The following is a 40,895-nucleotide window of genomic DNA, read 5'->3' as shown; positions in this document are numbered from 1 at the left end:
ATAAGAATTAGAGCGGTATTGTTGCATCATCTTGCTCACCTTTCTTCGCGTTTCGCGAGATTAGCGGGTTAACATAACCTTCCGCGACACGGCCTGACCGGTTAGCGGATTGCACATCAAGTTGTGGGGAAGGGCTCTATTACTGTGTTCTTTTTGCTACGACTGCTGTTTTTTCAATTCGGGTACTACAAACCTGCCCTTCTAAACACGCTCACCACATGTTTTTATTGCGCTGTAACCGCATAACACGGCACAGAGCAGGAGCATAGCATAACCAGCAAAAATGCAAACAGCGAATCCAAGGATTCGCTGTTTTTATATTGTTACTGCTTATTTCGCTTAATCACGTTGCTTAACTATACTGATTAACCGCGCTTGTCCATCGGTGGCACATCACGGGTTGGCGAGCCAACGAACAATTGGCGTGGACGACCGATTTTTTGCTCTGGATCGGAAATCATTTCGTTCCATTGTGCGATCCAGCCGACGGTACGCGCCATGGCGAAGATGCCGGTGAACAGCGAGGTCGGGATGCCCAGCGCCGATTGCACGATGCCGGAGTAGAAATCGACGTTCGGATAGAGCTTGCGGGAAACGAAATATTCGTCTTCCAGCGCCACTTTCTCCAGCGCCATCGCCAGCTTGAACAATGGGTCGTCATGCAGGCCCAGTTCGTTCAGCACTTCGTAGCAGGTTTCACGCATCAGCTTGGCGCGCGGGTCGAAATTCTTGTAGACGCGGTGACCGAAGCCCATCAGCTTGACGCCGGAGTTCTTGTCTTTCACCTGAGCGATGAACGCTGGGATATTGTCGACCGTGCCGATTTCCTTGAGCATGTTGAGCGCTGCTTCGTTGGCGCCGCCGTGGGCAGGGCCCCACAGGCAGGCGATGCCGGCTGCGATACAGGCGAACGGATTGGCGCCGCTGGAACCAGCCAGGCGCACGGTCGAGGTTGATGCATTCTGCTCGTGATCGGCATGCAAAGTCAGGATACGGTCCAGCGCGCGCACCAGCACGTCGTTGACCTTGTACTCTTCGCACGGGGTCGAGAACATCATGTGCATGAAGTTGGCGCTGTACGACAGCTCGTTGCGCGGATAGACGAACGGCTGGCCGACGTTGTACTTGTAAGCCATGGCGACCAGGGTCGGCAGCTTGGCGATCAGGCGGATGGCCGACACTTCGCGGTGGCGCGGATCGGTGATGTCCAGCGAGTCATGGTAGAACGAGGACAAGGCGCCGACGGTGCCGACCAGCACGGCCATCGGATGCGCATCGCGGCGGAAACCGCGGAAGAAGAATTGCATCTGCTCGTGCACCATGGTGTGCTGGGTCACGGTGGCGTCGAACTTGGTCTTTTCGGCCGCGGTCGGCAGTTCGCCGTTCAGCAGCAGGTAGCAGGTTTCCAGGAAGTCGCAGTTGACCGCCAGCTGTTCGATCGGGTAACCGCGGTACTGCAGCTCGCCCTTGTCGCCGTCAATGTAGGTGATCGACGAATTACACGCCGCCGTCGACATGAAACCTGGGTCGTAAGTGAATTTTCCGGTAGCGCCGTACAACTTGCGGATATCGATGACTTCGGGACCGACGGTACCCTTGTATATAGGAAATTCTACGGATGGGCTGCCATCGGAAAACGATAGCGTGGCTTTTGTATCAGCGGTGGTCATGGCTCTTCCCTCAATCAAAAGGTGACTCTAAATCAAAAAAACAAAAGATGCGTTGGCAAGCTATTCACGATCTCCGGCGACAGCGCGACAAGCGCCGGCGGAGAGATGATCAAGCCTCAAGCTTCGCGTATTCTGGCTAACAAGGCATGCACTTGCGGTAAGTCCAGCAAGCCGTCCGGCTCTTTACGGACCAGCAGCAAATCCATTAGTTCATTGTCGGCCAGCTCCATCAGGCGCGAAAAAGCGTCGACGTCGTCGTCCGTCATGCCGGCTTCATGCGCATCCAGGAAACGGGTCAGTATCAAATCGTTTTCAAGCAGACCGCGTCTCGCACGCCAGCGCAGTCGGGCTCGGTTGGCGGGATCGGCTTGATGGGTGATAGGCATGGAAACCACTTATTCTATTAGATATCGCCGTTCGGCGCTGTCGACGAACAGTTCTAAAATGCTGCAAAAACCAGGGCGGGAAGGCTCAAGAGCCCGGCCGCCCTGCTGATCCTGACTTATACGGCGCGACGTACCATCAACTCTTTGATCTTGCCGATCGCTGCATTCGGGTTCAAGCCCTTTGGACAGACATCGACGCAATTCATGATCGAACGGCAGCGGAACAGGCGATACGGATCTTCCAGGTTGTCCAGACGCGCACCGGTTGCTTCATCGCGGCTGTCGGCGATGAAACGGTAGGCTTGCAGCAGGCCGGCCGGGCCGACGAACTTGTCCGGATTCCACCAGAACGACGGACAGGAAGTCGAACAGCATGCGCACAGGATGCACTCATACAGGCCATCCAGTTCTTCGCGTTGTTCAGGCGACTGCAGACGCTCTTTTTCCGGCGGGATATTGTCGTTGATCAGGAACGGCTTGATCGATTCGTATTGCTTGAAGAACTGCGTCATGTCGACGATCAGGTCGCGGATCACCGGCAAGCCTGGCAACGGCTTCAAGATGATCGGCTCGCTCAGCTCGTTCAGGTTGGTAGTGCAAGCCAGACCGTTCTTGCCGTTGATATTCATGGCGTCGGAACCGCACACGCCTTCACGGCAGGAACGGCGCAGCGCCAGCGAATCATCGACATCGGCCTTGATGCGTTGCAGCGCATCCAGCAGCATCTTGTCGGTCGGCAGCAACTCTACCGTCAGATCCTGCATGTAAGGCTTGGCGTCCTTATCGGGATCGTAACGGTAGATTTTAAATTTCAAAGTACGTGATGACATGGCTATACCTTTTTATTAATTGTGCGGCAGAGCTGCGGGCCACTGCTAAGTGGTGCACCGCCCTGCCGCGACAAATCAGAATGTACGTGGTTTTGGCTTGAACGTATCTACCGTCAGCGGCTTGGTAACAACAGGCTTGTAGTCGAGGCGATTGCCCTCGGAATACCACAGGGTGTGCTTCATCCAGTTGTCGTCATCACGCTTTTCATAATCGCGATGCGCATGTGCGCCGCGCGATTCTTTACGAGCTGCGGCCGAAGTAATCGTGGCCTTGGCGGTTTCGATCAGGTTATCCAGTTCTAAGGCTTCTACTCTTGCTGTGTTGAATACCTTGGACTTGTCCTTGAACGAAACATGCTTGCGCCGCTCGTCCAGCACCATGATTTCCTTGTAGCCCTGTTGCAGCAGTTCGTCGGTACGGAACACGCCGCAATAGTGCTGCATAGTCTTGCGGATATCGCCGGCCACGTCTTGCACACGCTCGGAACCGGTGCTGGTTTCCAGCTTGGCCAGGCGCGCCAGGGCAACGTCGGCTGCATCTGCCGGTAACGCCTTGTTGCTGCGTTCCTTGAGCTTGCTGTCGACAATGTGATTGCCGGCGGCGCGGCCGAACACCACCAGATCCAGCAGCGAATTGGTACCCAGGCGGTTAGCGCCATGCACCGATACGCAAGCGCATTCGCCGATGGCGTACAAGCCATTGACTACTGCGTTCGGAATGCCATTCTTAGGCACCACGACTTGACCATAAACGTTGGTCGGGATACCGCCCATTTGATAATGGATGGTCGGCACCACAGGGATCGGCTCTTTCAAAGCATCGACGTTAGCGAACTTGTGGCCGATTTCCAGAATCGACGGCAGACGCTTCATGATGGTTTCCGCGCCGATATGACGCAGGTCCAGCATCACGTGATCCTTGTGCGGACCGCAACCGCGGCCTTCCTTGATTTCCTGATCCATCGAGCGCGAAACGAAATCGCGCGGCGCCAGATCTTTCAAGGTAGGCGCATAACGCTCCATGAAACGCTCGCCGTTGGCGTTGATCAGAATCCCGCCTTCGCCGCGTACCCCTTCGGTAATCAGCACGCCAGCGCCAGCCACACCGGTCGGGTGGAACTGCCAGAATTCCATGTCTTCCAGCGGCAGACCGGCACGCGCCGCCATACCCATACCGTCGCCGGTATTGATAAAGGCATTGGTCGAAGCCGCCCAGATACGCCCTGCACCGCCGGTAGCCATCACCGTGGTCTTGGCTTCCAGGATCATGACATCGCCGGTTTCCATTTCCAGAGCGACGACGCCGATGACGTCGCCTTCGGCGTCGCGCACCAGATCGATCGCCATCCATTCGACGAAGAAGTGGGTCTTGGCGCGCACGTTACGCTGATACAGCGTGTGCAACAGCGCATGGCCGGTACGGTCGGCAGCGGCGCAGGCGCGGGCTACCGGCTTTTCGCCGAAGTTGGCCGAGTGGCCGCCAAACGGACGCTGATAAATCGTGCCATCGGCGTTACGGTCGAACGGCATGCCGAAGTGCTCCAGCTCATACACAGCCTTTGGCGCTTCACGGCACATGAACTCGATCGCATCCTGGTCGCCCAGGTAGTCCGAGCCCTTGACGGTGTCAAACATGTGCCAGTACCAGCTGTCCTCGGACATGTTACCGAGCGAGGCGCCGATGCCGCCCTGCGCCGCAACCGTGTGCGAACGCGTCGGAAATACTTTAGACAAGACCGCAACATTCAAACCAGCTTCCGCCAACTGCAGCGAAGCACGCATACCGGAACCACCGGCCCCAACGATTACCGCATCAAAGCGGCGTGTAGGAATTGTGGATTTAATAGCTGCCACGATTACACTCTCCACAAAATCTGCGCCGCCCATCCGGCACAACCGACCAACCACAGGATTGTGGCAACTTGCAAGACCAGGCGCACTGCGACCGGCTTGACGTAATCCATCCAGATATCACGCACGCCAATCCATGCATGAAAAAACAGCGCCATCAGCGCCACGAAGGTCGCCAACTTGAACCACTGATGCGAAAACAGCCCAGCCCAGCCTTCATAAGTGAAGTTGCTGGCGGTCAGGAAGGAAATCAGCAGGATGACGGTATAGACTGCCATGACGACGGCTGTGACGCGTTGCGCCAGCCAGTCGCGCAGGCCGTAATGGGCCCCTACTACCAGGCGCTTGGCGCCGACATTATTGTTATCTGCCATTAGAATGCTCCGAACAATTTCAATGCAACGATCAGCGCCAGCGGCACGCTGATGATCAAGACACTGGCAGCCGATTTGCGCGCGCTAACCTTATCCAGGCCAATGTGGTTATCCATGACGAGGTGGCGAATGCCGGCGCAGAAGTGGTGCAGATAGGCCCAGGACAGGGCCAGGATGACAAGCTTTACGAACCAGCCCGAGGTAAAGCCTTTGAAGTATTCGAAAGAACTTTCAGAAACCAGACTCTTATCCAGCATGAACAGGATAAAAGGCAGGAGTAAAAACATCAGCAAGCCACTAACACGATGCAAGAAAGAAACTAGGCCAGCCAACGGCAAACGATAACTGCTTAGTTGGGTAATGTGAATATTACGGAACTGTGGCCGATTGGGCTTCGCGGCTTCAGACATAACAGGGTTCTCCTCAGTTTAAAATTTTAGAGCAAACGCAATCCCGCAATTTTCGCCGATTTTTGTGCAGCACACCAATAGTTATTATTCGATATTGCGAATAATCCTTAGCGGTCATGCTGGCGGCCACTCTGGCGCCTGCCCATTTTGCCACTAGTCGCTGATATGCATGGCCAACATACATAAGCAGCGACTCACTGCAACTCATCAGCTCAACTCGTTCTGATAATGATGACGATTGGTTACATACAAACCGCGCCGCACTTCCACCGGCTTGTCGCCATAGGTAAAAGACACGCGCTCCACACACAATAAAGGCGATGATTTTTCCACTGCCAGCAATGCTGCCGCATCGGCATCGGCGCTGGCGGCGCGAATCTGTTCGGTGGCACGGATCATGCGCGTACCGAATTCGGTTTCAAACAAGCCATACATCGGCCCCCTGTACTCCACCAGGCGCTCCAGCGTCAACGCCTTGAACAGCGCGCCCGGCAACCACAATTCTTCAAGAATCGTCGGCACCCCGTCAAACGCCATGACGCGCTTGACATATACCACCGAGTCGCCCGACTTCATGCCCAGCAGGCGCGCGATTTCCGCCGGTGCGCGCAAACGCTTCAGTTCAATCACTCTTTTATCGGTAACTTGCGGCTGGTCGCTATCCGGCATCAGGCGCAGGAAGCGGAATTGCGAACGGGCCTCGTGATGGGTGGCGACAAAAGTGCCCTTGCCCTGGCGCCGCACCAGCAGGTTTTCTGCCGCCAGCTCATCAATCGCTTTGCGCACCGTGCCTTGGCTCACCTTGAAACGGTTGCCGAGCTCGACTTCACTAGGGATCAGCTCGCCCGGCTTCCACTCGCCGGATTGCAGGCGCTGCATGATCAGTGCCTTGATTTGCTGATAGAGAGGACTAAAGGTGGGGGACGATGTAGCAACAGCAGCAGGAACAGCAGCGCTCTGGCTGGCTGGGTCATTACTCAGATTGGGCGGGATGGAACTCATAAGCTTAGATTTCACCATAAAACACCCATTGTCGTCTAGCAAAAAATACGCAATGATATGTCTTATATAAGACATAAGATATTGATTGACATACCATGTTGCCAAGCCTAAACTCGCGGGCATAAACAGTAACTGATAACCGCCAAGTGAACTTTATTGTGCTCAAATCGAGTTTCATGCCAGGGATGCAAGCTATCAATTTCGGCTCCCGGCTAAAACCGAAACAAACTGACGCACGAGGTTTTCGCCGGTATGATTAGAGGCTGCGCAGCATCGCTGCATTAGTAACGCTGCATTAGTAATTAATGAACGTATTTCAGATATCGCTTTCTATCACCCCCTCTGGAGATTCAACATGGCTAAGTCCCCTCTGCGTGTTGCCGTAACCGGCGCCGCTGGTCAAATCGGTTATTCCCTGTTGTTCCGCATCGCCAACGGCGACCTGCTCGGCAAAGATCAACCGGTCATTTTGCAACTGCTTGAAATCCCTGACGAAAAAGCCCAAAAAGCGCTGAAAGGCGTGATCATGGAAGTCGACGATTGCGCATTCCCGCTGCTGGCCGGCATCACCGCCCACAGCGACCCGATGACAGCATTCAAGGATGTCGACGTCGCCCTGCTGGTTGGCGCCCGCCCACGCGGCCCAGGCATGGAACGTAAAGACCTGCTGGAAGCCAACGCTCAGATTTTCACCGTGCAAGGCAAGGCGCTGGACGCCGTCGCTTCGCGTAATGTCAAGGTACTGGTGGTCGGCAATCCAGCCAACACCAACGCCTACATCGCCATGAAATCGGCCCCTAACCTGCCAGCCAAAAACTTCACCGCAATGCTGCGCCTGGACCACAACCGTGCCCTGTCGCAAGTCGCAGCCAAGATCGGCAAGCCGGTCGCCGCCATCGAAAAACTGTTCGTCTGGGGCAACCACTCGCCAACCATGTACGCCGACTATCGCTACGCGACAGCCGATGGCGCATCGGTCAAGGATTTGATCAACGACCAGGTCTGGAACAAAGACGTGTTCCTGCCAACCGTCGGCAAGCGTGGCGCCGCCATCATTGAAGCGCGCGGCCTGTCGTCGGCAGCTTCGGCCGCCAATGCAGCTATCGATCACGTGCGTGACTGGGTGCTCGGCACCAACGGCAAGTGGACTACCATGGGCGTGCCGTCGGACGGCTCCTATGGCATTCCTGAAGGCACCATGTTCGGCTTCCCGGTAACTACCGAAAACGGTGAATACAAAATCGTTCAAGGCCTGGAAATCGACACCTTCTCGCAAGAGCGCATCAACATCACGCTGGCAGAATTGCAAGAAGAGCGTGACGGCGTGAAACACTTGGTCGGCTGATTGTCGGCTGACCACCGGCTGACGGGTAAATGACTGGCTCCGCAAATCCGCGCCAGCCATTTACCCGATCTGCATGGCGACACAGCCATCGCCCATGCAGCGCCTGACCACATTGAAATCAGTTATCGTTCTACCCAACTAAAAGTCGCAATGCATCCTACCGAGGTCTTATTCCTAGGCAAGCAACAGCCGGTCTCGCTACCGGTCTGCGATCATTACGCCGGCGCTGAAAAGCTCATGCGTAAATCGATCGCCCTGCAACAGGAACTGGGGCCAGTCTTCGACATCACACTCGACTGCGAAGACGGCGCCAGCGCCGGTAACGAAGCAGCACACGCACAACTGGTGGCCACCGTCATCGCCAGCGCCGACAATCGCTTTGAGCGCATAGGCGCTCGCGTACACGACATCGGCAGCCCCTTTTTCGAACAGGATGTAGAGATCATTTGCAAGGGTGCAGCCACGCGGCTGGCGTACCTGATGCTGCCCAAGGCTGAGAGCCTGGCCGAAGTCAGCGCCGCCATAGATCTGATCGAGCGCCACAGCAACCGGGCCGGACGGCAGGCGCTGCCAGTCCACGTATTGATAGAAACCCACGGCGCATTGGCCGACGTATTCGCCATCGCCGCCCTGCCACAAGTGCAGTCGCTGTCGTTCGGCATCATGGATTTTGTGTCCGCCCATTACGGCGCCATCCCCAGCGCTGCGATGCGTTCGCCCGGACAATTCAGCCATCCGCTGGTGACGCGCGCCAAGCTGGAAATTGCCGCGGCCTGCCATGCGCACGGCAAGGTGCCGTCGCATAACGTCACTACCGACATCAAGGACAGCGCCAGTGTCGCTGCCGACGCCGCACGCGCCGTGAATGAATTTGGCTACACCCGGATGTGGAGCATCCATCCGCAGCAGATCAAACCAATATTGAACGCATTTACCCCGCTGCAATCTGAGATAACCACTGCGGCACAAATCCTGCTTGCAGCCCAGCAAGCGGCTTGGGGACCGATACAACACGAGGGCACGCTGCACGACCGCGCCAGTTATCGTTATTACTGGAGTGTTCTGCAGCGCGCAAAAAATAACGGCGTCGCACTACCTGAAAACACAATAACTTTGTTATAACCGCGCCCCGCCTTTATCAAAACAGCGGGATGCACTATGGAGCAATAGAAATGAGAAAGATTCTGTCAACGAGTTTGTCAACTTTGGTTTTACTGTGCGCCAGCCTGGCAGTTGTCGCACCGCAGGCACAGGCCCAGACCAGCACCAAGAAAACCACAAAAAAATCCGCCAAGAAGCCAGCTGCAAAAGCAGCGCCGGCGGAAGCCGATGACGGCGAAGACGAAGGCACGCCGGATGTCAAGGCTGCAGTTTCCGTCGATTACAAATGCGAGCTCGGTAATTCACTGACGATTTTCACCAATGCCGAAGACGACAAGCACATCGCACTGCGCTGGGGTAAAACCTTGCACCGCCTGAGCCGCGTGCCGACCACCACCGGCGCCAACCGCTTTGAAAACCGCAAATACGGCCTGCTCTGGATCGGCATCCCGGCCAAGGGCATTTTGCTTGATTCAAAAACAGGGCATCAGCTGGCCAACGAATGCAAATCGGCAGAGCAAGAAGTACGGCCGGCCGACGCGCCGGTTGATCCAGCACACAGCTTGTAATTAAATTCAAAAACTGTAAATCCACAGGAGAAATCATGTCTCGCAACACGCTGAATACACTCAAGGAATTCAAGATTTCCGACTCCAAGAAAGGCAAGTTCTATTCCTTGCCTGCGCTGGAGAAAAAACTCGGCGTCAACATCTCGCGCCTGCCGGTGTCGATCCGTATCGTGCTGGAATCCGTACTGCGTAACTGCGACGGCAAGAAAGTCACCGAAGAGCATGTCAAGCAATTGGCGAACTGGGGTGCAAGCGCAGCCCGCACCGATGAAATTCCATTCGTCGTAGCACGCGTCGTGCTGCAAGACTTTACCGGCGTGCCGCTGCTGGCCGACCTCGCCGCGATGCGCAACGTCGCCGCCTCGCTCGGCAAGAACGCCAAGAACATCGAGCCGCTGGTGCCGGTTGACCTGGTCGTCGACCACTCGGTACAGATCGATCATTTCCGCGAAAAGAAAGCGCTCGACCTCAACATGAAACTGGAATTCCAGCGCAATAACGAGCGCTACCAGTTCATGAAATGGGGTATGCAGGCATTCGACACTTTCGGCGTAGTGCCACCAGGCTTCGGCATCGTCCACCAGGTCAACCTGGAATACCTGGCGCGCGGCGTCCACAAGAAGGATTCGGTTTATTATCCTGACACTCTGGTCGGCACCGATTCCCACACCACCATGATCAACGGCATCGGCGTAGTCGGCTGGGGCGTGGGCGGCATCGAGGCGGAAGCCGGCATGCTGGGCCAGCCGGTCTACTTCCTGACGCCAGACGTAGTCGGCGTCAACCTCACTGGCCAATTGCGTGAAGGCGTTACCGCCACCGATCTGGTACTCACCATCACCGAACTGCTGCGCAAAGCCAAAGTGGTCGGCAAGTTTGTCGAATTCTTCGGCGAAGGCACTGCCTCGCTGAGCCTGACCGACCGCGCCACCATCGCCAACATGGCCCCTGAATACGGCGCCACCATGGGCTTCTTCCCAGTTGACGACGCGACTATCGAATACTTCCAGGGCACTGGCCGCAGCAAAGCTGAAATCGATGCATTCGCCGGCTACTTCAAGGCACAAAACCTGTACGGCATTCCAAAGGCTGGCGAGATCGACTACACCACCGTGGTCGAGCTGGACCTGGCTACCGTTGCACCGTCGCTGGCGGGTCCAAAGCGTCCGCAAGACCGTATCGAAATCGGCAATGTCAAAGCCAACTTCGCCGAATTGTTCAGCAAGCCAATCGCAGAAAACGGCTTCAACAAGAAGATCGAAGACCTGGATGCGACTTACACCAATGCTGACGGCGTCAAGCTGCAAAACGGCGATGTCCTGATTGCCGCGATCACTTCCTGCACCAACACCTCTAACCCTAGCGTCATGCTGGCGGCTGGTTTGCTGGCCAAGAAAGCGGTCGAAGCCGGCCTCAAGGTTTCCTCCCACATCAAGACTTCGCTGGCCCCTGGCTCGCGGGTTGTCACCGAATACCTGGAAGCAGCTGGCCTGTTGCCGTACCTGGAAAAACTCGGCTTCGGCGTCACTGCCTACGGTTGCACCACCTGTATCGGTAACGCCGGCGACCTGACGCCAGCCATGAACGACGCCATCGTCAAGAACGACGTGGTGGCATCGGCTGTGTTGTCCGGCAACCGTAACTTCGAAGCGCGGATCCATCCGAACATTCGCTCCAACTTCCTGGCTTCGCCACCGTTGGTAGTGGCTTACGCGATCGCCGGCAACATGACGCGCGACCTGATGACCGAGCCAGTTGGCAAGGGCAAGGGCGGTAAAGATATCTATCTGGGCGATATCTGGCCAACTTCGCAAGAAGTCGCCAAGCTGATGAAGTTTGCGATGAACGCCAAGACCTTCAAGACCAACTACGCTGACGTCAAAGGCGCACCAGGCAAGCTGTGGGAAGCCATCAAGGGCGTCGCCGGCGGCGAAGTCTACAACTGGCCGAAATCGACCTACATCGCAGAACCACCGTTCTTCCAAGACTTCACCATGGTGCCGAAGGCTGCCGCGACCGGCATCACCGGCGCTCGCGCGCTGGGCGTGTTCGGCGATTCGATCACCACTGACCACATCTCGCCAGCCGGTTCCATCAAGGAATCCAGCCCGGCCGGTAAATGGCTGATCGCCAATGGCGTGTTGAAAGCAGACTTCAACTCCTACGGCTCACGTCGCGGCAATCACGAGATCATGATGCGCGGCACCTTCGCCAACGTCCGCATCAAGAACCTGATGATTCCGGCGACACCGGACGGCTCCCGGATTGAAGGCGGCATCACCCTGCACCAGCCAACTGGCGAAGAAACCTCGATCTATGACGCAGCAATGCAGTACGTCAAGGATGGCGTGCCAACCATGGTGTTTGCCGGTGAAGAATACGGCACAGGTTCGTCGCGTGACTGGGCTGCCAAGGGTACCCAGCTGCTGGGCGTGAAAGCCGTGTTTGCGCGTTCGTTCGAGCGTATCCACCGCTCCAACCTGGTCGGCATGGGCGTCTTGCCTTTGCAATTCCTCGGCAGCGACAGCGTGAGCACGCTGGGCATCACCGGTAACGAGACTTTCGACCTGAAGGGTATCGAAGGCGAAATCAAGCCACAGCAAGACGCTACCTTGGTGATCCATCGTGCTAACGGTGAGAGCAAGGAAGTCAAGGTTCTGCTGCGTATCGATACGCCGATCGAAGTCGATTACTACAAACACGGCGGTATCCTGCCATTCGTGCTGCGCCAGTTGCTGGCAGCATAACAACTTACCAGCCAGCTGCCTTCTGCATAGGCGGCTGGCTGGCAGTTGGATGTACTAACTGTACTAACAAACTGTACTAACAAGCGCCGGCCATGCCGGCGTTTTGCATTTCCAGCGCCAAGCAAGAAGCCGTTGCCGCGTATCCATCGTTTTATTCAACATACCGTTAAATCCACTACAATAGGGGCTTGCAGTCTTCCTGCCTCAGGGTTCTTAAAAACTCTCAGCAAGCGGTCGTAGGCCAGAAGGCAGCGCAGAACAGCGGAGCATATTTTGCAATGGATATGTGAGCATCTCAGTTGCCCCGCCCCGGATGCATGCATTCGCTACGGTCGTGCAGTAGGACATTGACTATGTTGTCAGCCCCTTACTCTATCCACTATGCGCCGCCCGTCAAAAAAACCTTCCCGCAAATTTTCCGCCGACAGCCATCGTTTGGGCGAGTTGGCGCAAGCCTTGATCCAAGCCTCCAGCCGTCTTGAGGAGCGCGCATGGGAACGCGAAATTGAAGTCTTGCTCAACAAGCATTTCAAAGCGCATCACCAGGAACCTATCGACGGTGCGCTGGAACAATTATTTCCGACCCAGCCCGACGCCTACGACGCCTTGATGGACGTGGTCGAGGCCTGCAGCGAATCGAGCACCATCGAATACCAAGGCAAGCAATACGACTGCCTGCTGGTCGGCATTCCGCTGCTGGCATGGACCCGTTTCTCGATAGCATCAGGGCCGATTCCAGCCGATGTCATGCTGACCGTCAGCGCCCATTTGCACGCCCACATCCTGGCGCCGGAAGTACAAACCGCCATCGTGCCGACGCTGTACGCAATCGATCAACTGCCGCGCAGTCATAGCGAAACCTTTACCCTGTTGCAGCAACTGTCGCATGCTGCGCTCAACGCAGCGCCGGTGCGCAGCCCTGCCAATCCGCCGCAAACCGCACCGTTCCTGGCCGATACCCGCTATCTGCTGGCAGCCCTGGTGGCGCCCAGCGGCATGCCGCTGTTCCGCTGGCAAATGACGCGTGGCCAAGCCGGGCATATCGCCGCTGATAAGGAACAGGCGCTGGAGCAATGGCGCAACCAGGTCACGCCCAACCTGACGCGTTTGCTGCCTGGCTGCGGTGTCCAGCTGTTGCTGCCCGAGGCTTATTTCGCCGCCTGCCGCGAAGCCGACCTGCAAATCCGCCCGGCTTCCTTGCGCGCCGCCAGTTACTACCTGACGCACACGCTGGACATCGCATCGAAAGACCTGCACGCCAGCATCGGCCGTTTTAGCGAACAGCCGGAAAGCGGCCGGGTTGATGAATATCGGATCGGTTTCTCTCTGGGTCAAACCAACGAGGTGATCTATGGCGTGGTATGGCCGCTATACGGCGCGGAAGAAGCCAACGAAGAAATCATTACGCGCGCCAGCGATAGCGACGCCGCCACGGCAGAACCCGAAACCCCGCTGGAACAAATCCTGAGCCTGTTGCGCGAATGCGGCATCGACGACATTCAACGCCACGCCGAATTGTTTGCGATGGAATTTTGCGACGATTGCGGCACGCCGTTTTACCCGGATCGGGAAGGCGATCTGGTGCATCCGGAAATGCCTGAAGATGCGCCAAGCGGCTCGGCTCACTTCCATTGAATCGTTAAAGCAATACCCTTAAGACTGGGCCGGGCAGCCGGCCTAGTCTTCTTCCAAAGCCTGGAAACGCTGCACCAGATAGTCGATCAAAATCCGCACCAGAGGCAGCAAGCCGCGCCGCGACGGAAACACCACATGGATGATTTCATGCCGCGGCCGCCAGTCGTTCAAGACGTGCACCAGCGCGCCTTGCGCCACCTGTTCACGAATCATCATGGTCGGCAATTGCACAATCCCGACGCCAGCTACCGCTGCCCGCAGCAACGCCGCCATATCGCCGGTGACAAAGCGCGGCGTGTGATGAATCGCCGCCTTGGCGCCGTCCGGCCCGAACAATGTCCAGATATGATTTTGCTGCCCTACCCCCAGGCTCAGACTCGGCCAGCCGCCTAAATCGGCGGGCGACGCCGGTAACGGCCGCTGCTTAAGCAGCAGCGGACTGGCGACCAGGCATTGACTGCGATCCGCCAGCACCCGCAGCACCAGATCGCTATCTGGAATCGGCGGTGGCCGCACCCGGATCGCGATATCGACAGCCTCCGCCACGACGTCAACCCGGCGGTTAGTCGCCTCCAGCAGCACCGTCACACGCGGATTGGCCGCCATGAAATCCGCCAGCATCACGTCCACATGCGCATGCAGCAAGGCCACCGGACAAGTCAGCCGCACCATGCCGCGCGGTTCGCCCCGCGTCAGCTCGATGGCGTCCTGCGCCGCCTCGGCCTCCACCAGCATCGCCTTGCAGTGTTCGTAATAAGACTGCCCGACTTCGGTCACGGAAAACTGCCGGGTGGTGCGCTGGATCAGCCTGACGCCCAATCGCTCCTCCAGCAACGCCAGGCGCCGGCTCAATTTGGATTTCGGCATGCCCAAGGCGCGGCCCGCCGGCGCGAAGCCGCCGTGGTCGACCACCTGGACGTAGTAATAGAGATCGTTCAAATCCTGCATAAGCACCTCATTGTTCACCAAATAGGACACTGATGGCCGATTCTATAGACTACCGCCTGCATTGTCCTTAGATTAATCTACTAGCTGCAACAACTATGCAACCTACACAAGGAGTCTGATCATGAAAAAAGTCCTCGGCGTCTACAGCGCACCTCGCCAACACTGGGTCGGCGACGGTTTTCCTGCTCGCTCGATGTTTTCTTACACCAGCCACGGCAAGCAACTGAGCCCGTTCCTGCTGCTCGATTACGCCGGCCCGGCTGAGTTCAGCCCCACTACCCGCCCACGTGGCGCCGGCTCGCATCCGCATCGCGGCTTCGAAACCGTCACCATCGTCTACAAGGGTGAGGTGGAACACCGCGACTCGACCGGCCGCGGCGGCGTGATCGGCCCCGGCGACGTGCAATGGATGACGGCCGGCAGCGGCATCCTGCACCAGGAGTTTCATTCCGAAGCGTTCACCCGCTCCGGCGGCACGCTGGAGATGGTGCAACTGTGGGTGAACCTGCCGGCCAAGGACAAGATGACCGCGCCCGGTTATCAAGCCATCGTCGAGCGCGACATCCCCGCCGTCGCCCTGCCAGACGGCGCCGGCAGCATGCGGGTGATCTCCGGTGACTACGACGGCCATGCCGGTCCGGCTCGCACCTTCACACCGATGCAGGTGTGGGATATGCGTTTGAATCAGGGTGGCAGCAGCAGGTTGTCCCTGCCCGCCGGTTGGCATTCGGCACTGGTGGTGTTGCGCGGAACCGTGTTGATCAACGGCGAAACCGTGGCGCGCGAAGCGCAAATGGTATTGCTCGACAACGACGGCAATAGCGTCGATATCGAAGCCAATAACGACGCGGTAGTGCTGGTGCTTAGCGGCGAGCCGATCGATGAAGCAATCGTCGGCCATGGCCCGTTCGTGATGAACAGCCAGGAACAAATCGCCCAGGCCATCGTTGATTTCAACAGCGGGCGCTTTGCGCAGATAGCTGAAGCGTCGTAGTAGTCGCTGCAGCATAGAAAAAGCCGGACATGTCAAACATGCCCGGCTTTTTCATCAGCAAAATCAAGACTGCCTTACCACTCAGCTTACGGTTCGGATTATGGTTCAGCTTACGGTTCAGCTTATTCCAACGCCCGCAAAATCGGCTGCAACACCACCGCCCCCAAACGCGCACTGCGAGCGCCATCCCAGCCGACCTGGGCATCCGGCAGATTGACGTTATCCTTGAATGGCAGTTCCAGGGTCAGCGACACGCACTTGAATGTATGGCCGACATATTTGGACGCCAGGGTCAGCACATCGCTGCTGTACTTGCTCGCCGCATAACCGTGTTCGGTCTGGAAATCCGGGCTGGCGCGCAGGAAATCGTCGATGAATTTCTGCTGCTCCGCACCCTGCTGCGGACTAAAGTCTTCCAGCATTTCCGAGCCCGCCACAAACACATACGGCAAAGCCTCATCGCCATGCACGTCCAGAAACAGATCGCAGCCGGTTTCGTGAATCTTGTTCTTGACCACAAACACCTCGGGGCTGCGCTCCAGCGACGGCGTCATCCACTCGCGATTCAGATTGGCGCCGGCAGCGTTGGTGCGCAGATTGCCGCGCACCGAACCATCCGGATTCATGTTCGGCACGATGTAGAACACCGCGTGCTGCAGCACTTTGCTTGCCAGCGGATTGGCGCGGTCCAGCAAAGCCTCGACCATGCCCTCGACAAACCATTCCGCCATGGTTTCACCCGGATGCTGACGGGCGATGACCCACACCTTCTTGGCCGCAGCCGGATTGCCGATCACCAGCAGATTCATGTCACGGCCGTCCACCGTGCTGCCGAGATCCTGCACCCGCGCCAGCGGCGATTTTTCTGCGCGCCCCAGCAGCGCCAGATGGCGCTCCCAAGAATACGGCTCGAAATAAGCGTAATACACGCTATCGCGCTCAGGCGTATGCGCGATGGTCATCACCTCGCCGTCAAAGCTGGTCGGCACCCGGAACCAGGTCTCGCGGTCGTAACTGGCCACCGCCTGATAATTTTCCCAGCCCTTGGGATAGGTGGTAGCGCCGGCGTTCATGAAACGGATGCTGCAAGCCTCGCCACGCGCGCCTTGCAGGCGGAAATAAAACCATTGCGTGAAATCCGCATGCGAGTCGCTACGGATTTTCAATTCGATCTGCTGAGGACTATCGGCGCGCAATACTTCAATTGCGGCGGCGTCAAACTGCTGGCTAATTTTTATCGGCATAGGATTATTGGGTGAAGATTGCCGCTCGGATGATCGAGATGCTCACCGTAAACTCGCGTTAGACAATGAGCCGCGCTATCCGCCCGGCAATTGGTGGAAAAATTTCATAAAATTTCTCTGTAATCAGTAGAGAACAAAGCAATTTTGCTCTGCTATAATATCAGGCTTGTCGGGGCGTAGCGCAGCCTGGTAGCGTACTTGCATGGGGTGCAAGGGGTCGAGTGTTCGAATCACTCCGTCCCGACCAATTGAATCAATGACTTAGGCCAATCTCACGATTGGCCTTTTTGCTTTTTGGCCTCTCAGGGTACAAAATAGGGTACAAATTGGCGGCGATGTATGAGTGCTCTACATTTCTTTAGGTCAGAGAAAATTTGACCTGTAATAGGCTTACCACTACCGTCGATCGGAAAAATATAATTAAGCAGATCAGCAAGAGTAGCCACCCGTGATGCACGATCCAAAATGCGCCAAAGCCTTCATTCGCTCTCTTTCGCAAGAGCAGATACCTAGCGTCGCAGTTGTCATGGGAGCCGATACTTCGATTACTTGTTCTTGAATGCTGGTTCGGGACCTTCGAGAATCTTTGGATTAAGCTACACTAATCGCGGACCGCTAACTCCCTCCTAAAACGACATGAACGCAGACCAACAGATAGATACGCCGCCAGCTCCGACAAGTGCACAAGAAATTCACTACATTCACATTGCTCAAGGTGCCGTTGGCGTACTTGAAGATGGCTGCGAGCAGTTTGGTTTTTACACAGACAAAATAGAGACTTGTCGACCGTACGTTTTCGTCTGCGAAAACGGCACGCTTATGATTCACGACACTAGTCAAATCCAGTTTGATGCACTGGGTGACTTTGTTGCACAGTACGGTGCTGTTAAAGGCGTTCACTATGCAGAGAGCTATCCGAAAAGTGAGAGCCTTCATAGCGAGCGCCTGGACAAATTGGCACAGCGGTTGACGTTTAACAGGCAGGAATGCCATGTCCTCCGAATGCACTCTCGTCAAACTGCATTCAATGTAAGCTATTCCTCACGCAACGGGCTTAAAGTGGTGCTTGAGAAGCCGCAATTGGCTAAAGTAGACTCTCATCATGATCGGCGAGAGGCTGTCAACAAGCTAAACGACAACTTCACCCCACCCAGGTCTCAATCCGCTCCCCTTGATATCCAGTATCGTAACGGGTCATTCACAGAACCGCCGAGCACCGTGCTTTCAACTGTGGAGATGTTTCATGCAGCTCGGGCCGATGCCAAGGTAGATCAAGAATGGGGTTTCATTTCGATTAGCGCAATCTATCAGATTGCTCCGATAGCTGGGCATTCACTTCCAGTCGCTTTTGAGCGTTTTGTTGAGCGTCATCAGTTGGCAAGTTATAGCTCCGGGACTCGCCCAGCTTGGTGCGACACCCCAAAACTCTGTCGAGCGGTAGTTAGCGACTTCAGATCGCTTGAGATATTTAAGAAAGGATAAAACCCTATTCTTGTTGCTTCCCACCCAAAGATAGTTGGACGCCCATGATGAGTATTCTGGGCACGATGATTTTTTCAGGTCTTCGCATTCCTAGACGACGTAAACGTCAACGTCGTAGTGTCGCAGCACATGCAGTTTCTTACGTAGTGCTCCGTTACAGTTCCAGCTGACAATTTTCATAATGGCTAACAAATAGTGCTCAACGAGTGAGCTAAATGCAGCGAACGCCTTCAGGTATCGGCATTGTAATGAGCGACACAATGCCTCCCGTAAACGATAGAAATGGGTCATTGCCAAAAATGACCGCTATTCCGTCGGCTATTTTCCGGCTACCGCATCTCTAAGTTCACGAATTCTCCGAAGCAGAAAATACCACGCATACGGTGAACCGAAGAGAAGAAAGACGAATAGCGCAATGATTTTTGCACCATTAAAAATATTCCCTGCTGTCGATACAGATTCCACGATTTGCTTCTGAATTCCTACGGCATCATTTTCCACTAACTGGGAGAGTACTTTAGGATCACAGACTAGCGGATCTTTCTGGTATTCGAGCCACGGTCCTTTTTCCGCGTGCGTCATGTCCGTTTTGCACTTTTCGATTAACGACAACAACTGAGAATTGTCATAAATCGACGTCAAATACCCTCCGAGTAAAATGAGCACAGCCAACATTGTGCCGACTAAGAGATACTTCGTCTGTCTGTCCATCTGTAATCCTATACTTTGCAGTTTGCATCTGGAGCAAATCGCGAAAAGCGTCACGGCCCAAGGCCCGATACACGGACTGAAAACTCTGGCTTAGTCTGGCGTGAGCGACAATTAGTCCAGTCTACGCATTCAACACCTACATGTCTATGTAACAATACTGGTTAGTAATTTTCGCCGCCATCGAGACCAAAGATGGTTAGCCGTCCGCTTTGAAAGCGACGGGTACACTTATTAGCGGGCAATTTTTAATTTTTTCTCACCCGTGAGCTCAAAAATTTGCGGGATTTTTTAAACTTTGGAAAGTTTGCCTGCGACTGCGAACAAGCATTTTGTCATCTCATTAATACTGTGTAAATATACAGTATGCGAAATTTGTGAGACCTTACGTTAGCAAGAAAGGTGAATTTTTGATTCAAATTTCCGAAAACGCAGAACATATTTGACGTTTGCAGATTAAGCTTTATGCTAATTGCAATTTAGGCAAATACCTATGCTCATTCTTATGAATTTTGCTGCTGATCTTGATTCGATTGCAATCAAAAAATTATCGGCATATGGCTACGCGCCAAATCCGCAAGACACGGCGCGTCTGCGTTTCAATATGCTTTACACGCTAACTCAAAGAGTGATTCCACAACAGCAATACACAGTGGAGTTCTCAACAGAACTGTTGGAAAATCCGAAATATGAGCAGTTTCACGCTGAGGTAGATGAAATTGTCCAATGTCTGCGAGTAGCTGCAGACATGACTCCATATTTATCCAAGAAAGCACCCGAATTCGATGCTAGAGACCCGCTTTTGCTCCAAGGGGGCATTCACCATTTGCACCTCAATAGTGTATCGACAGTCGGAACGGATCGATTTGTGGCGCGAGCATTTGGCAAAGCAGAGTTGCTATTTCTACGGATCGAGAATGGTACGGCTCACCTCATTGATATAAGGTCCCATTCGGATAGTAATCGCTTTGTGGGTACTCAACTTCTAGAAATTGTGGATCGGAATTGGCCGCACCTCCACTTTGCACCTGTTGGAGTTACTGGCAATGTTTTTTCTGAGGCGACCATAAAAGACCTAAGAAAAATAAATGTAAATTACGCGCTGGAGATTAATGGGCGCGCAATAAATCCAACAATGGGCTTAATGACGGACGGAACGCCGTTGGAAGCAATAATGCAGTTCGATCATTTGACTACCCTACTAAGCTCTTTGGAGACAGACATTCGTAAACAATTTCGTAAATATTTCTTACATCCTTCCAAGCAATTTAATGCTGATGTCAGGTTAGTCGCGTATGACGGAAAGAGCTGTACTATTCTCGAACGAATATCCAATCAAATAACCTCGATTGAATTCCGTTAAAGGGGCGAGTACTCATTGATTTCACAACGTAAGCCCGCGTGTTCCAAGTTGCATTAATAATTTGAGGTGACAGATGGTCTTGTGGGAGGCGTTTCTGGTTTGGATCATTAGTATACCCGCTTGGATCAATAGCATACCGACTGTGATTTGGTCGGGAGCAATTGGCGCCTTGCTGGCGTCCGGCATGTCGTATGTAGGGATCCGTTCTGCCAACAATAGCAGCTACAAGCGTTTGAGAGACCAACACGTTCACGACAAATTGGAAGCTGACAAACAGCGATCCCATGACGCCAACCAAAAGGAAGAAGATCGGAAAGCAGCGATACGGCGTGAGGTTTATACGAAAGCAGTAGAGGAGACACATGCAGCTCTCGGAGCTATTGGTAATTTCCCTTTTAAGCCCTTAGATTTTTCCGGAACCACTGATAGTGATGCTCTTCAGGCCTTCTTAAAGGCCAACTCAAAAATTTGGCTTGTAGCGGAGTCGGAAGCGGCTCATTTATCGCGCGACCTTGCTAACAAAATGTCGGAAATGTACTTGCTGGCGCAAGCGTCTGCATTTCCCTTGCGATTAGCGTTGGATCCAGTCTGGGAACTTAATAAAAAGTTGATCCACGCTGAAAGCGAGGTGCAGCGCAAAAGCGTGAAGCTCGCCGACCTGGCAGAGCAAGGGGCAGATTCTAACGTTATCGAGGCAGTTCAAAAGGCTTGGAAAGAGGCTAATGATCTTGTGGATGCAATCAAAAGACACCGGGGTCATATGAGAGACGCTCTCGCCCCGCAACAATTAGCCTACTCGCGTAAATTGATCGCGGAAATGGAACCTTTACAAAAAACAATGGTGCAGCTAATTAGCTCGTTGAGGAAAGAAATTCACTTGTCACCTGATGAGGCAGAGTTCATGCAGCAGCAGTTAGATATGAGACAGAATGTTCTGGCCTTATTTGAGCGACTATTCGGTCCAGCGCCGGCGTAGAAGGCGTACCCGACTGTTACATCGAGCCCCCTTGCGGTCATAGCCACCTTTAGACAGCAGACTGCCAACGTTTTGATGAGAAGCATTTCCCGGTCAGGCGGGGCACGCCTTCTCGGTTGATGGGTTAGGGTCCACTCGTTACACGCAGAGACACGACTCGATTCCGAGAGCCTTCGCGGTCTACGCTGTCAACCCGCATGTGCGTATTCCGGCATAGGAGAATCTCTTGTTCTGGGATGTCGCCGGTTAGCGAATGTTTTACCGTGGAATTTTCAGGAACGATCGAGTCGACGAGATCGAGGCCTGATATCTCGAGGAGAATTCCTTCTTCACCTCGACAAAAGCTCTCAGCGCTCTGTCTGCATACTGACGTGCTGAGAAAACCAGGAAAGAATACGAATTCGCCGGCATTGCACGATTGTAGATTCATAAACGTATAGAACGGTGCGCAAGAGATTCCCTTGAAGACGAGCGAACTTTGGGTGAACTTGTACGCCTTCAATTTAAAAATATTGTCTAACTCGTCCAGAGATTTTTGATAATCGTAATCATCAAGACGTGTACCAAATAGGTTCTCAGCGTGTTCAGCATAGCGACTATTCTCTCCATAGTGAAACAGCGAGAGGCAGTGATTCAGGTGAGACGATTTAACGTACCCGCGCCCTCCATCGTCCAAGCCCTGATAGCACCTGACGGCTAGAGAATTTTCTTCAACAATCTCTTGAAGTCGAAGATAGGCAGAGAACGCCTGCCAGTTCGGATCCGCGTCTGCGGTGGGGTTTGGCAAAGGAGTATGAATTGTTGTCGACATTGGATCAGCGCGGATTGCTTGTAAGGTCTATCGGAGATTACATTTCTTTCAGCACGCCCGATGCTAGACTGCTTCCCGGTACCCCCCACGTATGACACGGAATGTTCCAACGTCGCCGAGAAAAAAACGATCGGCCAGTTGCTCATCCGTCATTATTCTGAACTCATCTTCCCTCTTAAGACCGAGCAACTCTCTCGCCGCCCAAGAGCCCGTAGACGCCACTTGCTCCACCAGTTCACGCCTTTCCGCCAGAAGGTAGGCTTTCCATTTCGGAAATCTATGTAGCCTGACAATTGTCGAATGTCCCAGATTGTCATAGGTCACGCTTGAGCATTCCGTCATCCGCATTTCTCCGAGGGACCTCTCCGCCAGCAACGCCCGGTAATTGGGGATAGCTGAAAGAAGCTTTTTCTCCAATTCCCAATAGCGCCGGAGTTGGAGTTTCGCGGACTCCATCTGGAAGTTCCCATTTCCGGTTTTGTTCCTCAAAACGAAGTCATCCAATGTCGCCATCGCTTGCGTGTCGATGATATTGATAAGTTGCCCCTCGGGTGAGGCCACTATTTGTGCCCATGAGATCTCGGGGAGTGTAAACCGGGCGAACGCATGCAAATCTGTACCCAGCTTCTGAATTGCGTCATTCGAGATGGCGTAGATCTTGACGATGCGCCGGATAGCGCAAGCGGCAAGCAACACGAGTCGGTATGGTTCATAGTCTTTGAAGTAAGTAAGACATTGATCGAGAAAAAACTTGATTGATGGTTCAAGTTCCGCTCCCCCCTGCTTGTCTGGTGCCAGCCATGCTGGAAGCCACTCCACGGTATCGCGTTTTTCAGCCAACCCCATGAGATACGCTGCAACCTGCGACATGAAAGAGTCGTTAGCGGAGCTTGGGTGATCAGGCAATATCTTGTACATGACGTTGAAACTGCTCGGCAGGCTAAGCTCCACGAGCCTCCTGTTCACCGCGTTGTCGACGAAAATAGGAAAATCGAACATCATATACAGACCGGTAAACTCTGGCAGCGTTGCAGACCCAGCTCGCTGTCGCTGTTCTTCGGAATCCGGCTTTACCATCTTCCGGAAGTTTTCGACAATTGCGTTGCGCTTGCCACGGAGCCTGCGTTGTAGCAGGTCCGAAAATTCCTCGACCCGGTTCATCACGAATTCTTTATCGAAGACGCGATCCAGCAAGCGAATAACCCGCCGCTTTTGAAAGAACCAAATCTGCATTGGCTCAAGTATTGCGCGCACCTTGTCGAATTCAGCGACTAGGTTTTTTATTTCGATGTGAAGAACGGGGCTTTCGACATTCACCTCACGATCGAAAATTTCCAGCTTTAGCCCATCGCATAAAACGATCAAAGCAGCATTTACGCTCGGATGTACGGAGTATTCCAGCGCTTGGGAGAAATCTTCGTAGCCGAAGGACGTGATGCCGATCTGGGGTTTCTTTGCTTCCAGCAGCCAAAAATTCTCTTCCCACAAGTGAACGTGGTAATCAGACCTGCGCTTTTGCCCCACAAACATCAAGTGGTTTTCGAGGCTCGTCGAGAAGGGTGCTCCCTTGTCATACCCCAGCACTCGTAACATTGGATCAACAATGTACGAGCGCACCTCCGCTTCGTTATACTTCTCGACGTCTGGATAGTCCTGTATGTGCTGCAGAATCTGAATCTTGTCGGCCGAGAGCGACTCCGATTGCTTCGACACGAGAAGCATGTCGATACTGAGCGGACTGGAGAGAAGCGTGTCCATGTTAGTTTCCTCGGAAAAGCAGTAGTGATGGAATGATGGCAGGAGAGAATGAGTGGGATTTTAACGGACAACCAGGTTACTGTTGGGGATGGCGCAAGCCACCCGCCAAACAATTCACCGATCAGATCTATATAGTCTCTAACGAATCGATGTCCAAGACGATGATTCCATTATCCCTAACCCCATTGCCTCAAGCGCGTCAGCGCTTGGTATTGGGGTCGATGCGAGCGCGGATATAGGTGTGTTTGGAGACGCCCTGGTCATTGCTTATTGACGCCAGAAACTTCTTCATTGCATCTCCCGATCAGTGACATGACTAAATAGAGACATACGGCTTGATAGCTTTTCCTGAAATTATCTGCTTGAAAGCAGCAAGTCACGGGTAATGACCGAGACAGATACTATGATCGTAAGAACGTGAATACACCGTCCTTCTTCAGAAATGGCAATAGATCAAAAAATGGAACCATTACGCTGAATGGACCAAACGCATATGCCGCCACCGTATACGGAGAGAACAAGAACGTGATGCCTTCAGAGGAAACGGTAAATTGGTCAAGGTTTCCGCCCTGTTGAGCAACACCAGTATCAATCCATTTGATCGAGTCCGCATCGGGTTCAGTACCACAACGACTCCAGAATTCCCGCTTGATAGCCGTACTACAAAACGCACTGATTGCTCTCACGCCAGCAGGATAGTCGTCCAAGAGGTCAGACAGGTTGATCGCCAATACCTTACCGTCGACGACAGCGAAATTATAGGTCTCGAAATGGCTATTTGGATGAGCCGCGCCGGCCCCGTACCAACCGACTGTATAACTCACACTTACCACGCTGTCACTCGCGTAAGCAATTGCGTAACTGTCCCACCTTCCGTTGTTGGAAGCGAAATTATCGCCATCCTTCACTTCAGGAAAAATATCGGGCATCTGATCCCAAGGCTTTGTCCGCGCGTCGATTCGCGCCTTCTCCGCTCTCCCCTTGAAATAGTTCGATATAGCTTCAGCGGCCTCCCCATGTGAATCCGAAATAAACCTAGGAAAGCTGACGCTAATACTGTGCCCCGGTCGACCATTCCACTCTTCCCGGAATTCGTCCTCAAAAACCCGATAAGGGCCGTGCTCAGCTCCCGCCGCGACGATTATTTGCTGTTGCTCAGCCGCCGCCCCGAGCGAACGCATCAGGCGTTCCCACATATCGTGCGCAACGACGTCGAGATACTGCAGCCTCCTAGCGATATGTTGTGGCACCTCGCACTTCTCAAGCATTATGGGGATTGCATAGATATCTGTAGGCAATTTGTAGCGCAAGTTGTCGATAGCTTGATTTGCCTCTCGCTGCACGAAACCACGCTTGCTGACGCTATGAGGGCTGAGAAATAACAAAACGACGTTCGCCTCGTTAAAGGCGCGGTCAATCTCGGCTTCCCAGTTTTGCCCGGGTATCAAGTCCTCAACATCTAACCACGGCTGAAAACCTGCGGCTTTCAGTTTTGCGTAATACGGTCGCACGGCACCATCGTCTTCTTTTGCGTAACTCAGAAATATTTTTAGCATGAGTGTCTCTAAATAATGACCTACTGATCTTGCACAATGATATTCGAAATCGTGTCGCCACGGCTATGCATTCAAGTCCCCCATTCTTCCCCACCAACGAGCTCGCGCGCTCCGACGCTGATCGTCTCGCCCGGCCAGTCTCAGTCAGTTACACGGAAAGCCGAACTAGACTAGACCTAACACCGGCTGCCAGGTCTAGCCTGAGGTACTACACCTTACCCCCGTGATTGATCCCCCATCACTCTGCTTGTCTAGCGCCGCTGCATTTGCCAACGCCTGTGCTGCTTGTCTCTGCGCAGTCAGAGCCAATTTGATGGACTGTGCGGATTGGTCCGCATTCTTCTGCCCCTCCGCACGAGCCATCATTTTGATCATCAACACACCCAGCCATTGAGCCTGCCCTACCAAGCTGTCTCGCAGAAACGCCGTATTACCTATCGCCATCTGAGCCGACGCAACTTGATTCGACAGCACCAGCGCATCTGCCAACTCGCCATCTCCGTACACCTCGATAGCTGCAGCCATTACCCAAAAGGCAGATGGATTGCCTATCGACGTTGCCTTTCTTTAAGAGGCTTCAGCTAGGTCCAGCGCACGAAGAATGCCTGAGGCGGCAACTGCTGGCTTGCGACCCAGGCGAGCCAGATCGTTATGGTGCGTTCATGTTCGGCCTCAAGGTCGGAGAGCTGCCGGAAACGCTTCAGGTTATCGCCGAGCCGCGACCAATCCGTAGCTATGGCATCAGAGCGTACAACCTGACGTTCGGCGGATTCCTGTGGGTTTTCCATGTTTCGAGCGAGGAGCCACCCCCGTTGCTTCGCCAGTGCTTCCTGCGTGAAAATGGGTCGAGGTTCATCAGCGTCCGCAACGCGCTCGAGATGCGCGACGTCCATGCCTTCACACAAGAACTTCACCGCCTTGGACGGACCCCTCAACTGCATTGAGTCTTGTACCTGCCGCTCCCCAAACAGCACCAACATCAGCTTGCTGGACGGCGACAACGGGCATACTCGCTCCCGAAGTTTTCCCGGATGGCATCTGATCTATCTTGAAACGGTTTCAAGATAGCCGTCATACAGTGAAAGTTGGGTATAGGCAAGGTAACGCGTGAAAGGGTTTGCTACTGTTCGCTGTATCGTTGCCACGACTCCCCAAACAACGACTCGAATGCAGAGATAGATTATGGTGCCGCTCTCGAGGGCTGTTTATAAGGCGTTATTCGGGAGCGAGCAAGGATGCGGTCGACAGCGTTTTGACTTCGTGGACTGCCATATCGATGAAAGCGCGCAGTTTTGGTTGGTGTTGTGTGCGCACGGGAAAGTACATGAACAGGCCGCTGGTGGGACGTAGAAAGCCCTGGAGTACTCGCTCAAGGCGGCCGTTGTCGATATCGGCGCCGGCTTCCATATCGGGAAGATAAGCCAGGCCCATGCCTGCGCGTGCGAAGCCCCGGATCAGGGTGGTGTCGTTGACTATAATCTTGCCGCTGGTTTCCACATGAAACGCTTGCCCCTTCCGGTAGAACGCCCAACGGTGCAGCCCGCCGGACGCGAGGAAGCGGTAGCGTATCGTTTCGTGCGCGGTCAGGTCTTCTGGCGCAGCCGGTCTCCCCGCTTGCACAAAATAATCGGGCGATCCCACGACCGACCATGTCAGGTCCGGCGTCAGGCGGACGGCCACCATATCCTGTGCTACCGCCTCGCCCAGCCGGATGCCCGCATCGAAGCCGCTGGCTACCAGGTCCACTGCACTGTCGTCGAGCGAAATGTCGATTGCGACATCGGGGCAGATGCGTCGATATTGCACGGTAAGCGGCTTGATCAGCAGCGCTCCCAAGGCGCGTGGCATGGTCAGGCGCAACGTGCCGCTCGGCCGGCCGCGTGAGGCGTGCAAGGCTGAGAACGCATCGTCGATCTGGTCAACGGCTGGGCGCAGGCTGGCGAACAAGGTTGCGCCCGCTTCGGTCAAGGCCACGTGGCGGGTGGTTCGTTGGAGCAGCACCACGTCGTGGCGCAGTTCCAGTAACTTGACCGCCTTACTGACGGCGGTAGTGGTGACGTCGAGGCGCGTGGCCGCTGCTGTGAAGCTTTTCAGCTCGGCGACAGTCAGGAAGGCTTTCAGCCCGTCGAAGGAGGTATCGGACATGGTTTTAATTGTGAGCTTGCAGGACAAGCCCAATATACCAGAATCATCTTTTTCTCTATAGTCGGCTTCACTATGATGAAATCTCCATCCACCATTGGAGAGTCATCATGTCTCTTAACTTACCGACCGCAGTTGCGGCTTACTTCAAGGCCGCTAACAGCGGCAATTCAGATAGTGTTGCGCAATGTTTTGCGGAAGACGCCGTTGTTCATGATGAGGGACGCGATATGCGCGGCCGTGCAGCCATCTTTGCGTGGAATGACGAAAACCAAAAGAAGTACGCAGCCGTCATGACGCCGCTCGAGGCGACAGGCTCGGCCAGCCAATTGAGCGTTGTCGTGCAGGTCGCCGGCACTTTTCCCGGCAGCCCGTTGCCATTGCGCTTTCATTTTGTGCTTGGAGACACGGGCATTTCAGCATTGGAGATTACATTATGAACACTACCAATAGCAAAACGATATCTGTCGATCCAACCGAATTTGCCGGCAAGCGAGTGCTGGTCACGGGCGGCACCAAGGGCATGGGCGAAGCCATTGTCGAGAGGTTACGCAAGGGGGGCGCACATGTCGTCACCACGGCACGTCACCGGCCTGAGGGGTTGGCGAACGACGCCGACTTCGTTGCGGCCGATCTGAGTACTCCCGAGGGCAGCGCTACGGTGGCGCGTCACGTTCTGGAGCATCTCGGCGGCATCGATATTCTTGTCAGTAACGTGGGCGGATCGTCGGCGCCGGGAGGGGGTGCGCTGGCCTTGAGCGGCGACGACTGGCAGTACGCTTTCGAGACTAACCTGTTTGCGGCAGTGCGCCTGGACCGCGTCCTGCTGCCGTCGATGGTGGCACAAGGTTCAGGCGTCATCGTACACATTTCGTCTATCCAACGCCGCCTCCCCTTGTTTGAAGCGACGCTCGCCTATGCTGCGGCCAAGGCAGCGCTCAGCAATTACAGCAAAGGGCTGTCGAACGAATTTAGCCCAAAAGGCATCCGCATCAATACCGTAGCACCCGGATTTATCGAGACAACTGCAGCCACCGGACTGATTCAACGTTTGGCCGAAACTTCGGGTACCAGCGAAGCGGTAGCATTGACGATGCTGATGGATTCGCTGGGGGGCATCCCGCTCGGACGTCCGGGACGCCCGGAGGAAGTGGCAGAGTTGGTCGCCTTCCTCGTTTCTGAACGCTCGGCATCAATTACAGGCAGCGAATATGTGATCGACGGTGGGACGATACCAACGGTGTAAGCATCTGGTCAACGACGAATGGCAGCAATGGGAGGGGGAGTTACCTCCATCTGCGCGACCGCCGCCAGCATCTGCCCACGGAGTGCGGACAGCGAGCATGCTGGCCCCTGACGTTTTTCCCAGGTGGCATCTAGCTTCACTTCGGAATTCCAAAGTGAACTGTTAGTCCGCAATCGATTCCTATCTATTTTTCGCTCCGCTTATTGACGCAAACTCTCTCGCGAAGACCGGCTGGAAGCCCCCGTAAATAGAGGCGATAAACATCGACGGCAGTTTTTACAACTATGCGCGCACTACCACCCATTTATGTAAAAACCTGCTACCATTGTTTCCGCAAGGAAATATAAATCCAGTCCAGAAAACTCGGCAGGCCCGGGTTTTCAAATGAATGAAATCGACCAATTGGTGGTTTTTTTCTGGATGGGAGGCGCTGTGCGCCGCCACTTGCTGCCGTTACACGAATTATCTACGCCGCAGATGCGACGCCCTTGCCCAACGCACCGGCGGTCGTGCTCGGTGCGATCGATCTGCTGGGCGGGGTGATTCCGGTACTCAATATCCGGTGACGGGTTCAATTGCCGGAGCGGGCAATCGGTGTTAACGACTAGTTCCTGATCGCACTAACCCAGCGGCGAACGATGGCGCTGGTCACCGATGAGACGCAAGGGGTATGCGAACACGAACATGCCGCCATTTTCAGCACCAACCTGGTCGCACCCGGGCCGCGAACAATTCCAGGGTGTGGCCAGGCTTGATGATGACTTGGCATTGATCTACGACTTGGAAAAACCACTTTCCCTGGACGAGGTGCACATGTTGGATGAAGCAATCGATCGGAGCGAATGATGCCGAGTCAAGTCCTGGAGACGCAACGGCCGCAATTGAGCGAGTGCATCGCCGACAGGACGGGGCTGCATTTTCCGCGTGAACGCCAGAACGATCTGCAGCGCGGTTTCGCAGGCGCCGTGTTTTATCTTGCGCTGCCGGCCGGAGAAAAAAATGAATGATCTGGAACCTGTCGATGTGCTGCTGGTGGAAGACAGCGATGCAGACGCGGAGATGACCATACGCGCACTCAAAATCAACTGCTCGACCATCAAAATTGCGCGCGTCCACGACGGTATCGAGGCGCTGGACTTCATTTTCTGCAGCGGCGCTTACCAACGGCGGCGCAGAGACCATCCCAAACTAACCTTGCTGGATATCAAGATGCCTGGATTAAGCGGCATCGATGTCTTGCGGCGCGTGAAGTCGGATGAACATACAAAATCCATCCCCGTGGTGATGTTCACTTCGTCGGGCGAAGAGCGCGATCTGGTGGAATGCTACCGGTTGGGTGTCAACAGCTACCTCACCAAACCGGTAGATGCCGCCGCATTCACGAAGGTGCTATCGCAAGCTTGCTGCTATTGGACCGATTTCAACAGGCGTCCAAACGATTGGTGACAAAAACGGAGAATCTATGACTGAGGCGATCAAGGTATTGCTTGTCGAAGATACGATCGAAGATGCTGAGCTGTTGATTCGTGAAATGCGCAAGGGCGGGCTGGAGATCGTCCCTCTGCGGGTGGACACGCATGCAGAGCTTGCGCACTCGCTGCATCATTTCGATCCGGACGTGATCCTCTGCGATTACTCCGTACCGGGTATCAGCGGCGTCAGTGCGCTGGCCATGGTGCAGCAGCAGAGGCCCGATATTCCATTCATATTTGTGTCAGGGACCATCGGTGAAGAACGTGCGATCGAGGCGCTCAAGCAAGGCGCCGTCGATTATGTACTGAAAGACAATCGGGCCCGGTTGCTGCCGGCAATCGAGCGCGCGCTCAAGGAAACACAGGCGCGCCAGGCACTGCGCAGGGCCGAGCAGGAACTGGCAGAGAGCGAAGAACGCTTTCGCTCCATCGCAGATGCGATCGTCGAGTGGATTTGGGAAATCGATCTCAATGGCAGCTTCACCTACTGTAGTCATGCCAGCAACACGATCCTGGGCTATGCGCCGGACGAACTCATCGGCAGCAACGCCAACAACTACATGCTTGAAGAGGACGCCAAGTCCGCCGGCAATCTGACACAAAGCGCTTTCGCCAACAGGCACGGGTGGCGCAATCTGACGTTCCGCTGGAAACATAAAAATGGCAGCATCTGCTGGCTCGAAAGCAATGCAGTGCCATTGCTCGGCAGCGACGGTGAACTAGTCGGTTATCGCGGCGCCGACCGTGACATTACCGATCGCGCCTGGCAGCAAGACAAGAACGAGCGTTTGAACCATTTTCACGCCATGCAGAGCGGCATCAATTCGGCGATCACACGTATCCGCGAGCGCGACGCGCTGCTGCGCGAAGCCTGCCGGATCGCGGTCGACAAAGGCGGACTCAAGCTTGCCTGGAGCGGCTTTGTCGACACGGAATCGCATACATTGACGCCTGCCAACTGGGCGGGAGAAGACGCCGAAATCCTGAGCGGATTTCGGCTCACCGTGCGCGATAACCAGGCTGAAATAGGACCGATCGTGAACAAAACGATCGACCTGTCCAAGCCCGTCGTCGGCAACATTCTCGACTCGGATATGCTCCATCCGCAACGCGCAGAGATGTTGCTCCAGCGCGGCGTCCGTTCGATTGCCGTACTACCGATGGTGATAAATGGACGCGTGACTGGTGTCCTCGCGCTATATTCCTCGCAGTCGAATGCATTCGACTGCGAGGAAGAGGCCTTGCTCAAGGAATTGGCCGACGACCTTTCTTTCGCGCTCGATTACCTGGAAAAAGAAGCAGCGTCAAGCCACCTCGCCCTGTACGACCTGCTGACGGGGCTGCCCAACCGCAAGCTGTTTTTTGAGCGTACCGCGCAATCGATCCAAGCCAATGCGCAAACACATGGCAAGCTTGCGCTGGTCGTACTGGACATACGGCATTTTGGCGTGCTCAACGACACGTTTGGCAAAGCCGAGGGCGATCAGGTGCTCAAACTCCTGGCAAAACGGCTTAGCGCAGACGGGCGAATCAACTGCGCGCGTATTGGCGGCAACACGTTTGCCATAGCGTTATCGGAGCTGCGCGGCGATGCAGACGTCGCGCGCGCATTGAAGGAATATGTATTCAACTCCCTGACACTACCATTCTCGGTCGGGGAACAGGAAATAAGCATCACGGCTAGCTGCGGAGTTGCACTATATCCGACTGACGGCGCGCATGTCGATGAACTGCTTGGCAACGCCGAAGCCGCATTGGAGAGAGCAAAACTATCCGGCACGGAATATCTCTTCTATGCAGAGGGTCTGACTGCCCGTGTAGCCCAACAGCTTCTCCTGGCAAGCCAACTGCGTCAAGCCGTCGCGGATAAACAATTTATTTTGCACTACCAACCCAAGATTGCCGCCGACGACGGCCGTCTGGTCGGCTTCGATGCGCTGATTCGCTGGAACAGCCCGAAACACGGGCTGCTACCGGCGCGTGAATTCATTTCGATCCTGGAACAGACGGGACTGATCGTGGAGGTGGGCAAGTGGGTGCTGCAAAAGGCGGCATCCGACCATCGCTACTGGCGCAAACAAGACCTCAATCCACCCTCGATTGCGGTCAATATTTCGGCAGACCAATTGCAGCAACCCGATTTTCTGAAAACAGTCTGTGACGCGGTGTTGGGGTGCGATGGTGAAGAACCAGCTGCAATCGATCTGGAAATCGACGAGTCCGCTCTCACCAGGAGCATCGATAGCATTACTCCATCCTTGCGGATACTGAAAGATAAAGGCATCGGCCTTGCGATCGACAATTTCGGAAGCGGCCATTCGTCGCTCAGCTACCTGGCCAAGATCCCTTTGAATGCGATCAAGATCGACAGCGCCTTTATCACGGATCTGACGACCCATACCGGGCAGATCACAATCGTATCGACGATCATATTGCTGGCGCACGCACTTAAACTCAAAGTCATTGCTAATGGCGTGGAAACTATCGAACAACGCACCCAGCTTCAGTTCATGGGGTGCGATGAACTGCAAGGTTATTTGCTTGGAAAACCCATGACCGGAACAGAAGTTGAAATTCTGCTGTCCAGTTTGAGCAGAGTGCGCGGGGGCATGACATGAACGATCAAACAAACGCTGGGGAGGTGCTGCCTGCGGCCGGCGGCTCGCTTGCCGAGCAGATCTTCGCAGGCAAGGGGGAGATGGCCAGTCTGATACGCGCCACCGACTGGTCCAAGACTCCGCTGGGCCCGATCGAAGCGTGGCCCCAGAGCCTTCGGACCGCCGTCAGCATCTGTCTTGGCTCACGCCATCCGATTGTCTTGTGGTGGGGCCCGGAGCGATGGATGTTCTACAACGACGGCTACCGGCCACTGCTAGGCGGAAGAAAGCACCCGCAGTACCTTGGCCGCCCCGGGCAGGAGTGCTGGGCCGAGATCTGGGACATCATCGGCCCCATGATGGACCAGGTCATCGACACCGGCGAGGCCACCTGGTCGGAGGATCTGATGTTGCTGATGCTTCGCTACTCCTATCTGGAGGAGACCTACTATACGTTCTCATACAGCCCGATTCGTGACGAAACGGGGCGGCCGAGCGGTATTTTCAACGCATGCACGGAGAGCACTGCGCGCGTTCTCGACAGACGCCGCTTGAAGACGCTGCGGGAGATGGCGATAGAGGCGCGAACCACTAACGAGGCCGCTCGGCTCTGCGCCGAGATTCTCGTGCGCAACCGGCACGACATTCCCTTCGCCCTGGTGTACCTCGAGGATAGCTTCGGCAAACAGCTCCATCTGGCCGGCTATGCTGGCTTGGAGCCAGGGACCGCTGCCAGCCCGCTGACGGTGGACATGACGGATGCGGATGCCATCGGTTGGCCTCTGGCGCGCGTGGCTGGACATGGGCGCGCGGAGACGGTAGAGAATCTGGCCGATCGTTTCGACTGTTTACCCAGGGAGCCCTGGGATGAACCGGCACACCAGGCGATGCTCCAGCCTATCGCGCACCCCGGGACGCAGCGGCTGGCCGGTGTGCTGGTACTCGGGATCAGCCCGCGACGGGCCTTCGACGATGATTACCGTGGCTTCTTCGATCTCGTCGCCGGGCACGTCGCTACCGCCGTGTCCAACGCCCGCGCCTTTGAGGAAGAGCGAGAGCGGGCCGAGAAGCTGACCGAACTGGATCGCGTGAAGACCACCTTCTTCAGCAATGTGAGCCATGAGTTCCGCACCCCGCTTACCTTGATCCTCGGCCCCCTCGAAGATGCCCTGAGCAATCCAGGCCGGGTTCTTCGAGGTGATAGTCTCGAGACCGTACATCGAAGTGCGCTACGCCTCTTGAGGCTGGTCAACAGCCTGCTCGATTTCTCGCGCATCGAAGCCAATCGCCTGACGTCGTCGTTCGAACCCATCGACCTCCCCGTCTTCACCGGCGGCCTCGCAGGGTCCTTTCAGTCCCTGGTGGAATCGGCGGGACTGAAGCTGATTGTGGACTGCCCTCCGCAACCGGAGCCTGCCTACGTCGATCGGACCCAATGGGAAAAGATTGTCCTGAACCTTATCTCGAATGCCTTCAAATTCACGTTCGAGGGCGAAATTACGATTCGGCTGCAAGCGGCCGACGGCAAAATCACGCTATCCGTGATCGATACCGGCACCGGCATCCCGGCCGAAGAACTGCCCAAGATCTTCGAGCGTTTCCATCGCATCGAGGGAGCGCGCGGCCGAAGCTTCGAGGGAACCGGGATCGGACTCGCCCTGGTCCATGAGCTTGTCAAGCAACATGGCGGCGAGATACGCGCGGAAAGTGTGTTCGGCAAGGGCAGCACCTTCATCGTGACGATTCCCGCGGGTACCGATCATCTCCCCAAGGATCGGATCTTGTCGGAGTCCCGACTCGACGCGGAGACAGTCGGAACAACGCCGCACCTGCTGGAAGCCGCGCATTGGCTCAGGGGTGGAAACGCCGGCACCGCCGGCGCTGCCCCGCTTGCCGCCTCGACCGCCGCTTTGACCGTCACCTCCGGCGCCCGCGTCCTGGTCGCCGACGACAACGCCGATATGCGCGAATACCTGGTCCGGCTGCTGTCGTCGAGGTGGCTGGTTGAGGCCGTCGTGGATGGACAAGCTGCTCTCGACTCGGCGCTCGAACGACCGCCCGACCTGGTTCTCAGCGACGTGATGATGCCACGCATGGATGGGGCCGCCCTGTTGCGAGCGCTTCGTGCCGATCCAAGAACCAGCACGGTTCCGGTGGTTCTTCTTTCGGCACGCGCCGGCGAAGAGGCAATCATCAGCGGACTGGAAATCGGCGCCGACGACTACCTCGTGAAGCCGTTTTCCGGACGCGAGCTGATCAGCCGGGTCGCGACACACATGGAAATGGCGCGGATGCGTCGCGCGGCGGCAGACATCGCGAACGAACTGGCTGAGACGCGCGCGGCCCTGTTGAAAAATGTCGAGCAAAAAAACCAAGAGTTGGAAGCTTTCAGCTACTCCATCTCGCATGACCTGCGGGCGCCCCTGCGCACCATCGACGGCTTTAGCCAGGCTCTTCTGGAAGATCACGCGGGGCAACTCGATGCGCAAGGCCAGCACTACCTGCAACGCGTGCGCACCGCCGCCAAGCGGATGGGTGAGCTGATCGATGACCTGCTTGAACTCGCGCGAGTGGAACGAGTGAATCTCCGCCGTGAGCCGGTCGATCTGGCTCGACTTGGCAAGCGCATCTGTGACCTACTCGCCAACAGCGAGCCAGACCGAAAGGTGGCGTTCATCGTCAATGGCGGTCTTGTCGTGGACGCGGACTCGCGCCTGGCTGAGATCATCCTGGAGAATCTGCTGGGGAACGCGTGGAAGTTCACAACCAAGACGCCCGCCCCCCAAGTCGAGCTCGGGTCGGTCATCAAGGATGGCCAGACCACCTTCTACGTGAAAGACAATGGCGCCGGCTTCAACCAGGCATACGCAGGGAATCTCTTCGCGCCGTTCCAGCGTCTTCACTCGGAACGTGAATTTCCCGGGACTGGCATAGGTCTCGCCACCGTCAGAAGAATCGTGGAACGTCACGGTGGACGCGTGTGGGCAGAAGGACAGGTCGATCAAGGAGCCGCGATCTATTGGACGCTGCCGTCGCCCAGGCACGGGGCGTTGCCGGGAGGCTCCGCAACAGATCCGCCAAGCGCGGATTCGATGCAGTAGATTCTGCTGAATGTCGACATTGGTTTAGACATTCGGCCTGATTGCGGACCTTCCGCACTCGGGTTCAATCGGTGAGAATCTGCCAGGCGCAGCCATTCCCCCTTTCGCGCCATGCCGTACCAACGCGATGTTCTTGGAAGTATAGAGTCAGTTGCATATCGTCAACCCGGCGCGTTCCGGGTTGCAAGGTGTGATCTATCGAGCTAATCTTACTGCTTCCTGATCTGTTATTTATTTAGGAGAACATCATGGCCCATGACCCGTTTGCAGATTTGAAGAAACGACAGCGTGAGATGTGGGCATCATTTTCTCCAACGGCCGTGTTCACCACGCCGGTAGCGGCTCATCTGGTGAAATTCGCGGGAATAAATGCGGGGGACGTTGTCCTCGACGTCGGCACTGGAACCGGTGTCGTGGCCATCACCGCGGCGCGAGCCGGGGCGCTGGTAACGGGCCTCGACCTCACACCGGAGTTACTTGAACAAGCGCGAGAGAACTCCAGCATTGCGCAACTTGACGATATTGTGTGGACTGAGGGCGACGCCGAGCAGCTGCCCTATCCGGATGCATCCTTCGATGTCGTATTGAGCCAGTTCGGACATATGTTCGCGCCGCGACCGGACGTTACGATCGCGGAGATGCGTCGTGTACTGAAACCAAATGGACGCATTAGCTTTGCCACCTGGCCACCCGAACATTTTATTGGGCGCATGTTTGCTTTTATCGGACGAAATTCACCGCCACTTCCGCCTGGAGCGGCTGCGCCACCACAGTGGGGCAGCCCGGCCGTCATCGCTGAGCGTTTGTCCGCGAAATTCGACGCACCATTCTTTGAGCGCGGCACGATGCTCTTTCCAGCACTGAGCATCGCGCACTATCGCCTGTTCATGGAACATTCCGTAGGCCCGGTGCAAAAACTAGTGGAGAGTCTCATAGATGACCCACAGAAACTAAACGCGATTCGAAGTGAATTCGATGCGCTCGTTGCACCTTACTACTTCGATAATCTCGTGCACTCGGACTACATTTTGACTCGCGCGCACGTTTGCTGAGCCAACTTCCCCGAAGCAAAAATCAGCCTCCGGCAAACCGTAACTATTCCAAATTAACCTGCTCCTGAAACGTCGGGCAGGTCACAAGGGGTGAAAGGGGGCGGAGTGTGTTCGAATCGCTCTGTCCCGACCAATCGAATCAAATACTTACAGCGTAAACTGTATAAAAACGCAGCACTGTATATTTAACACTGTCTAATATGTACACTGCTGTTTTTTTATATCGCCCACTCTGAACACAACCCTATTGTGCGGGAATATTAGTTTTGAGGAAAAACAAGCTGCATAGAAGTCGTCTGTTGGAAGGCAAAAAAACAGAGGGAACCCTGAGCTAAGGAGCCAAACGACTCCCTGGAAACATGAGAATCCAGATTAATCGACGCTTTTAGCGCCTCTTTCCACGCCTCTGATGAGACGCCCTATTCCCAAAATTGGCTCCCATAGGAAATGACTTAGCCGAGGTTTAGATTCCTCGCCATGAACGCCAGTCGGCGGGAACTCATCCCTGTTCGCATAATAGAACCATTGACCTGCACGTCTTCCAGATAACCGTCGTTGGTGTAGTTGTAGTTCTCGCTATGGCCGTCGGCATAGTTGGCGCTGCGCCGCTGACCGGCAACATCGTAGCCGCTCAGCTTGTTACGGCGGCCGCCGGAGATGGAACCGTGGCTCATTGAGAGAGGCGTCCATATAGAAGCTCAATGAGCCGCCAGTGTTGCAGAGTTCTCATTGCAATAGTGGTGGCAAGTTTGCGATGCTGTATCAAGTATCTAACTTGCATTCCACTGTGCTCGAATGCATGTCGTTGAGCACATCGATATACCCCTCCGCCCGTCCCGACAACATGCTCGCGGCAGCCATTGCCATACGCGTCAGGCTTTCGGTATCGGCGACATTCAACGGTGGCGGGCAGGTTTCGTCGCGCTGCTCACGCGCAAGATAGTTGATGGTACGCGGCAAGCCTCGAAACGCCTGCCCATATTTGGCTTCATAGATGCCGTCGGTTTCTTCGCTTGCAGATTGCGGGAAGTAACCTGCATCGTGCACTACTCTGCCGGAGCTAGTCCGGAAATAACCTGGAGCCAGATCAGCATCTCAATTGGCGTTACTACCGCTTCCGTCAGACGCCCGAGTCATCACGAAATCCGCGCCCGACACAACTTATGCCTCTGCGGGCGCTGCCGCTTGATTCCGCCCTAACATCCCATATGGATCAGTCACCGTCTTGCGCTCCGCCACATCCTGTGCGAAGGTTTTGCTGGTACTTTCTGCCGCCACCTGCTCGGCAATCGCATTGCCAAACGCATTCGCCGTGACACGTTGCCATCTCATGTCAACTATTGGTGGTTGCAACCCTTCATCGATTTTTCCGGAAAAACCTGCTGATCAAGGGAGTCAACTCCGTATGGGTACAACCTCTTGAGTTCGGGTTTATATGATGCGAGCATCAACGACAGATGAGTTTCATTGTCTCTAATATCGACGACAGCATTTTTAATATATACATGTGCTTGATGTGTCTGAGAGGGTGCTCCGTCGCCATTAATCGTTGCTATTGCATCACCTGCAATACTGAATTTTATATTAATAAAAGAATCACCAACCACAGAGTTTATTGATTCAATCGGCCAACAAGCCGTAATTGACTCCATTTCTTTAAACGAAATTACATCACTCTTTTGAATCCAAGAGGATGGCAATTGCTTACTTGTCGCCTTTTTTCCATTATTTCCTTTCACAGGAAACCAACCTTCGGGAGCCTGAAAAAGCAGCGAATTATCGATATTTAATTGCTGTAAATAATTATATTTCCATTTTTTTTCTGATTGAGTGGAAGGCATAGCATAGCTTATAGCCTCTGTCGTTTTTACGAAAATATCAGGGAGTAAAATTTCATGATGAAAATCTTGCATCGATGCACTTTGCGCGCGCGCAGTAATCTCTGTAAAACCGCATAACGTTACGAGTAATACAAAAATCATGGTTCGGTATAATTCAAGAAAAAAAGATATTTTTTTCATAAGCAAATCTCATAGACGCAAGTGGAAAGATCAAAAACCAAAATGCAAGTGGTTACCATGAAGTCTATCATTGGCAGATATTCCTAAATTCGGGTTAAGCCCATGATTATCTCCATTTGTAATTTTTATTGCCGTCGACCAAGGTTGGAAAATTTGACGCACGCCAGATTGAGCAGCCAAATTATCCGTAAAATCTTCAACAATATTCGGCTCGTCAATTATCACGTTGTGGTTGTTATCCCATCCTCCGTTATTAATTCGAATGTCATTAATCATGTTGATGTCAATAGCTCGACTAGAAATATGTGGAGAATGCGCGTTTGGAAGTGGCGAAGTCCTACCTGTGATTGCAGCATAATCGGAGGGGGACGGCCGCCACGCTCCATTTATGTTGATTGAATTAACACCGTCAGTGTTGAATGCAGCGCTTGTGGCCGCATGATAAACTTCAAAATCAGTCTTACGAAGTGCCTCATCCGCAGTTACCCCGACAGCATTTGCTGTATTGGCAAAAGTTGGGTCCCAATTTATCCGAATTGTTCTGTCACTTTGCGACATATCTACGTACCGTCCATTTGTTGCCTGGCCATTCACATTGTAGACGGTTTGAATGTTGCTATAGAAATCATATCGCTGTTGCTGTTGATCGGTAGAAGTTTGGCTAAATGCCCCCAGTGCTCGCGTGAAGGCTGGTGAACTTTGATCGCTCAAGCTTCCAGCCAGTTGTTCTTTGACACTTCCGCTTTCTGCGGATGAGTATTTTTCCTCTCCCATTGAATAACCATAGTAATTAAACAGCAGTGCCTTTGAAGTACTAATATCCTGTGGATCCAAAACCTGTCCGTTGACTTGCGATTGATTGACGGCATTCAGATAATCGCTAAAGTTTGCTTTATCTGACAAGTCGTAAAGATTGGTCAACGCCCCCGTGCGTGAGCTAGCCGCGCCAGGCCCCGCAAAACTTGTCCGCAAATACTCGTGTTGGGCTGCTGTCACAGGCGGTGCAACAGACGCCGAAATTGACGTTGGATCGAACTCCCCCGGCTGTGGAAACAACGTTCCGGATACAGTTGGCGCGTTTGAACTGGATGGCCCTACCCCTAGCATCTGTGCCATCGTCGCATCGCGTCCATCCTCCTGCGCCGACAATCCAGCTTCAGTCAACTTTGCAGTCTGCTGCCCATCCTGCGCGAAGGTTTTCTGGGTATTCAATCCCGCGACCTGCTCAGCAATCGAATTGCCAATCGTGCTGCCAATCACATCCGCAGCAATCGCCCCAAGATTATGGCCCACACTCCCATCACGCAACAGGGTGCTCATCACACCCGCCGTCACACCGCCAGCCGCTCGGTTAAACGCATCCCCCATGTTCCAACTCTGCACCCCGTTGCTAGCGCTATATCCAGCCCCGGTGGCAATCGCCGACACCGCCACCCCGCGCCAATCAAAACTGCTCTGCAAACCAGTGGCCACCGCAACGCCCTGGGTGATGGTGCTGCTCAGA

The 40,895-nt window shown here is 54.7% G+C and carries 37 protein-coding genes and 1 tRNA gene; 19 read left to right on the top strand and 19 right to left on the bottom strand.

Annotated features, from left to right (window positions below; genetic code table 11):
* Positions 1-365 precede the first annotated feature (365 nt).
* The 7 genes from gltA to VNZ60_RS20175 form a co-directional block, all read right to left on the bottom strand.
* The gene (gltA, locus tag VNZ60_RS20205) at positions 366-1,670 is read right to left on the bottom strand and encodes a citrate synthase (RefSeq protein WP_325662352.1); all 1,305 of its coding nucleotides are present in this window, start codon (positions 1,668-1,670) and stop codon (positions 366-368) included.
* A gap of 116 nt (positions 1,671-1,786) precedes the next feature.
* Complete coding sequence (locus VNZ60_RS20200; protein WP_325662350.1) at positions 1,787-2,056, bottom strand: FAD assembly factor SdhE; 270 nt, start codon at positions 2,054-2,056, stop codon at positions 1,787-1,789.
* 116 nt (positions 2,057-2,172) lie between these two features.
* On the bottom strand, positions 2,173-2,886 hold the full coding sequence (locus VNZ60_RS20195; protein WP_038489897.1) for a succinate dehydrogenase iron-sulfur subunit: 714 nt from the start codon (positions 2,884-2,886) through the stop codon (positions 2,173-2,175).
* Between the two features lie 75 nt (positions 2,887-2,961).
* Positions 2,962-4,740 (bottom strand): succinate dehydrogenase flavoprotein subunit, encoded by a 1,779-nt coding sequence (sdhA, locus tag VNZ60_RS20190; RefSeq protein WP_325662345.1) that lies wholly within the window; start codon positions 4,738-4,740, stop codon positions 2,962-2,964.
* A 2-nt stretch (positions 4,741-4,742) separates the two neighbouring features.
* Positions 4,743-5,111 (bottom strand): succinate dehydrogenase, hydrophobic membrane anchor protein, encoded by a 369-nt coding sequence (gene sdhD / locus VNZ60_RS20185; RefSeq protein WP_211466162.1) that lies wholly within the window; start codon positions 5,109-5,111, stop codon positions 4,743-4,745.
* Positions 5,111-5,521, bottom strand: coding sequence for a succinate dehydrogenase, cytochrome b556 subunit (gene sdhC / locus VNZ60_RS20180; protein ID WP_211466164.1), 411 nt, complete (start codon positions 5,519-5,521; stop codon positions 5,111-5,113). Before sdhC ends, sdhD begins: the two co-directional genes overlap by 1 nt.
* Positions 5,522-5,728: 207 nt before the next feature.
* Entirely contained in the window at positions 5,729-6,523 is a 795-nt protein-coding gene (locus tag VNZ60_RS20175) for a GntR family transcriptional regulator (RefSeq protein WP_325662340.1), read from the bottom strand.
* A 355-nt stretch (positions 6,524-6,878) separates the two neighbouring features.
* On the opposite strand from VNZ60_RS20175, the gene VNZ60_RS20170 reads away from it, so the two are divergent.
* The 5 genes from VNZ60_RS20170 to VNZ60_RS20150 all read left to right on the top strand — a co-directional run bounded on the left by VNZ60_RS20170 (position 6,879) and on the right by VNZ60_RS20150 (position 13,920).
* Entirely contained in the window at positions 6,879-7,868 is a 990-nt protein-coding gene (locus VNZ60_RS20170) for a malate dehydrogenase (protein ID WP_325662338.1), read from the top strand.
* Positions 7,869-8,018: 150 nt separating this feature from the next.
* Positions 8,019-8,990 (top strand): HpcH/HpaI aldolase/citrate lyase family protein, encoded by a 972-nt coding sequence (locus VNZ60_RS20165; protein WP_325662336.1) that lies wholly within the window; start codon positions 8,019-8,021, stop codon positions 8,988-8,990.
* 50 nt (positions 8,991-9,040) lie between these two features.
* On the top strand, positions 9,041-9,538 hold the full coding sequence (locus VNZ60_RS20160; RefSeq protein WP_325662334.1) for a hypothetical protein: 498 nt from the start codon (positions 9,041-9,043) through the stop codon (positions 9,536-9,538).
* 35 nt (positions 9,539-9,573) lie between these two features.
* Entirely contained in the window at positions 9,574-12,285 is a 2,712-nt protein-coding gene (gene acnA / locus VNZ60_RS20155; RefSeq protein ID WP_325662332.1) for an aconitate hydratase AcnA, read from the top strand.
* A 381-nt stretch (positions 12,286-12,666) separates the two neighbouring features.
* The gene (locus VNZ60_RS20150; RefSeq protein WP_325662330.1) at positions 12,667-13,920 is read left to right on the top strand and encodes a DUF2863 family protein; all 1,254 of its coding nucleotides are present in this window, start codon (positions 12,667-12,669) and stop codon (positions 13,918-13,920) included.
* Positions 13,921-13,962: 42 nt separating this feature from the next.
* Here the strand turns inward: VNZ60_RS20150 and VNZ60_RS20145 are convergent, their stop codons facing one another.
* Positions 13,963-14,868, bottom strand: coding sequence for a LysR family transcriptional regulator (locus tag VNZ60_RS20145; protein ID WP_325662328.1), 906 nt, complete (start codon positions 14,866-14,868; stop codon positions 13,963-13,965).
* A 121-nt stretch (positions 14,869-14,989) separates the two neighbouring features.
* Between VNZ60_RS20145 and VNZ60_RS20140 the strand changes: the two genes are divergently transcribed.
* Entirely contained in the window at positions 14,990-15,862 is an 873-nt protein-coding gene (locus tag VNZ60_RS20140; RefSeq protein WP_325662326.1) for a pirin family protein, read from the top strand.
* Between the two features lie 122 nt (positions 15,863-15,984).
* Here VNZ60_RS20140 and VNZ60_RS20135 read toward each other — a convergent pair whose 3' ends face one another.
* On the bottom strand, positions 15,985-17,106 hold the full coding sequence (locus tag VNZ60_RS20135) for a M14 family metallopeptidase (protein ID WP_325662325.1): 1,122 nt from the start codon (positions 17,104-17,106) through the stop codon (positions 15,985-15,987).
* A 170-nt stretch (positions 17,107-17,276) separates the two neighbouring features.
* Here VNZ60_RS20135 and VNZ60_RS20130 point away from each other — a divergent pair.
* Positions 17,277-17,353 (top strand) — tRNA-Pro (locus VNZ60_RS20130).
* Positions 17,354-17,742: 389 nt separating this feature from the next.
* The gene (locus tag VNZ60_RS20125; RefSeq protein WP_325662323.1) at positions 17,743-18,588 is read left to right on the top strand and encodes a hypothetical protein; all 846 of its coding nucleotides are present in this window, start codon (positions 17,743-17,745) and stop codon (positions 18,586-18,588) included.
* A gap of 318 nt (positions 18,589-18,906) precedes the next feature.
* Here the strand turns inward: VNZ60_RS20125 and VNZ60_RS20120 are convergent, their stop codons facing one another.
* Positions 18,907-19,299, bottom strand: coding sequence for a hypothetical protein (locus VNZ60_RS20120; RefSeq protein WP_325662321.1), 393 nt, complete (start codon positions 19,297-19,299; stop codon positions 18,907-18,909).
* 490 nt (positions 19,300-19,789) lie between these two features.
* On the opposite strand from VNZ60_RS20120, the gene VNZ60_RS20115 reads away from it, so the two are divergent.
* Together VNZ60_RS20115 and VNZ60_RS20110 are read left to right on the top strand one after the other, a co-directional pair.
* A complete protein-coding gene (locus VNZ60_RS20115) occupies positions 19,790-20,659 on the top strand; it encodes a hypothetical protein (protein ID WP_325662319.1) in 870 nt (289 codons plus the stop codon).
* A 73-nt stretch (positions 20,660-20,732) separates the two neighbouring features.
* Positions 20,733-21,635, top strand: a complete 903-nt coding sequence (locus VNZ60_RS20110) for a hypothetical protein (RefSeq protein ID WP_325662317.1) — start codon at positions 20,733-20,735, stop codon at positions 21,633-21,635.
* An 874-nt stretch (positions 21,636-22,509) separates the two neighbouring features.
* On the opposite strand, the gene VNZ60_RS20105 is transcribed toward VNZ60_RS20110, so the two are convergent.
* From VNZ60_RS20105 to VNZ60_RS20090, 4 genes are all read right to left on the bottom strand, one after another.
* Positions 22,510-24,204 carry a hypothetical protein gene (locus tag VNZ60_RS20105; protein ID WP_325662315.1) on the bottom strand — a complete coding sequence of 565 codons (1,695 nt, stop codon included), beginning with the start codon at positions 24,202-24,204 and terminating at the stop codon, positions 22,510-22,512.
* A 401-nt stretch (positions 24,205-24,605) separates the two neighbouring features.
* Positions 24,606-25,760 (bottom strand): TIR domain-containing protein, encoded by a 1,155-nt coding sequence (locus VNZ60_RS20100; RefSeq protein WP_325662313.1) that lies wholly within the window; start codon positions 25,758-25,760, stop codon positions 24,606-24,608.
* A 581-nt stretch (positions 25,761-26,341) separates the two neighbouring features.
* A complete protein-coding gene (locus VNZ60_RS20095) occupies positions 26,342-26,761 on the bottom strand; it encodes a hypothetical protein (RefSeq protein ID WP_325662311.1) in 420 nt (139 codons plus the stop codon).
* A gap of 214 nt (positions 26,762-26,975) precedes the next feature.
* Positions 26,976-27,905, bottom strand: coding sequence for a LysR family transcriptional regulator (locus tag VNZ60_RS20090; RefSeq protein WP_325662309.1), 930 nt, complete (start codon positions 27,903-27,905; stop codon positions 26,976-26,978).
* 107 nt (positions 27,906-28,012) lie between these two features.
* On the opposite strand from VNZ60_RS20090, the gene VNZ60_RS20085 reads away from it, so the two are divergent.
* The 9 genes from VNZ60_RS20085 (at position 28,013) to VNZ60_RS20050 (ending at position 37,370) form a co-directional block, all read left to right on the top strand.
* Positions 28,013-28,342 (top strand): nuclear transport factor 2 family protein, encoded by a 330-nt coding sequence (locus tag VNZ60_RS20085; RefSeq protein ID WP_325662308.1) that lies wholly within the window; start codon positions 28,013-28,015, stop codon positions 28,340-28,342.
* Positions 28,339-29,148: an SDR family oxidoreductase gene (locus VNZ60_RS20080; RefSeq protein ID WP_325662306.1), complete on the top strand. Its 810-nt coding sequence runs from the start codon at positions 28,339-28,341 to the stop codon at positions 29,146-29,148. The genes VNZ60_RS20085 and VNZ60_RS20080 overlap by 4 nt, the downstream gene beginning before the upstream one ends.
* A 401-nt stretch (positions 29,149-29,549) precedes the next feature.
* A complete protein-coding gene (locus tag VNZ60_RS25305; RefSeq protein WP_414648922.1) occupies positions 29,550-29,714 on the top strand; it encodes a chemotaxis protein CheW in 165 nt (54 codons plus the stop codon).
* Positions 29,715-29,832: 118 nt separating this feature from the next.
* Positions 29,833-29,994, top strand: coding sequence for a hypothetical protein (locus tag VNZ60_RS20075; RefSeq protein WP_325662304.1), 162 nt, complete (start codon positions 29,833-29,835; stop codon positions 29,992-29,994).
* Positions 29,994-30,155, top strand: coding sequence for a hypothetical protein (locus VNZ60_RS20070; RefSeq protein WP_325662302.1), 162 nt, complete (start codon positions 29,994-29,996; stop codon positions 30,153-30,155). The genes VNZ60_RS20075 and VNZ60_RS20070 overlap by 1 nt, the downstream gene beginning before the upstream one ends.
* Positions 30,148-30,594: a response regulator gene (locus VNZ60_RS20065; protein WP_325662300.1), complete on the top strand. Its 447-nt coding sequence runs from the start codon at positions 30,148-30,150 to the stop codon at positions 30,592-30,594. The genes VNZ60_RS20070 and VNZ60_RS20065 overlap by 8 nt, the downstream gene beginning before the upstream one ends.
* Positions 30,515-33,238 carry an EAL domain-containing protein gene (locus tag VNZ60_RS20060; protein ID WP_325662298.1) on the top strand — a complete coding sequence of 908 codons (2,724 nt, stop codon included), beginning with the start codon at positions 30,515-30,517 and terminating at the stop codon, positions 33,236-33,238. Before VNZ60_RS20065 ends, VNZ60_RS20060 begins: the two co-directional genes overlap by 80 nt.
* Positions 33,235-36,318, top strand: coding sequence for an ATP-binding protein (locus VNZ60_RS20055; RefSeq protein WP_325662296.1), 3,084 nt, complete (start codon positions 33,235-33,237; stop codon positions 36,316-36,318). Before VNZ60_RS20060 ends, VNZ60_RS20055 begins: the two co-directional genes overlap by 4 nt.
* 248 nt (positions 36,319-36,566) lie before the next feature.
* Positions 36,567-37,370 (top strand): class I SAM-dependent methyltransferase, encoded by an 804-nt coding sequence (locus tag VNZ60_RS20050; protein ID WP_325662295.1) that lies wholly within the window; start codon positions 36,567-36,569, stop codon positions 37,368-37,370.
* 452 nt (positions 37,371-37,822) lie between these two features.
* Here VNZ60_RS20050 and VNZ60_RS20045 read toward each other — a convergent pair whose 3' ends face one another.
* The 5 genes from VNZ60_RS20045 to VNZ60_RS20025 all read right to left on the bottom strand — a co-directional run.
* The gene (locus tag VNZ60_RS20045) at positions 37,823-38,044 is read right to left on the bottom strand and encodes a hypothetical protein (protein ID WP_325662293.1); all 222 of its coding nucleotides are present in this window, start codon (positions 38,042-38,044) and stop codon (positions 37,823-37,825) included.
* 88 nt (positions 38,045-38,132) lie between these two features.
* A complete protein-coding gene (locus tag VNZ60_RS20040) occupies positions 38,133-38,417 on the bottom strand; it encodes a hypothetical protein (protein WP_325662291.1) in 285 nt (94 codons plus the stop codon).
* 114 nt (positions 38,418-38,531) lie between these two features.
* Complete coding sequence (locus VNZ60_RS20035) at positions 38,532-38,702, bottom strand: hypothetical protein (protein WP_325662289.1); 171 nt, start codon at positions 38,700-38,702, stop codon at positions 38,532-38,534.
* A 5-nt stretch (positions 38,703-38,707) separates the two neighbouring features.
* Entirely contained in the window at positions 38,708-39,391 is a 684-nt protein-coding gene (locus VNZ60_RS20030) for a hypothetical protein (RefSeq protein ID WP_325662287.1), read from the bottom strand.
* A 30-nt stretch (positions 39,392-39,421) separates the two neighbouring features.
* Positions 39,422-40,895: hypothetical protein (locus tag VNZ60_RS20025; protein ID WP_325662285.1), on the bottom strand; the 1,474-nt coding region annotated here is incomplete at its 5' end.

Source organism: Collimonas sp. (genome assembly GCF_035566375.1).
Classification (GTDB): domain Bacteria; phylum Pseudomonadota; class Gammaproteobacteria; order Burkholderiales; family Burkholderiaceae_D; genus Collimonas.
This window is presented reverse-complemented; position numbering and strand designations above follow the sequence as displayed.

Bases quoted from the DNA above. Each gene is read 5' to 3' on its own strand.
- VNZ60_RS20110 (WP_325662317.1), top strand. From the start codon at position 20,733: ATGGTCTTGTGGGAGGCGTTTCTGGTTTGGATCATTAGTATACCCGCT.
- VNZ60_RS20195 (WP_038489897.1), bottom strand. From the start codon at position 2,886: ATGTCATCACGTACTTTGAAATTTAAAATCTACCGTTACGATCCCGAT.
- VNZ60_RS20135 (WP_325662325.1), bottom strand. From the start codon at position 17,106: ATGCCGATAAAAATTAGCCAGCAGTTTGACGCCGCCGCAATTGAAGTA.
- VNZ60_RS20065 (WP_325662300.1), top strand. From the start codon at position 30,148: ATGAATGATCTGGAACCTGTCGATGTGCTGCTGGTGGAAGACAGCGAT.
- sdhC (WP_211466164.1), bottom strand. From the start codon at position 5,521: ATGTCTGAAGCCGCGAAGCCCAATCGGCCACAGTTCCGTAATATTCAC.
- VNZ60_RS20120 (WP_325662321.1), bottom strand. From the start codon at position 19,299: ATGGACAGACAGACGAAGTATCTCTTAGTCGGCACAATGTTGGCTGTG.
- VNZ60_RS20090 (WP_325662309.1), bottom strand. From the start codon at position 27,905: ATGTCCGATACCTCCTTCGACGGGCTGAAAGCCTTCCTGACTGTCGCC.
- VNZ60_RS20125 (WP_325662323.1), top strand. From the start codon at position 17,743: ATGAACGCAGACCAACAGATAGATACGCCGCCAGCTCCGACAAGTGCA.
- VNZ60_RS20075 (WP_325662304.1), top strand. From the start codon at position 29,833: ATGCCGCCATTTTCAGCACCAACCTGGTCGCACCCGGGCCGCGAACAA.
- VNZ60_RS20170 (WP_325662338.1), top strand. From the start codon at position 6,879: ATGGCTAAGTCCCCTCTGCGTGTTGCCGTAACCGGCGCCGCTGGTCAA.
- VNZ60_RS20200 (WP_325662350.1), bottom strand. From the start codon at position 2,056: ATGCCTATCACCCATCAAGCCGATCCCGCCAACCGAGCCCGACTGCGC.
- VNZ60_RS20175 (WP_325662340.1), bottom strand. From the start codon at position 6,523: ATGAGTTCCATCCCGCCCAATCTGAGTAATGACCCAGCCAGCCAGAGC.
- VNZ60_RS20140 (WP_325662326.1), top strand. From the start codon at position 14,990: ATGAAAAAAGTCCTCGGCGTCTACAGCGCACCTCGCCAACACTGGGTC.
- VNZ60_RS20030 (WP_325662287.1), bottom strand. From the start codon at position 39,391: ATGAAAAAAATATCTTTTTTTCTTGAATTATACCGAACCATGATTTTT.
- VNZ60_RS20050 (WP_325662295.1), top strand. From the start codon at position 36,567: ATGGCCCATGACCCGTTTGCAGATTTGAAGAAACGACAGCGTGAGATG.
- VNZ60_RS20060 (WP_325662298.1), top strand. From the start codon at position 30,515: ATGCCGCCGCATTCACGAAGGTGCTATCGCAAGCTTGCTGCTATTGGA.
- VNZ60_RS20160 (WP_325662334.1), top strand. From the start codon at position 9,041: ATGAGAAAGATTCTGTCAACGAGTTTGTCAACTTTGGTTTTACTGTGC.
- VNZ60_RS20035 (WP_325662289.1), bottom strand. From the start codon at position 38,702: ATGAGATGGCAACGTGTCACGGCGAATGCGTTTGGCAATGCGATTGCC.
- VNZ60_RS20100 (WP_325662313.1), bottom strand. From the start codon at position 25,760: ATGCTAAAAATATTTCTGAGTTACGCAAAAGAAGACGATGGTGCCGTG.
- gltA (WP_325662352.1), bottom strand. From the start codon at position 1,670: ATGACCACCGCTGATACAAAAGCCACGCTATCGTTTTCCGATGGCAGC.
- VNZ60_RS20115 (WP_325662319.1), top strand. From the start codon at position 19,790: ATGCTCATTCTTATGAATTTTGCTGCTGATCTTGATTCGATTGCAATC.
- sdhD (WP_211466162.1), bottom strand. From the start codon at position 5,111: ATGGCAGATAACAATAATGTCGGCGCCAAGCGCCTGGTAGTAGGGGCC.
- VNZ60_RS20080 (WP_325662306.1), top strand. From the start codon at position 28,339: ATGAACACTACCAATAGCAAAACGATATCTGTCGATCCAACCGAATTT.
- VNZ60_RS20150 (WP_325662330.1), top strand. From the start codon at position 12,667: ATGCGCCGCCCGTCAAAAAAACCTTCCCGCAAATTTTCCGCCGACAGC.
- VNZ60_RS20145 (WP_325662328.1), bottom strand. From the start codon at position 14,868: ATGCAGGATTTGAACGATCTCTATTACTACGTCCAGGTGGTCGACCAC.
- VNZ60_RS20085 (WP_325662308.1), top strand. From the start codon at position 28,013: ATGTCTCTTAACTTACCGACCGCAGTTGCGGCTTACTTCAAGGCCGCT.
- VNZ60_RS20165 (WP_325662336.1), top strand. From the start codon at position 8,019: ATGCATCCTACCGAGGTCTTATTCCTAGGCAAGCAACAGCCGGTCTCG.
- acnA (WP_325662332.1), top strand. From the start codon at position 9,574: ATGTCTCGCAACACGCTGAATACACTCAAGGAATTCAAGATTTCCGAC.
- VNZ60_RS20105 (WP_325662315.1), bottom strand. From the start codon at position 24,204: ATGGACACGCTTCTCTCCAGTCCGCTCAGTATCGACATGCTTCTCGTG.
- VNZ60_RS20070 (WP_325662302.1), top strand. From the start codon at position 29,994: ATGCCGAGTCAAGTCCTGGAGACGCAACGGCCGCAATTGAGCGAGTGC.
- VNZ60_RS20055 (WP_325662296.1), top strand. From the start codon at position 33,235: ATGAACGATCAAACAAACGCTGGGGAGGTGCTGCCTGCGGCCGGCGGC.
- VNZ60_RS20045 (WP_325662293.1), bottom strand. From the start codon at position 38,044: ATGAGCCACGGTTCCATCTCCGGCGGCCGCCGTAACAAGCTGAGCGGC.